Origin of the sequence: Escherichia sp. E4930 (assembly GCF_005845405.1) — a bacterium.
Taxonomy (GTDB): Bacteria; Pseudomonadota; Gammaproteobacteria; order Enterobacterales; family Enterobacteriaceae; genus Escherichia.
In genome coordinates this window covers 55,421-113,091 of the sequence record NZ_VCDZ01000017.1, presented here as the reverse complement: position 1 = coordinate 113,091, position 57,671 = coordinate 55,421, and the positions used below count along the sequence as shown (strand labels likewise).

The window sequence follows — 57,671 nt, the reverse complement described above, 5'->3', positions numbered from 1 at the left end:
GTTCAGCGTCACCGCATTGTAGCGGCGCGCAAGAATCGCGAACTTCTTGCCGAGTATACCGAGCGAAAGCCAGACTGCAGGAAGCTGAATCATCGCCAGCAATACCCAACCCAGGCCGTATTTATAAGCAGCGCCTGGCCCGCCGATAAACGAACTGGCACTGATATAGGTCGCGGTGAGCGTCATCGCCAGCACAATACCGCCCATGGAACGGCTGCCGAGGAAATACTCATTGAGGAAGGTGCCGGTGCTCCGTTTACGCATCGCATAAACAGAGATACCGAACACCACCACCAGATAGGCGACCAGCGGTAGAATCACTTCAAGCTGCATCGTCATCCTCCAACGGGATATCGCGATAGATAAATTTCACCATCGCCCAGCACAGTCCAATAAACAGCAGCGGCGTCAGGATGCAGGCCATCTCAAACCAGCGCGGAAAGCCGGTAAAACCGGGGGCAACGCCAGGTAAGTAAGCGGCTACTAACCATACCGCCAGATACAAAAGGGTCAGCCCCAGCGCCCAGCGCGCCTCTTTATGGGCCTGAACAAAACGAGTGTCCATTTTTTGTCCCTGATGGGTGAAGAAAGCGGGGATTGTACCTTATGGGGGTTGTCGATCCCCAGTAATAAAAAAGGCCGGAAAATCCGGCCTTTTGACGCTTTTGCAGTCTTATTTTTCCTGAAGACCGAGTTTTTTCTCCAGATAGTGGATGTTAGTGCCACCATGCTGGAAGTTCTCGTCGTTCATGATGCGGATCTGCAGATCAACGTTGGTTTTGATACCGTCGATGATCAGCTCCTGCAGCGCATTCTTCATGCGAGCAATCGCCACGTCACGGTTTTCACCGTAGCAAATCAGCTTACCGATCATTGAGTCATAGTACGGCGGCACGGTGTAGCCCGCGTAGATATGAGACTCCCAACGCACGCCAAAACCGCCTGGCGCGTGGAAACGGGTGATTTTGCCCGGGCTTGGCAGGAAGGTGTTCGGATCTTCGGCGTTGATACGGCACTCTACCGCATGGCCGCGAACGTGAACTTCTTCTTGCTTGATCGACAGCGGTTGACCGGCAGCGATACGCAGCTGTTCTTTGATCAGGTCAACGCCAGTGATCATTTCGGTAACCGGGTGTTCTACCTGAATACGGGTGTTCATTTCGATGAAATAGAACTCGCCGTTTTCGAACAGGAACTCGAATGTACCTGCACCGCGATAGCCGATATCAACACACGCTTTAGCGCAACGTTCGCCGATATAGCGACGCAGTTCCGGGGTAATGCCCGGTGCTGGTGCTTCTTCGACCACTTTCTGGTGACGACGCTGCATGGAGCAGTCACGTTCCGCCAGATAGATAGCGTTGCCCTGACCGTCAGCCAGCACCTGAATCTCGACGTGGCGAGGATTTTCCAGGTATTTCTCCATGTAAACCATATCGTTGCTGAAAGCGGCTTTCGCTTCCGCACGAGTCATGGAGATAGATTGCGCCAGTTCAGCATCGCCGCGTACTACGCGCATACCGCGACCGCCGCCGCCGCCGGAGGCTTTGATAATTACCGGATAACCAATGCGTTTAGCAATGGCGCGGTTTTTATCCATATCATCGCCCAGCGGGCCGTCAGAACCTGGTACGCAAGGAACGCCCGCTTTTTTCATCGCGGCGATTGCGGATACTTTGTCGCCCATCAGGCGAATGGTTTCTGCTTTCGGGCCGATGAAGATAAAGCCGGAGCGTTCAACCTGCTCGGCAAAATTGGCGTTCTCGGAGAGGAAGCCGTAACCCGGATGGATTGCTACTGCGCCGGTGATTTCAGCGGCGCTGATGATTGCCGGGATGTTCAGATAACTTTTTACTGACGGAGCAGGGCCGATACAGACCGTTTCATCTGCCAGTAATACGTGTTTTAGATCGCGATCCGCGCTGGAGTGCACAGCGACAGTCTTGATGCCCAGTTCTTTACAGGCACGAAGAATACGCAATGCAATCTCGCCGCGGTTGGCAATAACAATTTTATCCAGCATGTTCGCCTCGTTACTCGATGACGACCAGCGGCTCGTCAAATTCTACCGGTTGTCCACTTTCGACCAGAATTGCTTTCACAGTACCGGATTTGTCTGCTTCGATCTGGTTCATCATTTTCATGGCTTCAACGATGCACAGGGTATCGCCCACGTTCACTTTCTGACCCACTTCGATGAACGCTTTCGCGTCCGGGCTTGGGGTGCGGTAGAAAGTACCAACCATCGGGGAACGTACGATGTGACCACTGATTTCCGCTGCTGCTGGCGCTTCCATGGAAGGAACGGTCGCCGGAGCGGCTGCGTTAGATTGAGCTGGCTGCTGCATCATTGGTGCAGCGTAAGCTTGTTGCATCATCGGGAAACTTGCGGCAGGTGCTGCACGGCTGATGCGTACTGACTCTTCGCCTTCAGAAATTTCCAGTTCAGAGATGCCTGATTCTTCAACCAGCTCGATCAGTTTTTTAATCTTACGAATATCCATGAGTGGGTTCCGTACTCTTTGTTTAGTGTGATTGTGACAGGCGTTTCACCGCCGTCTGTAAAGCGTATGCCCCGACAGCTGTATGCATAGCGGTAAATTCCAGCAGGCCGGGACGCCGGTCTATTTTGCCCCAGAGTGTCAATGTGAGACTTGACGGACATTGTGCAGCGATCTGCTGCTATCCTCCGGCAAAAAACAAAATATACCTTCGTTGCGCCATTGTCACCTTTTCAGCAGCTTAAAAGCTGCCTCAGGGAGAACGAGGTCGCACATTATAACGATTTCGTAGCAAATGGCAGCTAAATACTGGTCTTATCAGGGAAGATAATCAACAGCTAACATGTAAATAACTTTCAACGTCGCGTAATTTGCAATAAGCCGCACAGTTCACGAAATTAGCGCCACCATTGACGGAACTTCTTATAACGTAAGGCTAAAAGCAGTAATGCCAGCCCGGCGTAGATGATCGGCTGCGGTGAGATAACCTTCACTGACCACAGATAATGTATGGGGGCCAGGATCGCAACAAGATAGACGAAGTTATGCAACTGTTGCCAGTGTTTGCCTAGTTTTCGCTGCATCGCTTGTGTAGACGTGAATGCTAAAGCAAGCAAAATCAACCAACTGATAATACCCAGGGTTAAATAAGGTCGGGTGATTAATTCCTGACCGAATAACGCCAGGTTGTTCACGCCAAGTTCCAGCAATGCATAACTGGTTAAGTGCAGCGTCGCCCAGGCGAAACACCATAAACCTAACAGGCGGCGGGTGCGTATCAATAATGGCTGCTTAGCGTAGCGCGCCAGCGGGGTAATTAACAACGTCGCCAATAAAAATTTCAGCGCAGTCCGACCGGTAAAATGCTGAATATCTTTCACCGGGTCGGCACTTAGTCCGCCATGATTGATTGCCCAAACCAGCCAGACAAACGGCAAAAATCCGGCAAGATGCAGGCAAAATTTCAGCCAGGTAACCTGTTTTGCAGTCAAACGCACTTAGAAGTTCTCCCGTAGATCCAGTCCGCGATAAAGTGACGCTACCTCATCGGCGTAGCCGTTAAATAGCAGTGTCGGCTGGCGTTGCACATCCAGGATGCCACCGGAACCGATAAATCGCTCAGTGGCCTGCGACCAGCGAGGGTGATCAACATGCGGATTAACGTTGGCGTAAAAGCCGTATTCGTTGGGGGCCGAAAGATTCCAGGTGGTTGGTGGGCGTTCTCGGGTCAGCATAATGCTCACTATCGACTTGATGCCTTTAAAGCCATATTTCCATGGCACAATCAGGCGTATCGGCGCGCCATTTTGCGGCGGTAGCGCCTTGCCGTAGACGCCGACGGTCATCAGCGTGAGCGGATGCATCGCTTCGTCGAGACGTAATCCTTCTACATAGGGATATTTCAGACCGCCGCCGATAAACCTGTCCTGCTGGCCGGGCATTTGTTCCGGTGCATAAATTGTTTCGAAAGCGACGTACTTCGCGTTGCTGGTCGGCTCTGCCAGCGCCAGCAGTTTATGCAGCGGAAAACCAATCCACGGCACCACCATCGACCACGCTTCCACGCAGCGCATCCGGTAAATCCGCTCTTCTAACGGGAATCGACGGGTTAGCGCATCGTGGTCGAGGGTTAATGGTTTACTGACTTCACCACTGATTTTCAACGTCCACGGATCGGTTTTCAGGCTGCCAGCATTCGCGGCGGGATCGGCTTTATCCAGCCCAAATTCATAGAAATTGTTGTAGCCGGAAACTTTATCTTCCGGTGTCAGTGGCAGGTTATTTTGCCAGGCAGCAGGCTTGCTGAACTCCAGGGGTTTTCCGGCAGGCGCGGGCGGGCGATCGTTCCCTTTGAACCAGCCAAGCAAATCCGCGTGGGCGGCATTTGGTAAAGAGAGGGCGGCGGCGCTGATGCCTAAAGCTTTCAAAACTTGCCGACGTTGCATAAAAAAAGCCGATTCGGCAGTGACATCGGCTTCTGTAAGTTGACGAATTTTTTTCATAACAGACTCCCGGTATGCTCATGATTACTATGGCAGGGAGAATGTCAAAGTGCTGCTAAAATTCGTTAACGATATGTAAATTATTTTATACTAACGCTTAGTTAATTTTTACCAGCGTACGGCCCTGGATCTGATTGTTAATAATGGCCTCGGCAAATTTAGGTGCATCAGACAGTGAAATCTCTTTTGCCGCCTGGGTATAGAATGATTCCGGTAAATCGGCAACCAGACGCTGCCAGGCTTGTGCGCGGCGTGCTGGTGGCGTCATCACTGAATCCACCCCTTGCAAACGGACATTACGCAGAATAAATGGCATGACCGTGGTTGGCAGAGTAAAACCACCCGCCAGACCACAGGCCGCCACGCAGCCGCCGTAATTCATTTGCGCCAGCACTTTTGCCAGTACTTTGTCTCCGACAGTGTCAATCGCCCCGGCCCAAAGCTGTTTTTCCAGTGGACGGGATTCAGCAAATTCATCACGCGGCAGAATGCGGCTGGCACCTAAACTTTTCAGATATTCATGGGTACTTTCGCGACCGGAAACAGCAACCACCTGATAACCTAACTTATGCAACAGCGCCACGGCAGTACTACCAACGCCGCCGCTGGCGCCCGTTACCACAATCTCGCCATCTTGTGGACGAATACCGGCATCTTCCAGGGCCAGCACGCACAGCATGGCGGTAAACCCAGCAGTACCAATAATCATCGCTTTACGCGCGTCCAGACCTTGCGGCATGGCAACCAACCAGTCACCTTTCACACGCGCTTGTTCTGCCAGTCCGCCCCAATGATTTTCACCAACTCCCCAGCCCGTGAGTAACACTTCTTGACCAGTATGAAAACGAGGATCTTCACTGGCGCGTACGGTTCCGGCGAAGTCGATACCAGGAATCATCGGAAAATTGCGGATTATTTTTCCTTTACCGGTTATTGCCAGCGCATCTTTATAATTCAGGCTCGACCAGTGGACATCGACCGTCACATCGCCTTCCGGCAGGCGACTTGCGTCCAGAGTCTGTACAGATGCGAGGGTTTTACCGTCCTGCTGTTCTAAAAGTAACGCCTGCATAAGAAGTCCTCATGTGCATGATGGATTGGAAAATAATTTCTGAAGACTATACTCGCTAATTGAAAAGCAAAGTCGATGAAGCGCAATAAATTGCGAGATAAATCTGATTTGCTAGTATGCCCGCTTCCTCACTATCGGAGTTAACACAAGGATGAGATTAACGACGAAATTTTCGGCCTTTGTCACGCTGCTCACCGGGTTAACGATCTTTGTGACTCTGATGGGCTGCTCGTTAAGTTTCTATAACGCGATTCAGTATAAGTTTAGCCATCGCGTTCAGGCGGTGGCGACGGCGATCGATACGCATCTGGTGTCGTCTGATTTCAGCTCGCTGAGGCCACAAATCAGTGAACTGATGATGTCAGCAGATATCGTTCGCGTGGACCTGTTACACAATAACAAACAGGTTTATACCCTTTCCCGCCAGGGGAGTTACCGCCCTGTTGGCACCAGCGATCTGTTTCGCGAACTGACCGTTCCGTTAGTTAAACATCCAGGAATGTCGTTACATCTGGTTTATCAGGACCCGATGGGAAACTATTTTCACTCGCTGATGACCACCGCGCCGCTCACTGGGGCAATTGGTTTTATCATTATTATGCTCTTCCTTGCAGTACGCTGGTTGCAGCGGCAACTTGCCGGGCAAGAACTACTGGAAACTCGCTCGGCGCGTATCTTAAACGGGGAGCGTGGGCCGAATGTGCTTGGCTCCATCTATGAATGGCCGCCAGGGACCAGCAGTGCGCTGGATATGCTGCTTTCAGAAATTCAGAATGCGCGTGAACAGCACAGCCGTCTTGATACGCTGATTCGCTCTTACGCCGCGCAGGACATCAAAACCGGCCTCAATAACCGTCTCTTTTTCGACAACCAGTTGGCTACATTACTGGAAGATCAAGAGAAGGTAGGGACTCACGGGATCGTGATGATGATCCGCCTACCTGATTTCAATATGTTGAGCGACACGTGGGGACACAGCCAGGCCGAAGAACAGCTCTTCACTCTGACGAATCTGCTGTCGACATTTATGATGCGCTATCCAGGCGCACTGCTGGCGCGCTATCACCGTAGCGATTTTGCCGCGCTGTTGCCGCATCGGACTTTAAAAGAGGCGGAGAGCATTGCCGGGCAGTTGATCAAAGCGGTTGATACCTTACCGAGCAATAAAATGCTCGATCGTGAAGATATGATTCATATCGGCATCTGTGCCTGGCGTAGCGGCCAGGAAACAGAACAAGTGATGGATCATGCCGAATCCGCCACGCGTAATGCGGGATTACAGGGGGGTAATAGCTGGGCGATTTACGATGACTCATTACCAGAAAAAGGGCGCGGCAACGTTCGCTGGCGTACGCTAATCGAACAAATGTTGAGTCGTGGTGGGCCCCGGCTTTATCAAAAACCTGCGGTCACCCGGGAGGGGCAGGTTCATCATCGCGAAATTATGTGTCGCATCTTTGATGGTAATGAAGAGGTAAGCTCGGCGGAATATATGCCGATGGTATTGCAGTTTGGTTTATCGGAAGAGTATGACCGCCTGCAAATCAGTCGTCTCATCCCGCTGTTACGCTATTGGCCGCAAGAAAATCTGGCGATTCAGGTGACCGTTGAGTCGTTGATCCGCCCGCGTTTCCAGCGTTGGCTGCGCGATACGTTGATGCAGTGTGAAAAATCGCAACGAAAACGCATAATTATTGAACTTGCAGAGGCTGATGTTGGTCAACATATCGGTCGCTTGCAACCTGTCATTCGTTTGGTGAATGCTTTAGGGGTTCGAGTTGCCGTTAACCAGGCGGGATTGACGCTGGTAAGTACCAGTTGGATCAAAGAACTTAATGTCGAATTACTCAAGCTTCATCCGGGGCTGGTAAGAAATATTGAGAAGCGAACGGAAAACCAATTGTTGGTTCAGAGCATGGTAGAAGCCTGTTCCGGGACCAACACCCAGGTTTACGCGACTGGCGTACGTTCGCGAAGCGAGTGGCAGACCCTGATTCAGCGCGGGGTTTTGGGTGGCCAGGGGGATTTTTTCGCGTCCTCACAGCCACTTGATACTAACGTGAAAAAATATTCACAAAGATACTCGGTTTAACCTGCCGTTTGATCCGTTTTCACGTAGAATAACGCGCGCTGCGTTTCGTGGGAGTGTGCTTATCTGCTCGCCAGATTGTTGCAGCACATATGCAGATGAATGACCTTACGCAGTTGCAAACAGGCGAGGAATGCTGTTGACGCATTTAGCCTTATCTGGACTCAGGCAGAGATTTGTAACAAAGGAAACGAACTGCACTAATTTTCACCGTAGCAGATGATTTTTGCGCCTTGTCGCTGCTGCGTGTGGTTGGTAAAGTAAGCGGATTTTCTTTTCCGCCCCAGCTTTCAGGATTATCCCTTAGTATGTTGAAAAAATTTCGTGGCATGTTTTCCAATGACTTGTCCATTGACTTGGGTACTGCGAATACCCTCATTTATGTAAAAGGACAAGGCATCGTATTGAATGAGCCTTCCGTTGTGGCCATTCGTCAGGATCGTGCCGGTTCACCAAAAAGCGTGGCTGCAGTTGGTCATGACGCGAAGCAGATGCTGGGCCGTACGCCGGGCAATATTGCTGCTATTCGCCCAATGAAAGATGGCGTAATCGCTGACTTCTTCGTGACTGAAAAAATGCTCCAGCACTTCATTAAGCAAGTGCACAGCAACAGCTTTATGCGCCCAAGCCCGCGCGTTCTGGTCTGTGTGCCGGTTGGCGCAACCCAGGTTGAACGCCGCGCAATTCGTGAATCCGCGCAGGGCGCTGGCGCCCGTGAAGTGTTCCTGATTGAAGAGCCGATGGCCGCGGCAATTGGCGCCGGTCTGCCGGTTTCTGAAGCGACCGGTTCCATGGTGGTTGATATCGGCGGTGGTACTACTGAAGTTGCCGTAATCTCGCTGAATGGCGTGGTTTACTCCTCTTCTGTACGCATCGGCGGTGACCGCTTCGACGAAGCCATTATCAACTATGTTCGTCGTAACTACGGTTCCTTGATCGGTGAAGCGACAGCAGAGCGTATTAAACACGAAATCGGTTCGGCTTATCCGGGCGATGAAGTGCGTGAAATTGAAGTTCGTGGTCGTAACCTGGCTGAAGGCGTTCCACGCGGCTTTACGCTGAACTCCAACGAAATCCTCGAAGCGCTACAAGAGCCGCTGACCGGCATCGTTAGCGCAGTGATGGTTGCGCTGGAACAGTGTCCGCCGGAACTGGCTTCCGACATCTCTGAGCGCGGAATGGTGCTCACTGGCGGTGGCGCATTGCTGCGTAACCTTGACCGTTTATTAATGGAAGAAACCGGCATTCCAGTCGTTGTTGCTGAAGATCCGCTGACCTGTGTGGCGCGCGGTGGCGGCAAGGCGCTGGAAATGATCGACATGCACGGCGGCGACCTGTTCAGCGAAGAGTAATCGGATGCAGGCAGGGGAAGCGTTTGTTTATCCTGCCTGGTCTGATACGAGAATACGCATAACTTATGAAGCCAATTTTTAGCCGTGGCCCGTCGCTACAGATTCGCCTTATTCTGGCGGTGCTGGTGGCGCTCGGCATTATTATTGCCGACAGCCGCCTGGGGACTTTCAGTCAAATCCGTACCTATATGGATACCGCTGTCAGTCCTTTCTACTTTATTTCCAATGCTCCTCGTGAATTGCTGGATGGCGTATCGCAGACGCTGGCCTCGCGTGACCAACTAGAACTTGAAAACCGGGCGTTACGTCAGGAGTTGCTGCTGAAAAACAGCGATCTGCTGATGTTGGGACAATATAAACAGGAGAACGCGCGCTTGCGTGAGCTTCTGGGTTCTCCATTGCGTCAGGACGAGCAGAAGATGGTGACCCAGGTTATCTCTACTGTTAACGATCCGTACAGCGATCAGGTTGTTATTGACAAAGGTAGTGTCAACGGTGTTTACGAAGGCCAGCCAGTCATTAGCGATAAAGGCGTGGTCGGCCAGGTGGTGGCGGTCGCAAAACTGACCAGCCGCGTACTGCTGATCTGCGACGCGACCCATGCGCTGCCGATTCAGGTGCTGCGTAATGATATCCGCGTTATCGCGGCGGGTAATGGCTGTACTGATGATTTACAGCTTGAGCACCTGCCAGCGAATACTGATATTCGTGTTGGTGATGTATTGGTGACTTCAGGTCTGGGCGGTCGTTTCCCGGAAGGTTATCCGGTGGCGGTTGTCTCTTCCGTGAAACTCGATACCCAGCGCGCATATACCGTGATTCAGGCGCGTCCGACTGCGGGACTGCAACGTTTACGTTATCTGCTTCTGTTGTGGGGGGCGGATCGTAACGGGGCCAACCCGATGACGCCGGAAGAGGTGCATCGCGTTGCTAATGAACGCCTGATGCAAATGATGCCGCAGGTGTTGCCTTCGCCAGATGCAATGGGGCCAAAACTGCCTGAACCGGCAACGGGAATTACCCAGCCAAGCCCGCAGCAACCTGCAACAGGTACTGCCGCTGACCGCTCTCCACAAAGGGCTACGCCGCCGCAGAGTGGTACTCAACCACCTGCGCGTACGCCAGGAGGGCAATAGTGGCGAGCTATCGTAGCCAGGGGCGCTGGGTTATCTGGCTCTCTTTCCTCATTGCGTTATTACTGCAAATTATGCCCTGGCCGGATAATCTTATCGTTTTCCGGCCTAACTGGGTTTTGCTCATCTTATTGTATTGGAGCCTCGCCTTGCCCCATCGCGTAAATGTGGGCACAGGTTTTGTGATGGGTGCCATACTGGATCTGATCAGTGGCTCCACGCTCGGTGTACGGGCGTTATCGATGAGTATCATTGCTTATCTGGTCGCGCTGAAATTCCAGCTTTTCCGTAATCTGGCATTGTGGCAGCAGGCGCTGGTCGTCATGTTGCTTTCGTTGGTTGTGGATATTATTGTTTTCTGGGCAGAGTTTTTAGTGATCAACGTCTCTTTCAGACCGGAAGTGTTCTGGAGTAGTGTTGTCAATGGCGTGCTCTGGCCGTGGATTTTCATGCTGATGCGCAAAATTCGTCAGCAGTTTGCGGTGCAATAATAAAGGTTTCTATGACTTCTCTGTATTTAGCTTCCGGTTCTCCGCGTCGGCAGGAGTTACTTGCGCAACTTGGCGTTTCCTTCGAACGTATCGTTACGGGCATTGAGGAGCAACGCTTTCCGCAGGAGAGCGCGCAGCAATACGTTGTGCGTCTGGCGCGCGAGAAGGCTCAGGCGGGCGTCGCGCAAACGGCGCAGGATCTCCCTGTGTTGGGTGCGGATACCATTGTGATTCTGAACGGCGAAGTACTGGAGAAACCGCGTGATGCAGATCATGCGGTGCAGATGTTGCGCAAATTATCGGGACAGACCCATCAGGTAATGACGGCAGTGGCGTTGGCCGACAGTCAGCACATTCTCGATTGCCTGGTGGTCACCGATGTGACTTTCAGAACGTTAACAGATGAAGATATCGCGGGCTATGTCGCCAGCGGTGAACCGTTAGATAAAGCAGGTGCATACGGTATTCAGGGGCTTGGTGGTTGTTTTGTCAGGAAGATAAATGGCAGCTATCACGCCGTAGTCGGCTTACCGCTGGTTGAAACGTGTGAATTATTGAGTAATTTTAACGCACTGCGTGAGAAAAGGGATAAACATGACGGCTGAATTGTTGGTAAACGTAACGCCTTCGGAAACACGAGTGGCGTATATTGATGGCGGTATTCTGCAGGAAATTCATATTGAACGTGAGGCGCGGCGCGGAATAGTAGGCAATATCTACAAGGGTCGTGTAAGTCGCGTACTTCCGGGTATGCAGGCGGCTTTTGTAGATATTGGGCTGGATAAAGCTGCGTTTCTACACGCTTCTGACATCATGCCGCACACCGAATGTGTGGCGGGTGAAGAACAAAAGCAGTTCACGGTGCGCGACATTTCGGAACTGGTCCGTCAGGGGCAAGATCTGATGGTACAGGTGGTGAAAGATCCGCTTGGTACCAAAGGCGCGCGCCTGACCACGGATATCACGCTGCCATCTCGCTATCTGGTGTTTATGCCAGGAGCGTCTCATGTTGGGGTTTCCCAACGTATCGAAAGTGAATCCGAACGTGAACGCCTGAAAAAAGTGGTCGCCGAGTATTGCGACGAGCAGGGCGGATTTATCATCCGTACCGCGGCAGAAGGTGTAGGCGAAGCTGAACTAGCCTCCGATGCCGCTTATCTGAAGCGTGTCTGGACCAAAGTCATGGAGCGTAAAAAGCGCCCACAGACGCGTTATCAACTGTACGGTGAACTGGCGCTGGCGCAGCGTGTGCTGCGTGATTTTGCCGATGCCGAGCTGGACCGCATTCGCGTTGATTCACGGCTGACTTACGAAGCATTACTTGAGTTCACTTCTGAGTACATTCCGGAAATGACCAGCAAGCTGGAGCATTACACGGGGCGCCAGCCGATTTTCGATCTCTTTGACGTCGAAAACGAGATTCAGCGGGCGCTGGAACGCAAAGTTGAGTTGAAGTCTGGCGGTTATCTGATTATCGACCAGACCGAAGCGATGACCACCGTGGACATCAATACCGGGGCGTTTGTCGGTCATCGCAATCTGGACGACACCATCTTCAATACCAATATTGAGGCGACGCAGGCCATTGCTCGCCAGTTACGGTTGCGTAACCTGGGCGGAATTATCATTATTGATTTCATCGACATGAATAATGAAGATCACCGTCGTCGGGTACTGCATTCGCTGGAGCAGGCGTTGAGCAAAGACCGGGTGAAAACCAGCGTTAACGGCTTCTCTGCGCTGGGGCTGGTGGAAATGACGCGTAAACGCACCCGCGAAAGCATTGAACATGTATTGTGTAACGAATGCCCAACTTGCCACGGTCGCGGAACGGTGAAAACCGTGGAAACCGTGTGCTATGAAATCATGCGCGAGATTGTTCGCGTGCACCATGCTTACGACTCTGACCGTTTTCTGGTCTATGCTTCTCCGGCAGTTGCCGAGGCCTTGAAAGGCGAAGAGTCGCACTCGCTGGCGGAAGTGGAAATTTTTGTGGGTAAGCAGGTTAAAGTACAAATCGAACCGCTCTACAACCAGGAGCAGTTTGACGTCGTCATGATGTAAACAAATGCTGGGCCGCCATCCGGCAATGTTTTTTGAGTCACATTTTTAGCAGACAAGGAGTGACGGGTGAGGCGATTGCCGGGGATTTTACTGCTTACTGGAGCCGCGCTCGTTGTGATCGCTGCGCTGCTGGTCAGCGGCCTGCGTATTGCTTTGCCGCATCTTGATGCCTGGCGTCCAGAAATCCTCAATAAAATTGAATCTGCTACCGGCATGCCGGTAGAAGCCCGCCAGCTTTCCGCCAGCTGGCAGAATTTTGGCCCCACGCTTGAAGCGCGCGACATTCGCGCGGAGCTGAAAGATGGCGGTGAGTTTTCTGTCAAACGCGTCACTCTGGCGCTGGATGTCTGGCAGAGCCTGCTGCATATGCGCTGGCAGTTTCGCGATCTGACTTTCTGGCAACTGCGTTTCCGCACCAATACCCCCATCACCAGCGGTGGTGGTAATGATGGTCTGGAAGCCAGCCACATCAGCGACCTGTTTCTTCGTCAGTTTGATCACTTCGATCTTCGCGACAGCGAAGTCAGTTTCCTCACGCCATCCGGTCAGCGCGCCGAACTGGCGATCCCGCAACTCACCTGGCTTAACAATCCGCGCCGACACCGTGCGGAAGGTCAGGTAAGTCTCTCCAGCCTCACCGGGCAGCACGGCGTGATGCAAGTTCGCATGGATTTGCGTGATGACGAAGGGCTGTTAAGCAACGGTCGCGTCTGGCTACAGGCTGATGATATTGACCTGAAGCCGTGGCTGGGTAAATGGATGCAGGACAACATTGCGCTGGAAACGGCGCAGTTCTCCCTCGAAGGCTGGATGACGATCGACAAAGGCGATGTAACTGGCGGTGACGTCTGGCTGAAACAGGGCGGTGCCAGCTGGTTGGGCGAGAAGCAAACGCATTCACTGGCGGTAGATAATCTCACCGCACACATTACGCGTGAACATCCCGGCTGGCAGTTTTCTATTCCTGATACCCGCATCACGATGGATGGCAAACGCTGGCCGAGTGGGGCATTGACGCTGGCCTGGATACCGGAACAGGATGTTGGCGGCAAAGACAATAAACGCAGTGACGAACTGCGGATTCGCGCCAGCAATCTGGAACTGGCGGGGCTGGAAGGTATTCGTCCGCTGGCAGCAAAACTTTCACCTGCGCTGGGCGACATCTGGCGGTCTACGCAACCGAGCGGCAAGATCAACACCCTGGCGCTGGATATCCCGCTTCAGGCAGCAGACAAGACTCGCTTTCAGGCATCGTGGAGCGATCTGGCCTGGAAGCAATGGAAATTACTGCCGGGCGCGGAACATTTCTCCGGGACGCTTTCCGGTAGTGTAGAAAATGGTTTACTGACCGCGTCCATGAAACAGGCGAAAATGCCTTACGAAACAGTTTTCCGCGCACCGCTGGAAATTGCTGACGGTAAGGCGACCCTAAGCTGGCTGAATAACGACAAAGGTTTCCAGCTTGATGGCCGCAACATAGATGTTAAAGCCAAAGCCGTCCATGCACGCGGCGGTTTCCGCTACCTGCAACCGACTAATGATGAACCCTGGCTGGGAATTCTGGCGGGTATCAGTACCGATGATGGTTCACAAGCGTGGCGCTATTTCCCAGAAAATCTGATGGGGAAAGAGTTAGTCGATTACTTAAGTGGCGCAATTCAGGGCGGTGAAGCGGATAACGCGACGCTGGTTTATGGCGGCAATCCGCAACTCTTCCCCTATAAACACAACGAAGGTCAGTTTGAGGTGCTGGTGCCGCTGCGTAACGCGAAGTTTGCCTTCCAGCCGGACTGGCCTGCGTTAACTAACCTCGATATTGAACTGGACTTCATAAACGACGGTTTATGGATGAAAACCGATGGCGTCAATCTGGGCGGCGTGCGCGCGAGTAATCTCACCGCAGTGATCCCTGACTACTCGAAAGAAAAATTGCTGATTGATGCTGACATTAAAGGTCCGGGCAAAGCTGTTGGTCCTTACTTTGATGAGACGCCGCTGAAAGACTCTCTGGGAGCAACCCTGCAAGAACTCCAGCTCGACGGCGATGTGAATGCTCGCTTACATCTCGATATCCCACTGAACGGCGAACTGGTTACAGCGAAAGGCGAAGTGACGCTGCGTAATAACAGTCTGTTTATCAAACCACTTGATAGCACACTGAAAAATTTGAGCGGCAAATTCAGCTTTATCAATGGCGATCTGCAAAGCGAACCACTGACAGCAAGCTGGTTTAATCAGCCACTGAACGTGGATTTTTCCACCAAAGAAGGGGCGAAAGCCTACCAGGTCGCGGTGAATCTCAACGGTAACTGGCAGCCAGCGAAAACTGACGTTCTGCCTGAAGCGGTGAATGAAGCGTTAAGCGGCAGCGTGGCGTGGAATGGTAAAGTGGGCATTGAGCTGCCTTATCATGCTGGCGCGAGCTATAACGTAGAACTGAACGGCGATCTGAAGAATGTGAGCAGTCACTTACCTTCGCCGTTAGCCAAACCCGCTGGCGAATCGCTGCCGGTTAACATCAAGGTCGATGGCAACCTCAATAGCTTTGAATTAACCGGACAGGCCGGCGCGGATAACCATTTCAACAGCCGCTGGTTGCTCGGTCAAAAGCTGACGCTCGATCGCGCTATTTGGGCGGCAGACAGTAAAACGCTTCCGCCGTTACCGGAACAAAGCGGTGTTGAGTTAAATATGCCACCGATGGATGGTGCCGAGTGGCTGGCGCTTTTCCAGAAAGGCGCGACGGATAAAGTCGGTAGTGCGGTGAGTTTTCCCCAGCACATTACGTTGCGTACGCCAGCGTTGTCGTTGGGAAATCAGCAATGGAATAACCTGAGTATTGTTTCGCAACCGATGGCAAATGGCACTCAGGTCGAGGCGCAAGGACGTGAAATCAACGCTACGCTGGCAATGCGCAATAACGCGCCGTGGCTGGCGACGATTAAATATCTCTATTACAACCCCAGCGTGGCGAAAACCAGTGGTGACTCCACGCCGTCGTCACCTTTCCCAACTACGGCGCGCATTAGCTTCCGTGGTTGGCCGAATGCGCAAATACGTTGCGCAGAGTGCTGGTTCTGGGGGCAAAAATTCGGTCGCATCGACAGCGATATCACCATTTCTGGCGATACGTTAACGCTGGCTAATGGACTGATTGATACCGGTTTCTCGCGGCTTACTGCCGAGGGTGAATGGGTTAACAATCCGGGGAATGAACGTACCTCGCTGAAAGGAAAATTACGCGGGCAGAAAATTGATGCCGCTGCTGAATTTTTTGGTGTCACGACGCCAATACGCCAGTCGTCATTTAATGTGGATTACGATTTACACTGGCGGAAAGCGCCGTGGCAGCCGGATGAGGCAACGTTGAATGGCATCATCCATACTCAACTGGGCAAAGGTGAAATTACCGACATCAGCACCGGACATGCCGGGCAATTGCTGCGCTTATTGAGCGTCGATGCTCTGATGCGTAAGCTGCGCTTTGATTTCAGGGATACCTTTGGCGAAGGTTTCTATTTTGACTCCATTCGCAGCACGGCGTGGATTAAAGACGGTGTTATGCACACTGATGACACGCTGGTGGATGGCCTGGAAGCGGATATCGCCATGAAAGGGTCGGTAAATCTGGTACGCCGCGATCTGAATATGGAGGCGGTTGTCGCACCAGAAATTTCCGCGACGGTGGGTGTGGCTGCGGCCTTTGCGGTTAACCCCATTGTCGGTGCGGCGGTGTTTGCTGCCAGTAAAGTGCTGGGGCCGCTGTGGAGCAAAGTCTCCATTTTGCGCTACCACATTTCTGGTCCGCTGGACGCTCCGCAAATCAACGAAGTATTGCGCCAACCGCGTAAAGAAAAAGCGCAATGATTTGACGATGGCGTGTAATTGCCCCAATCTCATTAGATAATCGTTGCCAAAGGCCAACGAGCCTGAACATAACCGTAGGCCGGATAAGGCGTTCACGCCGCATCCGACAGCCGTTGCCTGATGCGACGCTGTGCGTCTTATCAGGCCTACAAACCGGAACATAACCGTAGGTCGGATAAGGCGTTTACGCCGCATCCGGCAGCCGTAAAAAATCCTCTACCGAAGTAACTAACGAGTAACAAAAACGATGAGTCTGAACCTGGTAAGTGAACAATTGCTAGCGGCGAACGGCCTGAAACATCAGGATTTGTTCGCGATTCTCGGTCAACTGGCCGAACGTCGCCTCGATTACGGCGATCTCTATTTTCAGTCGAGCTATCACGAATCCTGGGTTTTAGAAGATCGCATTATCAAAGATGGTTCTTACAACATCGATCAGGGCGTTGGCGTGCGTGCAGTCAGCGGTGAAAAAACCGGTTTTGCTTACGCCGACCAAATCAGCCTGCTGGCCCTGGAACAGAGCGCACAAGCGGCGCGTACCATTGTCCGTGACAGTGGCGATGGCAAAGTACAGACGTTGGGCGCGGTAGAGCATAGCCCGCTGTATACCTCGCTTGATCCGCTGCAAAGCATGAGTCGCGAGGAGAAACTGGATATTTTACGTCGCGTCGATAAAGTTGCCCGTGAGGCCGACAAACGCGTACAGGAAGTGACTGCCAGCCTCAGTGGCGTCTATGAATTAATTCTGGTTGCGGCCACCGACGGCACCCTGGCGGCAGATGTGCGTCCACTGGTGCGCCTCTCAGTAAGCGTTCTGGTCGAAGAAGATGGTAAACGCGAACGCGGTGCCAGCGGCGGCGGCGGTCGTTTTGGTTATGAATTTTTCCTTGCCGATCTCGACGGTGAAGTCCGTGCGGATGCATGGGCGAAAGAAGCAGTGCGTATGGCGCTGGTCAATCTTTCTGCCGTTGCCGCGCCTGCGGGCACCATGCCGGTAGTACTTGGCGCAGGTTGGCCGGGCGTGCTGTTACATGAAGCGGTAGGTCACGGTCTGGAAGGCGACTTCAACCGCCGTGGCACTTCGGTCTTTAGTGGCCAGGTCGGCGAGCTGGTAGCATCTGAACTGTGTACGGTAGTGGATGATGGCACGATGGTTGATCGCCGTGGTTCGGTGGCGATTGATGACGAAGGTACGCCGGGTCAGTACAACGTGCTGATTGAAAATGGGATCCTGAAAGGTTACATGCAGGATAAACTCAACGCTCGCTTAATGGGTATGGCACCGACCGGTAATGGTCGTCGTGAATCCTATGCTCACCTGCCCATGCCGCGTATGACCAACACCTACATGCTGCCGGGTAAATCGACGCCGCAGGAAATCATTGAATCCGTCGAGTATGGCATCTATGCGCCGAACTTCGGCGGCGGTCAGGTGGATATCACCTCCGGCAAATTTGTCTTCTCCACCTCAGAAGCGTATCTGATTGAAAACGGCAAAGTGACGAAACCGGTGAAAGGCGCAACGCTGATTGGTTCCGGTATCGAAACCATGCAGCAAATTTCGATGGTGGGCAACGACCTGAAACTGGATAACGGCGTGGGTGTCTGTGGTAAAGAAGGGCAGAGCTTGCCAGTTGGCGTGGGCCAGCCGACGCTTAAAGTCGACAACCTGACCGTTGGCGGTACCGCGTAATCTATCCAGGCCGGTAAGCGTCGCATCAGGCATTGGTTGCCGGATGCGGCGTAAACGCCTTATCCGGCACGCACATGAATTACTTCTCTTTCCCGCGCCCGTGCATCTCCTGAAACAACTTACCGACCTCGACAAAATAATCCGTCAGTGAGTTGATCACGACCTGCACCTTCAGTGGCAGCTTATCTTTTTCGGTATACAGTGCATAAACTGGGCGTGGATCCGACTGATAACGCGGCAGCAGGATCTCCAGCTCCCCACGATTGATCTCATTGATCACCCACATCAGCGGTACATACGCGATCCCAGCGCCTGCCGTTAACCAGCGCACCAGCGTCATTGGATCGTTAGTGACAAACCGTCCTTGTGGGATGAGGCGAGTCGAGATCCCTTCTGGCGCGATCAGTTCAAATTCATTGTCCGGACGCACGCTGTACTCAAGCCATGAATGGCTACTTAGATCGGCGGGTTTTTCCGGTATGCCATACTGTGTGAGATAGCTTTTAGCGGCGCACACCACCATCGGCATCGCTCCCAGACGGCGGGAAAACAGGCTGGAATCCTGCAACGCGCCGACGCGGATCACGACATCCAGACCGTCGGCAATCAGGTCGGGTGCAGGAATTCCGGTAACCAGATTGACGCTTAAACCAGGGTACTCTTTCAACATTTTTGCCGTCAGCCCAGCGAGAACATTTTGAGCCATAGTTGAAGAACAGCCAATGCGCAGCGTCCCGATAGGCGTGTTATTGAAGGCATACAGTTGCTCATGGACATCCTGCACTTCATGGAGCATCCGACGGCAGCCCTGGTAGTAAATTCTACCTGCTTCGGTCAGGCCAATGCTGCGTGTGCTGCGGTTTAACAACTTTACCTGCAACTCATCTTCCAGTTTAGACACCGTCTGACTGATGGATGAAACGCTCATTTGAAGCTGTCTGGCGGCGGCGGTAAACGAACCAAATTCAACTACTTTGGCGAAAACCGACATGCGTTTTAGTCGTTCCATTATTCACTCTGACTTAAAAGTGATTTAGATCACATAATATAGATAACAGCATAACAGTTACGCTAATATATTAAATATCAATCTACAGCAATGTTGCTCTCGCCCGGCTTTCTATGCCCTTCTCTGCGGCGACAGATGCTGAAAATAATAACACCTGCTCTCTCTATACAACCAAGGTCAACATGAGTCTGTTTCCCGTTATCGTGGTGTTTGGGCTGTCCTTCCCACCGATATTTTTCGAATTGCTTTTATCACTGGCGATTTTCTGGCTGGTGCGCCGGGTCCTTGTGCCAACAGGTATCTACGACTTCGTCTGGCATCCGGCGCTGTTCAACACCGCGCTCTATTGCTGTTTGTTTTATTTGATATCGCGACTGTTCGTTTGAGGTTGAAGTGAAAACACTAATAAGAAAATTCTCCCGTACGGCCATCACGGTCGTATTAGTCATTCTGGCCTTCATCGCAATTTTTAATGCCTGGGTCTATTACACCGAATCTCCGTGGACGCGTGACGCGCGCTTTAGCGCCGATGTGGTCGCGATTGCGCCGGATGTCTCCGGACTCATCACCCAAGTGAATGTTCATGATAACCAGCTGGTGAAAAAAGGACAGGTACTGTTCACCATCGACCAGCCACGCTACCAAAAGGCCCTCGAAGAAGCGGAAGCTGATGTTGCCTATTATCAGGTACTGGCGCAGGAAAAACGCCAGGAAGCTGGACGTCGCAACCGTCTCGGCATACAGGCGATGTCTCGCGAAGAGATAGACCAGGCCAATAACGTGCTGCAAACGGTCCTGCATCAGTTAGCGAAAGCTCAGGCAACCCGCGATCTGGCAAAACTGGATCTTGAACGTACCGTGATCCGCGCGCCAGCAGATGGCTGGGTGACCAACCTCAACGTCTATACCGGTGAATTTATTACGCGTGGTTCCACGGCTGTAGCGTTGGTGAAACAGAACTCCTTCTATGTGCTGGCCTATATGGAAGAAACCAAGCTGGAAGGGGTACGTTCTGGGTATCGCGCAGAAATCACGCCGCTTGGTAGCAATAAAGTGCTGAAAGGGACTGTCGATAGTGTTGCCGCTGGAGTCACTAACGCCAGCAGTACGCGTGACGACAAAGGGATGGCGACCATCGATTCCAACCTTGAATGGGTGCGTCTGGCGCAACGTGTCCCGGTACGTATTCGTCTCGACAACCAGCAAGATAACATCTGGCCTGCGGGGACTACCGCTACTGTGGTGGTTACGGGTAAACAAGATCGCGATGAAAGCCAGGATTCGTTCTTCCGTAAAATGGCCCATCGCCTGCGTGAGTTTGGTTAATCACGATGGGTATTTTCTCCATTGCTAACCAACATATTCGCTTCGCGGTAAAACTGGCGACCGCCATTGTGCTGGCGCTGTTTGTTGGCTTTCATTTTCAGCTTGAAACACCACGCTGGGCTGTTCTGACTGCGGCGATTGTTGCCGCCGGTCCTGCCTTTGCCGCCGGTGGCGAACCGTACTCTGGCGCCATCCGCTATCGCGGTTTTTTACGCATCATCGGTACATTTATCGGTTGTATTGCCGGGTTGGTGATCATTATTGCGATGATCCGTGCGCCATTGTTGATGATTCTGGTGTGCTGTATCTGGGCCGGTTTTTGTACCTGGCTCTCCTCGCTGGTACGAGTAGAGAACTCCTATGCGTGGGGGCTTGCCGGTTATACAGCGCTGATCATTGTGATCACCATTCAGCCAGAACCGCTGCTGACGCCGCAGTTTGCCGTTGAACGTTGTAGTGAAATCGTCATTGGTATTGTGTGTGCTATTGTGGCGGATCTGCTCTTTTCTCCACGATCGATCAAACAAGAAGTGGATCGAGAGCTGGAAAGTTTGCTGGTGGCGCAATATCAACTAATGCAATTATGCATCAAACATGGTGATGGCGAGATTGTTGATAAGGCCTGGGGCGACCTGGTTCGCCGCACCACGGCGCTGCAAGGGATGCGTAGCAATCTGAACATGGAATCTTCCCGCTGGGCGCGTGCCAATCGGCGTTTAAAAGCGATCAACACGCTGTCGCTGACGCTGGTAACCCAGTCCTGCGAAACTTATCTCATTCAGAACTCGCGCCCGGAGTTGATCACTGATACCTTCCGCGAATTTTTTGACACGCCGGTAGAAACTGCGCAGGACGTCCATAAGCAGCTAAAACGCCTGCGGCGGGTGATTGCCTGGACCGGGGAACGTGAAACACCCATCACTATTTATAGCTGGGTTGCGGCGGCAACGCGTTATCAGTTGCTCAAGCGAGGCGTTATCAGTAACACCAAAATTAACGCCACTGAAGAAGAGATCCTGCAAGGCGAGCCGGAAGTAAAAGTAGAATCCGCCGAGCGTCATCATGCAATGGTCAACTTCTGGCGTACCACGCTGTCCTGCATGCTGGGGACTTTGTTCTGGCTGTGGACCGGATGGACCTCCGGCAGTGGCGCAATGGTGATGATTGCCGTCGTAACGTCGCTGGCAATGCGTTTACCTAATCCACGCATGGTGGCGATCGACTTTATCTACGGCACGGTAGCGGCGCTACCGTTAGGACTGCTCTATTTTTTGGTGATTATCCCCAATACCCAACAGAGTATGTTGCTGCTGTGCCTTAGCCTGGCGGTGCTGGGATTCTTCCTTGGTATTGAAGTGCAGAAACGGCGGTTGGGATCGATGGGCGCGCTGGCCAGTACGATTAATATTATCGTGTTGGATAACCCGATGACCTTTCAGTTCAGTCAGTTTCTCGATAGCGCGTTGGGGCAAATCGTGGGCTGTGTGCTGGCGTTCATCGTCATTCTACTGGTGCGGGATAAATCGCGCGACAGGACAGGACGCGTGCTGCTTAATCAGTTTGTTTCTGCCGCTGTTTCCGCGATGACCACCAATGTCGCCCGGCGTAAAGAGAACCATCTGCCAGCGCTTTATCAGCAGTTGTTTTTGCTGATGAATAAATTTCCCGGCGATTTGCCGAAGTTTCGCCTGGCGTTAACGATGATTATCGCTCACCAGCGATTGCGTGATGCGCCGATACCCGTGAACGATGATTTATCGGCATTTCACCGACAAATGCGCCGTACAGCGGACCACGTGATTTCTGCCCGCAGCGATGACAAACGCCGTCGTTACTTCGGTCAGTTGCTGGAAGAACTGGATATCTACCAGGAAAAACTACGCATCTGGCAAGCGCCGCCGCAGGTCACGGAACCGGTGCATCGGCTTACCGGTATGCTGCATAAATACCAGCACGCGCTAACCGATAATTAAATCAAAGCCGACGCCAAAAGGTGTCGGTTGAGATTGCTGACATACTCCAAATTGTCTGATGCGCTACGCTTATCAGGCCTATATTGAATTTGCCCCCCTGGTAGGCCGAATAAGGCGTTCACGCCGCATCCGGCATGAACAAAGTGCACTTTGTCAGTAATCAGAAACCGATGCCAAAAGCGTCGGTTTTTTCATGTCTATACTTAGCGATGAACGGCAGAACTCGCCGCGAAACGTGACGGTGGCAACAGATGAATATCTATAGCTTTGATTTTGATGAGATTGAGAGTCAGGAGGACTTTTATCGCGACTTTCGCCAAACCTTTGGTCTGGCGAAAGATAAAGTGCGCGATCTCGACTCACTGTGGGATGTATTAATGAACGATGTTCTGCCGCTACCGCTGGAGATCGAATTTGTTCATCTGGGAGAAAAAACGCGTCGGCGTTTTGGCGCGTTAATATTGCTGTTTGATGAGGCGGAGGAAGAGCTGGAAGGGCATTTGCGTTTCAATGTTCGTCACTAGCGCAAAAAAAAAGCCCCCAAACCGGGGGCAATGTCGTCGGACAAGACGATGAGGGTTTATTTGTACAGTTCAGCTGTGGCGTGCCAGGTATCGCCGCTACGCGCTTCGGTAATCTGGTAAGCAGTCGCGCCTTTCTCTTCCGCTTTTTTGTTCAGCATTTCACGCATATCCATTGGAGAAGATGCTACACCGCTGACGGACACGGTGCCGATGGCTTCACGGTTTTGAGCTTGTGCAGCATCAATGGAATCGGCAGCGAAAGCACCGAAAGAGAGAACAGAGAGCACACTTAATGCAGCAACAGTGGTTTTGATTTTCATGATTTTTACCTCGACATAATCTTTTAGCTGGGCCTTTGTTTCGTGACCCATATCACAAAATTAAGTATACACTAATTATTGAGCTAATTAATACCACGCTAACTGTTTCTATTGAGGGAGAATTGTTAAAAAGATTAATTTTTATAACAAAAGTGAATTAAAAATACGGGCGTTTAGTAAAAATGACATTTATTTCAATAAGATATGTGTTTTTGCAAAATGTGCGTTTTTTTCTCTGTGTATTCGTTGTGTGAATGTTTTGTCGCTATAAAACGCACTATTCGTTAAATGAATGGCAGGGGAAAGCAGGGCGATGAATGGAGAATGCATTATTTTCCCCGCCGCCAGAAGCGACGGGGCAGAGATTAAAGCTCCTGGTCGAACAGCTCTAAAATCGCTTCGTACAGGTCTTTGACGGTGAAACCTTTAGCAGGGGTGGTAAAGATGGTGTCATCACCTGCGATGGTACCAAGAATACCTTCTGCTTTGCCCAGAGAGTCCAGCAGACGCGCAATCAACTGCGCCGCGCCAGGACTGGTATGTATTACAACAACAGCGTCGTTGTAGTCGATATCCAGCACCAGATTCTTCAACGGACTGGAGGTGGTTGGTACGCCCAGTTCAGCTGGCAGGCAGTAAACCATTTCCATCTTTGCATTGCGGGTACGTACAGCACCAAATTTGGTCAACATCCGCGAGACTTTAGACTGATTAATATTGTCAAAGCCTTGCTCCTGCAATGCGGCGACGATTTCGCCCTGGGAGCTAAATTTCTCTTCTTTAAGTAACGCTTTAAACGCTTTAACTAATTCTTCTTGCTTAGACGAGCTTCGCATAAGTCACCCGATATGGTGGTTGATACAACATTATTGTGCATACAGATGAATTTTTATGCAAACAGTCTGCCCTGGAGAAGGCTGAAATAATGTTATGAAAGAGCGGGATTTTATCAAATTTCGTGATTGAGAAACATGCCTGCGTCACGGCGCGCAAATTCTGCTTAAAAGTAAATTAATTGTTATCAAATTGATGTTGTTTTGGCTGAACGGTAGGGTATATTGTCACCACCTGTTGGAATGTTGCTCTGATGCATAAGCGGCTGTTAATTACGTAAGTTAGGTTCCTGATTACGTCAATTAAATGCATAAACGCCAAATTTGCGTGACTACACATTCTTGAGAAGTGGTCATTGTAAACTGTTAATTTGTGGATTAAGGTCGCGGCAGCGGAGCAACATATCTTAGTTTATCAATATAATAAGGAGTTTAGGATGAAAGTCGCAGTCCTCGGCGCTGCTGGCGGTATTGGCCAGGCGCTTGCATTACTGTTAAAAACCCAACTGCCTTCAGGTTCAGAACTCTCCCTGTATGATATCGCTCCAGTCACTCCCGGTGTGGCCGTCGACCTGAGCCATATCCCTACTGCTGTGAAAATCAAAGGTTTTTCTGGTGAAGATGCGACCCCTGCGCTGGAAGGCGCTGATGTGGTTCTAATCTCCGCAGGTGTAGCGCGTAAACCAGGGATGGATCGTTCCGACCTGTTTAACGTTAACGCCGGTATCGTGAAGAATCTGGTACAGCAAATTGCGACAACCTGCCCGAAAGCGTGCATCGGTATCATTACAAACCCGGTAAACACCACGGTAGCAATCGCTGCGGAAGTGCTGAAGAAAGCGGGTGTGTATGACAAGAACAAACTGTTTGGCGTCACCACGCTGGATATCATTCGTTCTAATACGTTTGTCGCTGAACTGAAAGGCAAACAGCCGGGCGAAGTTGAAGTTCCGGTTATTGGCGGTCACTCTGGCGTTACCATTCTGCCGCTGCTGTCTCAAGTTCCTGGCGTAAGCTTTACCGAGCAGGAAGTTGCTGATCTGACAAAACGTATCCAGAACGCGGGTACGGAAGTGGTTGAAGCGAAAGCCGGTGGCGGGTCTGCAACCCTGTCCATGGGCCAGGCAGCTGCACGCTTCGGCCTGTCTCTGGTTCGTGCGCTGCAAGGCGAAAAAGGTGTCGTTGAATGTGCCTACGTTGAAGGTGACGGCCAGTATGCTCGTTTCTTCTCTCAACCGCTTCTGCTGGGTAAAAATGGCGTAGAAGAGCGTAAATCCATCGGTACTCTGAGCGCATTTGAACAGAACGCGCTGGAAGGAATGCTGGATACGCTGAAGAAAGATATCGCCCTGGGCGAAGAGTTCGTTAATAAGTAATTGATTAACGAATAATAAAAAACCGGAGCAACGCCTCCGGTTTTTTGTTTTGAGCGCACGACTTAATTGGTCGCTGGATATTCCTGAATAGTGACCTGCAATGTCAGTTTTTTATCGTCACGCATCACCACCACCGGAATCACCGAACCTGGTCGAATTTCTGCCACTTGATCCATTGTCTCCAGAGCGGAGATTGCAGGTTTGTTGTCCACCGAGATAATCAGATCGTTGACCTGGATACCGGCATTAGCCGCCGGGCCATCAGGTGACACTTCATTAACCACAATCCCTTGCAGTTGATCGATACCACCACCTTGCGCGTGTAATGGTGCGATTTCGCGGCCGCCAATACCGATATAGCCACGAATAACACGTCCATCGCGGATTAGCTTATCCATAATTTTGGTTGCCAACTGGAAGGGAATGGCAAAACCGATGCCTTCTGGAGTTTCGCCATCGTTACTCTTATCAAACGACAGTGTGTTGATGCCCATCAGTTCGCCCAGCGAGTTCACCAGTGCACCGCCGGAGTTGCCGTGGTTAATGGATGCATCGGTTTGCAGAAAGTTTTGCCGCCCGGTCGGGTTCAGGCCGATGCGACCCGTGGCGCTGATAATCCCCTGGGTAATGGTTTGCCCGAGGTTGTACGGGTTACCGATCGCCAGCACTACATCGCCAATGTGCGGTATGCGACGAGAATTGATTGGAATGGTGGGTAAACCGCCAGTGGCATTAATTTTGAGCACCGCCAGATCGGTCAGTGAATCAGAGCCAACCAGCAACGCTTCAAAAACACGACCATCCTGTAAGGCGACGATGATCTGATCGGCGTCGTTGATTACATGTTTATTGGTAATGATATAACCACGTTGATCCATGATCACACCTGACCCTAGCGTACGGATCTCAAGCTGGTTGTGTGAGGATGTGTTCAAACCACGGTTATAGACATTTACCACAGCTGGCGCGGCGCGGCGGACCGCCAGATTATAACTGGCAGGCGTCTCGTCGGTACTGTCGAATTGCGGTGTGGAAAGCGGGTTAATGCTGCGCAGTGAAGGCATGGCAACCAGCAAAATCGCACCGACAATTAATCCAATCGCAACGGATCGTAAGAGCTTCACAAACATGATGGAGGTGTCATTAAAAAAGGGAACGGCAGCAGCATATCACGAGTTAACCGGACATCACACGTCAGCCTGATGCCCGGTTTATGACATTAACGCATTAGCAGGTAAATGCTCTCATTACCGCGCATGATTTGCAGGGCAATAATAGCCGGTTTGGTTGCCAGTACTTTGCGCATCTCAGCAATCGAGTTCACCCGATTGCGGTTCACGCCAATAATTACATCATCTTTCTGTAAACCTGCCTGAGCGGCGGGGCTGTCTTTGACAACTTCGTCGATCTTAATGCCTTTTCCGCCATCTTTTAGCTGACTGTCACTCAACGTTGCGCCTTCCAGCGCCGGTGTAATCATCTCTGCACTGGCTGAAGAAGATGTGCTGGTATCAAGCGTCACTTCCACTTCCTGCGGCTTGCCGTTACGTAACAGACCAAGCTTCACTTTAGTACCAGGTTCAGTGGTGGCGATGCGGGAACGCAACTCGGCGAAGCTATTGAGCGGTTTGCCGTTGAGACTGGTAATAATATCGCCTGCTTTCACGCCCGCTTTCGCCGAGCCAGAACCAGGCAGTACTTCACTGACAAACGCGCCACGTTGCACATCTAAATTAAACGCTTTGGCGATATCGGCACTCATCTCGGTACCTTTAATGCCTAACAGACCGCGTTTAATTTCACCAAAGTCGATAAGTTGCTGCGCCAGGGTACGCGCCATATTGCTGGGGATAGCAAAGCCAATCCCGACGCTACCGCCGCCAGGGGCAAGAATTGCGGTGTTAATACCAATCAACTCGCCGTTAAGGTTTAACAGCGCACCGCCGGAGTTACCCCGGTTAATGGATGCATCGGTCTGGATAAAGTTTTCCAGACCTTCGAGATTTAACCCGCTGCGACCTAATGCAGAAACAATGCCTGAAGTCGCGGTTTGCCCAAGGCCAAATGGGTTACCGACCGCGACGGCAAAATCACCGACGCGCAGTTTGTCGGAGTCGGCAATGGCGATTTGCGTTAATTTGCTCGGATTCTGAATTTGTAGCAGGGCGATATCGCTCTGGTCATCGCTGCCAATCAACTTCGCATCAAACTCGCGTCCGTCATTGAGCTGAATACTGATTTTCTGTGCCTGATTGATGACGTGATTGTTGGTCAGCACATAACCTTTATTGGCATTGATGATGACACCGGAGCCTAAACCTTCAAAGGGTTGCGCAGGTTGATCCGGTAAATCATCGCCAAAAAATTTTTTGAATTCTTCCGGGATTTTCTGTTCCTGGCTGGCAGTCCCTTCAACTCGCACGCTTACCACCGCGGGAAGCACTTTTTCCAGCATCGGGGCCAGGCTGGGCAATGGCGCCTGACCGGCAACCTGGCCGGGAATCGACGCGACAGCCTGAAACGGCGCCGAGAGAGTTAACCCGACACTTAACGCTAATGCACTCAACAGCTGGGTTTGTTTTTTCATTATTCCTGCTCTCGTACCTGAATGATAAGAAAAAGAGATTCAAAACAGTTTGATGTTATTGAATTTTCAGACGGCTAACAATGAGACACCAGATTAAATGATAGTCGGGGAGGGAGAGAAGAGGAGGGCGCAATGGCTGCGCCCGCAAAATAAATTAGTCGCGCTTTGCGCCAGTGCGCAGCAGGCCAGATGCGCCTTCAGAATAGTCGCGTGGCATCTGCACCGGTGCCTGATCGTTGCTGGCTTCAGACTCAGCCAGACGATTACGGAACGGGTTTGCTTCTGCGGACAGTTCCGGCAGCAGGCTGCTGGAGCTTTTCGCCATGTGTTGATACAACTGGCGATAGTCATGCGCCATGGTATCCAGTAATTCCGCGCTGCGGGCAAAGTGGTTAACCAACTCTTCGCGATACTCGTCCAGTTCAGCTTTATTTTTTTCCAGTTCGTACTGCAACGCCTGTTGCTGGCGTAGTTTACGATTACCAAAACGCATGGCCACAGCACCAATAATGATGCCGACGACTAACCCAATTAGCGCATATTCCCAGGTCATGAACATCTCCCGTTGTCTTTTGTTTCCGTAGGGTGTTGGCTTCAGGCTCCATGCCTGCGGCTGATTATGCCACTATAACCGTTAATTCCACAGAAGTGGAATCCCGACTGCATATCGCGTAGTGTAGAACGGCCTTTTTTTCGTCAACCGTGAACAACGGCACACCGATTATTCAAGGAATAACAAGAACATCATGCAAAGCGTTACCCCGACATCGCAATACCTGAAGGCGCTCAATGAGGGCAGCCATCAACCTGACGACGTACAAAAAGAGGCCGTCAGTCGGCTGGAGATTATCTACCAGGAATTAATCAACAGCACGCAGCCCACTGCAAGGGCGAGTGGGTTAATGGCGCGAGTCGGTAAACTGTGGGGGAAGCGCGAAGAGGCAAGCAGTGCGCCGGTGCGTGGCTTATATATGTGGGGCGGTGTAGGACGCGGGAAAACCTGGCTGATGGACCTTTTCTATCAAAGTTTGCCGGGTGAGCGGAAACAGCGCCTGCACTTTCACCGTTTTATGCTGCGCGTGCATGAAGAACTGACCGCATTACAGGGGCAGACTGACCCGCTGGAAATTATTGCCGATCGCTTCAAAGCAGAAACCGATGTCCTCTGTTTTGATGAATTTTTTGTTTCGGATATTACCGATGCCATGTTGCTTGGCGGTTTAATGAAAGCCCTGTTCGCTCGCGGAATAACGCTGGTCGCAACGTCAAATATTCCACCTGATGAGCTTTATCGTAATGGTCTGCAACGAGCGCGTTTTCTACCGGCTATCGACGCCATTAAACAGTATTGCGATGTAATGAATGTCGATGCAGGCGTCGATTATCGACTACGAACGCTTACCCAGGCGCATTTATGGCTGTCGCCGCTCAATGATGAAACCCGTGCGCAAATGGATAAACTTTGGTTGGTGCTGGCGGGGGCGAAACGCGAAAATTCACCGACGTTAGAAATTAACCATCGACCGCTGGCGACAATGGGCGTTGAGAATCAGACGCTTGCCGTCTCTTTTACCACCTTGTGTGTCGATGCCCGCAGCCAGCATGACTATATAGCACTCTCACGCCTGTTTCACACAGCGATGTTGTTTGATGTGCCAGTCATGACGCGGTTGATGGAGAGCGAAGCACGACGTTTTATTGCGCTGGTGGATGAGTTTTACGAGCGCCATGTCAAATTAGTGGTGAGCGCAGAAGTGCCTTTGTATGAAATTTATCAGGGCGAGCGACTGAAGTTTGAGTTCCAGCGTTGCCTGTCACGTCTACAAGAGATGCAGAGCGAAGAGTATTTGAAGCGCGAGCATTTGGCGGGGTAAAACCTGCCATAAATCACAAAAAGGGGTCGATCTTTGACCCCGACTTCTCTATAATCCTGCGACCCCACGTTACAAGAAAGTTTTTTTTCCCGAAACTTTTTGTGTGCTGGCATAGGCTATTCGAAGGGGTAGGTTTGCCGGACTTTGTCGTGTGAACCTCAACAATTGAAGACGTTTGGGTGTTCACCAACGTGTAACTATTTATTGGGTAAGCTTTTAATGAAAACTTTTACAGCTAAACCAGAAACCGTAAAACGCGACTGGTATGTTGTTGACGCGACCGGTAAAACTCTGGGCCGTCTGGCTACTGAACTGGCTCGTCGCCTGCGCGGTAAGCACAAAGCGGAATACACTCCGCACGTAGATACCGGTGATTACATCATCGTTCTGAACGCTGACAAAGTTGCTGTAACCGGCAACAAGCGTACTGACAAAGTGTACTATCACCACACCGGTCACATCGGTGGTATCAAACAAGCGACCTTTGAAGAGATGATTGCTCGCCGTCCTGAGCGTGTGATTGAAATCGCGGTTAAAGGCATGTTGCCAAAAGGCCCGCTGGGTCGTGCTATGTTCCGTAAACTGAAAGTTTACGCGGGTAACGAGCACAACCACGCGGCACAGCAACCGCAAGTTCTTGACATCTAATCGGGATTATAGGCAATGGCTGAAAATCAATACTACGGCACTGGTCGCCGCAAAAGTTCCGCAGCTCGCGTTTTCATCAAACCGGGCAACGGTAAAATCGTTATCAACCAACGTTCTCTGGAACAGTACTTCGGTCGTGAAACTGCCCGCATGGTAGTTCGTCAGCCGCTGGAACTGGTCGACATGGTTGAGAAACTGGATCTGTACATCACTGTTAAAGGTGGTGGTATCTCTGGTCAGGCTGGTGCGATCCGTCACGGTATCACCCGCGCTCTGATGGAGTACGACGAATCCCTGCGTTCTGAACTGCGTAAAGCTGGCTTCGTTACTCGTGACGCTCGTCAGGTTGAACGTAAGAAAGTCGGTCTGCGTAAAGCACGTCGTCGTCCGCAGTTCTCCAAACGTTAATTGCTTTCTGCTTCGGCAGAATACAATTTGCGAAAAAAACCCGCTTCGGCGGGTTTTTTTATGGCTAAAGTCCGATTCCAGCCTCTTTTCCCTCTCTCTTCAGCATTATTCTCTTTTTAATAGTATTTTCCACGTACTGTAGAAAAGGATATCGCGATGGGATTATTTAATGCATTGTTTAACAAGAAAGAATCTTTAACGTTGTCGAATAAATGGGAGTTCTTTATTACAACAGTGGATGACCATGTCACGGGCATACGTGTTGATATCGGCGCCATTCAGGACGAAAGATTTGATCGACTTAACCACACCTGGTTCTTTCGTGTGCGTTATACCCATTGTTATGAAAACGGTTTACCGCAGCCTGATGAAACACAACGTTTAAATCGTATCGAGGACTGGCTTGAGGAGAGGGGCAAGGCATTACCGATTTGGTTGGTGGGGGTGGTAACACAAGAAGGCTGGCGCGATTTTGTTTTCCAGTCGGAAAAAGAACTGGACTGGGAAAGAACGCTGGATAAATTGCTCGCGGGTGGCCCGGAAGTCTCTTGCAGCTATAGTATGAGTAAAAACGATAACGGAAATTACTATCGCCAGTTCCTGTACCCGTCGAAATATGACTGGAACTGGATACACGATTCCCGCGTATGCCGTGGGCTGCTGGAACATGGTGACGATTTGACTCTTCCACGCACCATTGATTACTACGCGACATTGCCGACAGAAGCTGCTGCACGCGCCTTTGCGGAGGACGTGACGAAATTGCCATATGGCATTACGCTGGTGAGCATTCGGATGAACGACCAACAACCAGGGTATATGGCGTCATTTACGAACACTGATGCTCCTGAACAATGGCATATGACCGAGATTACATGCCAGCTTACCGATTTGGCTGAAAAGCATGGCGGTAGTTTTGATGGCTGGGGCGCACCGATAGCAACGGCGTAAAAGAGGTAAACAACATTTCTGGTGGGGATTAAGTCAAGCATTTCAGACTAAGGAACATCTCTTTTTCCCCATTTCCGGCATCGACTCACCACAAAGGTCGCAAAATCTGGTAAACTATCATCCAATTTTCTGCCCAAATGTCGGGTATTGCTCATTTTTTGTTTGTTTTTCGAACAAAGAGTGTCGTTCCTTACTGGGTAACACAACTTCTGACTGGCCACCTGGTGGCTGGTAGCAGTAAAAATTCTGACTATACCTGGAGGTTTTCATGGCTGTCGCTGCCAACAAACGTTCGGTAATGACGCTGTTTTCCGGTCCTACTGACATCTATAGCCATCAGGTCCGCATCGTGCTGGCTGAAAAAGGTGTAAGTTTCGAGATCGAACACGTGGAAAAGGACAATCCGCCTCAGGATCTGATTGACCTCAACCCGAATCAGAGCGTTCCGACCCTGGTGGATCGTGAGCTGACCCTGTGGGAATCTCGCATCATTATGGAATACCTGGATGAGCGTTTCCCGCATCCGCCACTGATGCCTGTTTACCCGGTAGCTCGCGGTGAAAGCCGCCTGTACATGCACCGCATCGAAAAAGACTGGTACACGCTGATGAACACCATCATCAACGGTTCAGCCTCTGAAGCGGATGCCGCACGTAAGCAACTGCGCGAAGAACTGCTGGCGATTGCGCCGGTCTTCGGTCAGAAGCCGTACTTCCTGAGCGATGAGTTCAGCCTGGTCGATTGCTACCTTGCTCCGCTGCTGTGGCGTCTGCCGCAACTGGGCATCGAGTTCAGCGGCCCGGGTGCGAAAGAGCTGAAAGGCTATATGACCCGCGTCTTTGAGCGTGACTCTTTCCTTGCTTCCTTAACCGAAGCTGAACGTGAAATGCGTCTGGGCCGGAGTTAATCTGTATGGATTTGTCACAGCTAACACCACGTCGTCCCTATCTGCTGCGTGCATTCTATGAGTGGTTGCTGGATAACCAGCTCACGCCGCACCTGGTGGTGGATGTGACGCTCCCTGGCGTGCAGGTTCCTATGGAATATGCACGTGACGGGCAAATCGTACTCAACATTGCTCCGCGTGCGGTCGGCAACCTGGAACTGGCGAATGATGAAGTGCGCTTTAACGCGCGCTTTGGCGGTATCCCGCGGCAAGTTTCAGTACCGTTGGCTGCTGTGCTGGCTATCTACGCCCGTGAAAATGGCGCAGGCACAATGTTCGAGCCTGAAGCTGCCTACGACGAAGATGCCAGCATCATGAATGATGAAGATGTATCGGCAGATAATGAAACCGTTATGTCGGTCATTGATGGCGATAAGCCAGATCGCGATGATGATAATCATCCCGATGATGAACCGCCGCAACCGCCACGTGGTGGTCGCCCGGCATTACGCGTTGTGAAGTAAAACAAAAACAGGCCCAGGTGGCCTGTTTTGTCGTTTTAAGGGCTTAATAAAATAGCGTAATTGTGGCGATCATATTCACCACGAATCCGACTGCCATTGGGATCGCAGTCCGCTTCACCACTTCAAAGGGCGAAACGCCTGCTATTCCTGAAGTTACTACCACTACCGCAGTAATCGGCGAAACCGCACGCGCCAGCGTTGTGGCAAAGTGCATCGGCATAATCATCACTACCGCGGGTACGTGCAGTCCAGCTGCGATATTCGGAATAAGGCTGGCAAATGACATAAATGGCGCATTGCCGGAGCCCATCACAATGGCACAAATGGCAATTACCAGCGCCATAATAATCATCACGCCAATGCCACCAAGGCCAGAATGCTCTGCGCCTTTGATAACCGCATCAACGGTGCCAATCGTCGTTAAGCCTTTCGCAAATATTTCACCCGCGACCACCAGCGTTACCACGTTGGCAAACTGCGTACCCATGCCGTCAAAAAACGCCTGCACATCGTCCATTGTTTCGCGCAAGTTATGCTTGCGGAAGAACTCAACAAACATCGTCACCGTCAAACTCAGTAACATCACCACCACCAGATGCAGTTCTGACTGCATCAGCCCGACGTGGGCGAGGAACAGCGAGCCGAGCATCAGGATTAACGGCATCACCGGTAAAATGGCGTAATAGAGCGGTGGGACATTGTTGAGATCCTTTTGCTCCGCCTGTTCGTGATTGATATTTTTATCTTTTTTGTCAAAAGCGCGTTGCACGAAAAAGTGGGAGATTGCCACTGAGAGAATGACACAAGAGGCGACCGGAAGCTGGTAGTGGAAGAAGTAAGTGGCAATTTTCATTCCCGCTACCTGGGCTGCAAAAATGGAGTTCGTTTCCAGAATCCCCCACTCAATAGACATGGTGGTCGCTATAACCGCCACCGCAGAGAGGCGACTTACTCCCAGACTCACCAGCGTCGGAAATAACGTGACCATCAGTAACATACCCAGACCGGAAGCGCTGGTAATAAACTGCGCCATGAATTGACCGATGACGTAAGTTGCCGACAGTATGAGATACGGTGAGCGAATGAGCTTTAACGGGCGGCTTAACAAGCTCACCATCGCCCGACTGGCTCCTATGCGCTCCATGTAGCGGGCATAACCGCCCACCGCCATAATCGACAGCCCCAACCCGGCAATGCGGTTGGACAGCATGCGCAGGATTTCATTATAAATATCAACAATCAGATAGCCGCTGCTTTTGGCGGGGTCGAGTACACCCCCAAACCCTAACCAGACACCACACATCATCAGGAAGATACCCGCTGCGGCCAGCACCACCTGTGGTTTGTAATTTTTAAGGATCAAATAGCCCATCGTTATTAACACGATGACAGAAATAATTATGCCGAACATTGTTCAACTCCGTGTCAAAAGAATATGGTCAATCCCATTAACGGCAGATTGAAAACAATGATGTTATATTTTTTACAAGGCTATTTATGGTGTTGGTGTCGAATTTTTTAATCGTAATAAAGAGGATTTTTCATTATAAAATATGTATTTATGATTATTTCGCAAGAACACATTCATAATATTCATAATGTCTATGAATATTCTTGTAAATAATTTATCTGGGATGTTTTTATCTGCGTTATATTTATTTTTCGCAAAAGTTAATTATTAAATTAATTACGATAATGATGGTGTACGAAGAGTAAAACCCTTCGTTTCACCCTGCTTTCATTCCTGTGATAGGATGTCATTGATGATGTTAATCACACTGACCTTAAAGAATGGGCCTTATGAACGCATTTGATTCGCAAAACGAAGATTCTTCACCTGCAATTGGTCGCAACTTGCGTAGCCGTCCGCTGGCGCGTAAAAAACTCTCCGAAATGGTGGAAGAAGAGCTGGAGCAGATGATCCGCCGCCGCGAGTTTGGCGAAGGGGAGCAGTTGCCGTCTGAGCGCGAACTCATGGCGTTCTTTAACGTCGGGCGTCCTTCGGTGCGTGAAGCGCTGGCGGCGTTAAAGCGTAAAGGTCTGGTGCAAATAAATAACGGTGAGCGCGCTCGCGTCTCGCGTCCTTCTGCGGACACCATCATCGGCGAGTTGTCCGGTATGGCGAAAGATTTCCTTTCTCATCCAGGAGGGATAGCCCATTTCGAACAGTTACGTCTGTTCTTTGAGTCCAGCCTGGTGCGCTATGCGGCTGAACATGCCACCGATGAACAAATCGATTTGCTGGCAAAAGCCCTGGAAATCAACAGTCAGTCGCTGGATAACAATGCCGCGTTCATTCGTTCAGACGTTGATTTCCACCGCGTACTGGCGGAGATCCCGGGTAATCCGATCTTTAAGGCAATCCACGTTGCCTTGCTCGACTGGTTGATCGCCGCGCGCCCAACGGTCGCCGATCAGGCATTGCATGAGCATAACAACGTCAGCTATCAACAACATATTGCGATCGTTGACGCGATCCGCCGCCACGATCCCGACGAAGCCGATCGCGCGTTGCAATCGCATCTCAACAGCGTTTCTGCCACCTGGCACGCCTTCGGCCAAACCACTCACAAAAAGAAATAATGCCACTTTAGTGAAGCAGATCGCATTATAAGCGTTCTGTATGATGTGTTGCTTATTTGATCTGGTATAACAGGTATAAAGGTATATCGTTTCAACAGACAAGCATCACTTCAGAGGTATTTATGGCAACGAATTTACGTGGCGTGATGGCCGCACTCCTGACTCCTTTTGATCAACAACAAGCACTGGATAAAGCGAGTCTGCGCCGCCTGGTTCAGTTCAATATTCAGCAGGGCATCGACGGTTTGTACGTGGGTGGTTCGACAGGCGAAGCCTTTGTGCAGAGCCTTTCCGAGCGTGAACAGGTAATGGAAATCGTCGCCGAAGAGGCGAAAGGTAAGATTAAATTAATCGCTCACGTAGGTTGCGTCAGTACTGCTGAAAGCCAACAGCTTGCGGCTTCAGCCAAACGTTATGGCTTCGATGCCGTCTCCGCCGTTACGCCGTTCTACTATCCTTTCAGCTTTGAAGAACACTGCGATCACTATCGGTCAATCATTGACTCGGCGGATGGTTTGCCGATGGTGGTGTACAACATTCCGGCACTGAGCGGGGTAAAACTGACTCTGGATCAGATCAATACACTGGTTACGTTACCTGGCGTAGGTGCGCTGAAACAGACCTCTGGCGATCTCTATCAGATGGAACAGATCCGTCGCGAACACCCGGATCTGGTGCTCTATAACGGTTACGACGAAATCTTCGCTTCCGGCCTGCTGGCGGGCGCAGACGGCGGTATCGGCAGTACTTACAACATCATGGGTTGGCGTTATCAGGGTATCGTGAAGGCGCTGAAAGAAGGCGATATCCAGACCGCGCAGAAGCTGCAAACTGAGTGCAACAAAGTCATTGATTTGCTCATTAAAACCGGCGTATTCCGCGGCCTGAAAACCGTCCTGCACTATATGGATGTGGTGTCTGTTCCGCTGTGCCGTAAACCGTTTGGTCCGGTAGATGAAAAATATCTGCCAGAACTGAAGGCGCTTGCTCAGCAGTTGATGCAAGAGCGCGGGTGAGTTTTTTCCCCTCGCTCGCCCCTACCGGGTGAGGGGAACTAAGCGCATCTGTACCCTACAATTTTCATACCAAAGCGTGTGGGCATTGCCCACCGCGGGAGACTCACAATGAGTACTACAACCCAGAATATCCCGTGGTATCGCCATCTCAATCGTGCGCAATGGCGCGCATTTTCCGCTGCCTGGTTGGGATATCTGCTTGATGGTTTTGATTTCGTTTTAATTGCCCTGGTACTCACTGAAGTACAAGGTGAATTCGGGCTGACAACGGTACAGGCGGCAAGTCTGATTTCCGCAGCCTTCATCTCTCGTTGGTTCGGCGGCCTGATGCTTGGCGCTATGGGCGACCGCTACGGGCGTCGTCTGGCAATGGTCACCAGTATCGTTCTCTTCTCGGTCGGGACGCTGGCCTGCGGCTTTGCGCCTGGCTACATCACTATGTTTATCGCTCGTCTGGTGATAGGCATGGGGATGGCGGGTGAATACGGTTCCAGCGCCACCTATGTCATTGAAAGCTGGCCAAAACAGCTGCGTAACAAAGCCAGTGGTTTTCTGATTTCAGGCTTCTCTGTGGGGGCCGTCGTTGCCGCTCAGGTCTACAGCCTGGTGGTTCCGGTCTGGGGCTGGCGTGCGCTGTTCTTTATCGGCATTTTGCCGATCATCTTTGCTCTCTGGCTGCGGAAAAACATCCCGGAAGCGGAAGACTGGAAAGAGAAACACGGGGGCAAAGCACCGGTGCGCACGATGGTGGATATTCTCTACCGTGGTGAACATCGCATCGCCAATATCGTGATGACGCTGGCGGCGGCTACTGCGCTGTGGTTCTGCTTCGCCGGTAACCTGCAAAATGCCGCAATCGTCGCTGTTCTCGGGCTGTTATGCGCCGCAATCTTTATCAGCTTTATGGTACAGAGTACGGGCAAACGCTGGCCAACGGGCGTAATGCTGATGGTGGTTGTGTTATTTGCTTTCCTCTACTCGTGGCCGATTCAGGCACTGCTGCCAACGTATCTGAAAACCGATCTTGCTTATGATCCGCATACTGTCGCCAATGTGCTGTTCTTTAGCGGCTTTGGGGCGGCGGTGGGTTGCTGTGTCGGCGGCTTCCTCGGTGACTGGCTGGGAACGCGCAAAGCCTACGTTTGTAGCCTGTTAGCCTCGCAATTGCTGATTATTCCGGTATTTGCGATTGGCGGTGCAAACGTCTGGGTACTTGGTCTGTTGCTGTTCTTCCAGCAGATGCTCGGTCAGGGGATCTCCGGGATCTTACCGAAACTGATTGGTGGTTATTTCGATACCGACCAGCGTGCGGCGGGTCTGGGCTTTACCTACAACGTTGGTGCACTTGGTGGCGCACTGGCGCCGATCATTGGTGCGTTGATTGCTCAACGTCTGGATCTGGGGACGGCACTGGGATCGCTTTCGTTCAGTCTGACGTTCGTGGTGATCCTGCTGATTGGGCTGGATATGCCTTCTCGCGTTCAGCGTTGGCTGCGCCCGGAAGCATTGCGCACTCATGACGCTATCGACGGCAAACCATTTAGCGGTGCCGTGCCGTTTGGCAGCGCCAAAAACGATTTAGTCAAAACCAAAAGTTAATCCTGTTGCCCGGCCATGTGCCGGGCCTTTTGCTAAGGGAAGAAGTATGTCGTTACTTGCACAACTGGATCAAAAAATCGCCGCCAACGGTGGCCTGATTGTCTCCTGCCAGCCGGTGCCTGACAGCCCACTTGATAAACCGGAAATCGTCGCTGCCATGGCATTAGCGGCAGAGCAGGCGGGTGCGGTTGCCATTCGCATCGAAGGTGTGGCAAATCTGCAAGCCACGCGTGCGGTGGTGAGCGTGCCAATTATCGGGATTGTGAAGCGCGATCTGGAGGATTCTCCGGTACGCATCACGGCCTATATTGAAGATGTTGATGCGCTGGCGCAGGCGGGCGCGGACATTATCGCGATTGACGGCACCGACCGACCGCGTCCGGTGCCTGTTGAAACGCTGCTGGCACGTATCCATCATCATGGTTTACTGGCGATGACCGACTGCTCAACGCCGGAAGACGGCCTGGCATGCCAAAAGCTGGGCGCCGAGATTATTGGTACTACGCTTTCTGGCTATACCACGCCTGAAACGCCAGAAGAGCCGGATCTGGCGCTGGTGAAAACGTTGAGCGACGCCGGATGTCGGGTGATTGCCGAAGGGCGTTACAACTCGCCTGCTCAGGCGGCGGATGCGATGCGCCACGGCGCGTGGGCGGTGACGGTCGGTTCTGCAATCACACGTCTTGAACACATTTGTCAGTGGTACAACACAGCGATGAAAAAGGCGGTGCTATGACCACACTGGCGATTGATATCGGCGGTACTAAACTTGCCGCCGCGCTGATTGGCGCTGACGGGCAGATCCGCGATCGCCGTGAACTACCTACGCCTGCCAGCCAGACTCCGCAGGCGCTGCGTGATGCCTTATCCGCATTAGTCTCCCCGTTACACGCTCATGCGCAACAAGTTGCCATCGCTTCAACCGGGATAATCCGCGATGGCAGCCTGCTGGCGCTGAATCCGCATAATCTCGGTGGATTGCTACACTTTCCGTTAGTCAAAACACTGGAACAACTTACCGATTTGCCGACCATTGCCATTAATGATGCGCAGGCCGCAGCATGGGCGGAGTATCAGGCGCTGGAAGGGGATATAACCGAGATGGTGTTTATCACCGTTTCCACTGGTGTCGGCGGCGGTGTAGTGAGCAGCGGCAAACTGCTTACCGGCCCTGGTGGTCTGGCGGGACATATCGGGCATACGCTTGCCGATCCGCAGGGTCCAGTCTGTGGCTGTGGACGCACAGGTTGCGTGGAAGCGATTGCTTCTGGTCGCGGCATTGCAGCGGCAGCTCAGGGGGAGTTGGCTGGCGCGGATGCGAAAACCATTTTCACGCGCGCCGGGCAGGGCGACGAGCAGGCGCAGCAGCTGATTCACCGCTCCGCACGTACGCTTGCAAGGCTGACCGCTGATATTAAAGCCACAACTGATTGCCAGTGCGTGGTGGTCGGTGGCAGCGTTGGTCTGGCAGAAGGGTATCTGGCGTTGGTGGAAACGTATCTGGCGCAGGAGCCAGCGGCATTTCATGTTGATTTACTGGCGGCGCACTACCGCCATGATGCAGGTTTACTTGGGGCTGCGTTGTTGGCCCAGGGAGAAAAATTATGATGATGGGTGAAGTACAGTCATTACCGTCTGCCGGATTACATCCGGCGTTACAGGACGCGTTAACGCTGGCATTAGCTGCCAGACCACAAGAAAAAGCACCGGGTCGTTACGAATTACAGGGCGACAATATCTTTATGAATGTCATGACGTTTAACACTCAATCGCCCGTTGAGAAAAAAGCGGAATTGCACGAGCAATACATTGATATCCAGCTGTTATTAAACGGTGAGGAACGGATTCTGTTTGGCATGGCAGGCACTGCGCGCCAGTGTGAAGAGTTCCACCATGAAGATGATTACCAGCTTTGCAGTACCATTGAAAACGAGCAAGCCATCATCCTGCAACCGGGAATGTTCGCCGTGTTTATGCCGGGAGAACCGCATAAACCAGGATGCGTTGTTGGCGAACCTGGTGAGATTAAAAAGGTGGTGGTGAAGGTTAAGGCTGATTTAATGGTTTAAAACTTAGTTCGTTTTAAAGATTCTGCAGACACTGTCTGCAGAATTCGAAACCGCTGAAATTAACGGCGTCTATAGCCTTCCTCTAGCACCGCCTGTGTTCGAACGAGTTCATCCGCGAGTCGTTTTTCATCAGGTAGCTGCATCTTATATTCACTTGCCAGAACGGTGTTAGGCAAACCTGCCAGAGCATAATGTGCTTCTCCGGCTCCTTTCTCTGCACAGAGAACCAGACCGATGGGCGGATTTTCATCCGGTAGCGTCCAGTGCTCTTTGGCGTAGTTGAGATACATATTCATTTGTCCGGCATCGCTATAGCTAAATTTGCCCACTTTTAGATCGACGATTAGCAGGCAGCGTAAACGGCGGTGGAAAAACAACAGATCGACCCGAAACCAGTTGTCATCAATGCGTAACCTTCGTTGTCGACCGACAAAGGCAAAATCATCCCCAAGTTCCAGCATGAAATCCATCAGGTGGTTGATCAGCGCCTCCTCAAAATCGGATTCTGAGTATTCATCTTTTAATTCCAGAAATTCGAGCACAAAGGGATCGCGTATCGCCTGCTGCGGAAGAATATGCGTCTCGGCAGGAGCGTGTTGTTGCAGCATGGCTGATTTGTCATGTGACAGTAGTGTCCGCTCATAAAACTGGGTCGCAATTTGCCGCTCTAGCTGGCGAACAGACCAGCCACAGCGGAGCGTCTCTTTTTCATAAAAGCTGCGGGCGTCAGCGTTTTTAACGGAAAGTAAACGGACGTAGGTGGACCAGGGCAGGGGGAAAGATTTGGCAGACAGCGTCTGCCAAATCTTTGCCGATGGGAATTCTGCAGACGGTGTCTGCGGAATTCCCAATGGTGTTAATTCGCCAGACACTGTCTGGCGAATTTCAACATGTTGAAAAAAGAGGTAAAAAAGCCTCATTTGGCGTAAGTTTTTTGCAGAGAACCCACGCTTATACCTTAGACTTAAATCCTTTGATCGTCGCTTGATTAGCTGCGCACCATACGCAGCCCTGGCCTCGCCACCTTGTTCAAATTCGACAATTCGTCGGCCAATTTCCCAGTATGTCGCGGTCATCAGCGCGTTAACGCTACGTACCGTTTCCGTCCGGGCGCTATCGACCAGGTGAATAATACCGTCGTGGATTTGCTGGTAGCCTGTTGAGGTTCTCTCTGAGAGCGATTCCATTATCTGTCCCTTTATATGGCGCTGTGTTGAATAATGGAATCAGCTATACGTCAGGCATCTGCCGGTAACAATCCAGGTGGGCTTGTTACATGGGTTTTCTTCACGTTATGCGAGGCGCTTTCCAGCAATTGTGCTGTAACGTTGTGATGAAGATGAATCAAAAAAGGCCGGAGCGGGGCATCCGGCCAGAATTCTCAGGCGGTTTCTCTTGCTGTCACTACGCCGTGTTGTGCCGCCCACAGATTCACGTCTTCTTTGCGAATGGCGGCGGCCATCATGCCGGGGAATAAATCAGGGGTACAGGCAAAGGAGGGAATGCCCATAGCGGCGAGTTTTCCTGCCAGCGCCCGGTCGTAAAACGGTGCGCCTTCGTCGCTTAAGGCCAGCAGCGTAACTACCTGCACGCCGGACTGAATCAACTCACTGGCGCGTTGCAACAGGTTACGTTCCACACCGCCTTCGTAGAGGTCGGAAATCAACACCAGAATGGTATTGCGCGGATCGCGAATCAAAGACTGGCAGTAGCCCACCGCGCGGTTGATGTCGGTGCCGCCGCCCAGCTGCACACCAAACAGCAGCTCTACCGGATCGTCGAGCTTCTCTGTCATATCAACGACTGCGGTGTCGAAAACTACCAGATGCGTTTTTACCGCCGGAAGTGATGCCATTACTGCGCCAAAAATACTGGAATAGACTACCGAAGAGGCCATCGACCCACTCTGGTCGATACATAAAATGATCTCCTTTTGCGTGCGCTGTGACTTGCGCCCGTAGCCGATGAGCGTTTCAGGAACAATACTTTTGTACTCTTCCTGCCAGTGGCGCAGGTTGGCGCGAATGGTGCGCTGCCAGTCAATCTCCGCATGGCGTGGGCGACGATTACGTACCGCACGATTAAGAGCGCCGCTCACCGCACTACGCATTGGCTCTTCAAGTTGTTTCATCAATTGCTCGACAACTTTACGTACCACAAGCCTGGCGGTTTCTTTGGTTTTGGCCGGAATTACGCCATTCAGCGACATCAGCGTGGAGACCAGATGCACATCAGGTTGGACGTTTGCCAGCATCTCCGGCTCCAGCAACATACTGTGCAAATTAAGACGTTCAAAGGCGTCTTTTTGCATCACCTGAACCACAGAAGAGGGGAAATACTGGCGGATATCACCCAGCCAGCGAGCGACTTTGGGTGACGATCCACTCGTGCCGCCGCGTAATCCATGTTTACCCTCTGGCTGATACAGCGCCGCCAGCGCTGCATCAATCGCGGACTCTCTGGCATCCAGCGCCACGTTACAGGCATTGTCGACATCTTCTCCAAGGATCAGACGCCAGCGGCGCAGCCGTTCCATTTCGTTACTCGACATGATTTTCCCTTTCGTGTGGTGGCAAAGCCAGAATGCGGTGCAGTAGCGGCAGCATTAACGCGGCACGCTGTTCATCCCATATACCGCTGGTCTCTTCTTGCTGTGCGACACGCTCGCCCTGCGCGGCGCGTTCGCCTAACTGGCGGCGTTCCGGGCTGGAGAAACGGGCGAATGTCCGCCGTAGCATCGGCAGGATCCGGGTGAAGTGATCGTCGGTCAGGCCGCTTTGCCAGGCATCGATCAACTGCCATAATTCGCTATTGTGCAGCAGCACCATCGCGCTGTCGTTGAGGAAACCTTCCGCCCATGCGGCACTTTCCGCCGGGGGATTGGCTGCCGATAGCGCCAGGTTCATCAGCGTGGTGATCCGTTCTGTCGTTAACGTTTGCAGATCAAACAACAGGCGCGTTGCCGTTCCGCGAAGCAGCGCGTGCGCGGTACTGCCCTCTGCCAACACCATCAACGCCTGCAACCAGCTGGCTAACAGATCTTCGTTATCCAGCAACCGCAGCGCGGCGTGGGCGTCGATGACTTTTTCTCTCATACTGGCGGCGCTGTCGTCGTTGAGCGCCGAACAGGCTCCGGGTAGGGCTATGGCGGCGCGCGGGGCGAGGCTCATCAGTACCTGCATTACCATTCCGGAGTCCGTCTGGCGCACGTTGCCGTAGCGGACAATCGCTACCAGCGGTGCCAGGGCTTCCAGCAACTGTTCGATATTGCCCTGAGTGGCAGCCAGTGATTCCAGCGCATTGGCGATGGGGGCAATCGCGGTCTGTAAATCGGCCAGGAGCACCTGTTGGATAAGCTTTGCCAGTTCCGGCAGCGTGCTGGCATGTTGCGCCCTCTCAATGGCGTAGCGGGCGCTGGCCTGCTCAATGCTGTTTCCCCAACGGCTGGCGGTAATGATGTTCATTGCCAGTGCCGGTTCCCAGCGTAGCGACCAGACTTCGTGGAACGTCCCTTTGCTGTTATTTCCTTGTCCAGCCAGATGGCCCCAGGGAATGTCGAGTAAGGTCAGGCGATGCAGTAAATGGCTACGCGCCAGATCGCCGGGTTTGCGCAGATCGAGATCCAGCACTTTTTCACTGGCTTCTGCCTTCAGGCGCAGCGTTTTTTGCTGTTGCGTAATGTCGCGTTGGAGCGGCACGACGGGCGTGTCATCCGGTACGCTCCCCAGCGCATCGCCGACAATTAACTTCTGGCGAATCATCTGCATTGGCGCGCTTTCGCCCATACACACTACGGTTTGCAGCGCTTCGCAAAGCTCGTCAAGCCCCGGTTGCGGGTGATGGCGCATAATCGCCAGCGTCTGCGCCAGCCGCGCCGCTTCGATAATGTGGGCGCTGGAACAGTCGAGATCGGCTGCGCGAAATAGCCTTGCCGCCCGTGACAGCCAGCCAATATCGCGGTGAGATGCGCCCTGATAACGCCACAGATGATCGTACCACTCCGGTGACACTACCCCTGCGCCATAACCGCTGGCGCGGCTTAGGGCCTCGTAGCTCCAGGGCGTCCAGGCGGCGGCAACCTTACACTTCGGCAAATTTTTCAGCAGTTCGTTATCATTCTTTGCGGGCGGCAGGTTTTCCAGCGCCGGAACGTGCCACGCACCACAGACCACTGCTATGCGCGAGAAGCCCTCTTTTTTCGCCTGGCGTAGCGTCTTGCGCATATACGCTTCACGCAGCGCTTCCCGCCGTTGCTCGCGGGTGGAGTATCTGACATCGGGTTCTGCCTGGCGTAAGGCAATCATCGCTTCGCGAATCGCTTCAAACAGAGACAAATCATCTTCACGCTCTTCTACTCTGTGGCTCCACCAGCTTTCTCCGTCGGTGTAACCGGCGGCGCGACCCAGCCAGTCCAGCGGATCGCTATCGGGACTGGCTTCCACGGCATCATCGTCACTACTCTCTTTTTCGTCATCAAGCGCGAACTGGTGGCTAATGGGCAAGTCCATAAAGCGCACGGCGATATTTTGCTCAAGACCATAGCGCAGCGCCTGCCATTCCGGGGAGAACGCCGCAAAGGGATAAAACGCCGCATGATGCGAGTCGTCCGGGGCATAAATCAGCAGCGCGACCGGCGGTTGCATCTGTTCATGCTGGATGAAAGGCAGAATAGATTCGCCATCGGGCGGCCCTTCCACCAGCAGGCAGTCGGGCTGTAGCGCTTCCAGCGCCTTTCGCAGACTGCGCGCGCAGCCAGGGCCATGGTGACGGATGCCAAACAGATGAACGGTTTGTTCAGTCATAGTGGTTGCCTTGCTGATTACACAATTTCGCGACAGGCGCGATAGAGATCGTTCCAGTCGCTGCGCTCTTTGACGATGGTTTCCAGATATTCACGCCAGACCACGTCGTCCTGCACGGGATCTTTTACCACTGCGCCGATAAGGCTTGCTGCGATATCCCGCGGATGCAGCACGCCGTCGCCAAAATGGCCTGCCAGCGCCATACCGTTGTTGATAACGGAGATCGCTTCTGCGGTGCTGAGGGTGCTGGTCGGAGACTTAATTTTCGTTTTGCCGTCAACCGTCAGACCGTTACGCAGTTCGCGGAAGATTTGCACGACTCGCTGAATCTCTTTAAGCGCGGGTGGTTCAGCGGGAAGCGCCAGCGCCTGACCCAGTTCGGCGACGCGGCGAGTGACAATGTTAATCTCTTCTTCTTCGCTGGCGGGCACTGGCAAAATCACCGTGTTAAAACGACGTTTGAGAGCGGAAGAAAGCTCGTTAACGCCTTTATCGCGGTTGTTGGCAGTGGCGATAACGTTAAAGCCGCGCGTCGCCTGGACCTCTTCATTCAGTTCGGGGATAGGCAGCGTTTTTTCCGACAGAATCGTGATCAGGGTGTCCTGAACATCGGCAGGAATACGCGTCAGCTCTTCTACGCGTGCAATCTGCCCGCGCGCCATCGCCCGCATCAATGGGCTTTCTACCAGCGCCGAACGTGACGGGCCTTTAGAGAGCAGCTCCGCGTAGTTCCAGCCATAACGCATCTGTTCTTCACCGGTGCCAGCAGTGCCCTGAATAATCAACGTTGAGTCGCCGCTGATGGCCGCCGCCAGATGTTCAGACACCCAGGATTTTGCGGTGCCGGGTACGCCATACAATAGCAGTGCGCGATCGGTTGCCAGCGTGGCAACGGCTGTTTCGATAATCCGCCGGTTGCCGATATATTTCGGCGTGACCTCAAAGCCATTTTCCAGTTGCCCGCCTAACAGATAAGTAGCAACGGACCACGGAGAAATAGTCCAGTTTTCCGGGCGTGGATGAGAATCGTTTTTTTGCAGCTCAGCCAGTTCTTCAGCAAATTGTTGTTCGGCATGTCGGCGTAAAACGGCGGCAGTAGCGGTGGCATTCATAAGGTAGTTTCTCCGACAAAAAGCGAATGAAGTTGAATTCGGTGCGCCAGCGTGGCGCTCAGGGCAGTGAAGGCAGCCTCGCAGTAAGGCGTTTGTTGTGCGTCGTGCGGCCACTTTTCAATGACATCATTGAGGACTTCGGGGGCCAGCAAACAGGCGAAATCACTCATCACATGGCGCAAGGTGTAGTCGTAACGTGCAGCATCCTGTTGTACCCAACTGTGCAGTTTCATGACCATTTGCTTGCTCAGGCAGCTGCTAAAGAGGGAAGCATCTTGCGGTAAAAGAGCGATGTAGCGTTGTAAATGTTCGCCGCCCATCACCGAAAACAGTGACGTCAACACTGGCTCGTGTTCTTCTACGGGCAGGCATTGCAAAAGCTCAAAGGCGTTAATCTTCACGCCAGCGGGGTGATGAATGCTTATTCCGACGGGGAGTAGGGCGAGGAATGCCTGCGCCCACTGTGGATTTTTTTCGCGCAGGACGGCGTTATACCAGGCGCGCAGTAGCGCCTCCTGCCAGTCGGTTTGCCCAGCCCAGCGCAGCAATTCATTTGGTGTGGCCTGCATTTGTGTTTGCCACCAGTCGAGCGGCAGTGCAGAAACTATCTGATACAGCCACCATGCGCGCTGGCCCAGCTTTTCGCCTTTGGGCTTAGTTTCTTCCAGCGCATCGGCCTTCCACTCTGGCGAGAACGCCGCCGGGGTATCAAGAGTGACGAGCAACGTTTTTTCTTTGCCGATTAAGCCTTTTAGCCTTGCAAGTAAGGTCTCAGGATCGGGGGATGAATTGAGCAACGGCGCTAACCGGGACTTCATGCGCGAGATCCAGGCGCTTTCCGGCAGACAACGCAGTAACCGTGCCGCAGTTTGCCGCACCTCTTTACTGCGATCGGATAAGGTCTGTTCCAGAAAAGCTTCGTCATGCAGTGAGATTTCCACTTCCAGCACTGCCAATAACTGCGCGCGTTCGCGGGCATCCAGCGTGCTCATCTCCTGCGCCAGCCGATCGCGGGCCTGCTCCGGGGCGCACGTGCGCAGTTGCGTCAGATATTGCAGACGCTGTTCGGGCGTGCCGTGCAGCCACATTTCTTCATCCAGCGGAGCGTCACCGGAGGCGAGAAAGTAGCCCCAGTCGGCGTTAATCTGCGCCAGCCAGCGCCCGCGAGCGCCCAGAACATCGGGCAGGATGCCGCGTAGCGATGGCTTTTGCGCGCCATAATTCAGCAATGCCGGTAACAGCAGGGGCGGAGGAAGAAGCTGACGCTGAACCAGGTGATCAAGCGCCGACCACAGCAAACGCGGCGGCCCTTCTGCCAGCAGCAGATGCAGCAGGCCTGCAAAAGCTGGGTTGTTTATTGTCTGAGCATTTTCTTCGCCCATTTCCGGCAGCGGTGTGGGAACAATTGCCTGCGGCTCCCAGCCTGCAAGTTGGCAGAGTGCCAGAACGCCCGCCGAGCGCAGCAACTGTTGTTCTGCGGAGGTGTTATTCGTCAGTTCAGACAGGAGTTGCCCGATCTCGCTTTGTGACGCCGACGATGTAAACGCTTTTTGGTCTGTGCCGAGCAGTGCCGTGCGGGTTAAATTTTGCCATTCGTTCATTGTGCGCCTCCGGTTGCCCAAATCACGCTACCAGCAAGCCAGGCGCTACAGGGCGTCAGTTGCTGACCGTCCCATTCCCCCATTAGCATAAACGGCGCGCCGCCGCTGGCAGCAAGTAACCGCCAGCCCTCGTCCGAAGACAGGCGCGCCGGTAAGTGCTGGCCCTGTGTCGAGACAAACCGCCAGCCGCTCTCGTGCGGGTAAATCAACATTTCGCTCACGCGTAGCGGCAGAGGCCATTGCCAGGGATTGGCACTAAGCCGCTGCGCCATTTCATGCAGCGCGTTTGGGAGGGGTAATTCTGCAAGCGGGAATTTTTCACCGCTGGTAAATGGCTCCACAACCCGCGCCCGTAACGGTGATGCGCCGGGGAAAAAGGCGAGTGCGCCGTGACAGACTTGCCCGGTGATAAAGTGCTGAGGAAAGTTTTTCCCACCGTGTGAATAGTCCAGCAGCAGCGCGGTACAGTGACTCTTTTCTCCATACAGCCAGACCCGGCGTCGCCATAAATTGTTCTCTTCTTGCGCGCTTTGCCCTAAGACCAGCCAGTTATCCTGGCAGGTTTCTCCGACAGCGACGTCATTTTTATCCGCAGTTATTCCCAATGCCGCATGGAGATCGCTGAGTTGTGCTGGAGATAACGCTTGTTGCTGGCGCCAGGCGTCAATAATCAGCTGTAGCTGCCCCAGTTCTCTGCACAGACTCGATGGCCATGTCTCGGCGGTAGTAAAAAGAGTGGTCAGGTTGTTCAGGCGGGCGGAAATTCCCGGCAGTTGGGCGTCGACCATGCGGGCGGCGATCCCGGCAAAAGGCAGTTGTTGGGCAGAGATCTGCGCCAGACCGTGGCGAATAAGGTCGTGCATCCACTGTTCGAGGAAATCCAGCCCCGCCGTCATTTTTTGGTTACGCGCCGCTTCCCGTTTGGCGGCAGCCTGCGGGTCGGCAGCTTTTGCCTCAGCCTGTTCTTTCTTCTCTTCTTGGCGAACCGCCCGCTGCTGGCGCGAGGTTAGCCACTCGCTCACCCATTCAGGTGGTTCGCCAGCGGTGAAGCTTGTGGTTTGTTGCACCTGGAGCAAGAGCAGCGCAAGACTATGTTTGCAGGGGAATTTACGGCTGGGGCAGGAACATTTACAGGTCAGATCCAGTCTGTCGATCCGTACCTGATAAGGGCGGGAGCCGCTACCTTTACACTCTCCCCAGAAGGCGGTCTCGCTATATCCGAGCGTCGGCCATTTTGCGGGAGCAACCAGCCCACGAGCCGCTTTCACCGAGGCGTCATCGGGCGCCAGGGCTTGCACTGATTCAACGGTCAGTTCCATTGTCATTCTCTGTTGGCGTGGAGAAGTGATGGAGTCAAAGAGGCGTTAAGCAAAGCAGAAGGAGACTGTTTTCCGTAACAGCGTATTGCGCGTCCATCGCAAATATGGATTGAGTATAGAGGGAGAAATTCAGGAAACAATCACCAGCGTGACTATTCGGGGTTTTTCAGAAAATTATAATTTTTTAACGCTGCGAAGCCCGATGTATCCGGGCTTCGCAGCGTTGTGGCTACTTAAACTTCCAGCCAGTTCATAATGCCGTCAGCCGCCTTACGACCTTCGGCAATGGCGGTCACCACCAGATCGGAACCACGGACGATATCGCCGCCAGCAAAGATTTTCGGGTTGCTGGTCTGGAAAGCGTTGTCGCTGCCTTCCGGGGCGATGATGCGGCCTTGTGAATCCAGCTCAACGCTGTGTTTTGCCAGCCATTCCATGCTGTGTGGGCGAAAACCAAACGCCATGATCACTGCATCTGCTGGAACGATATGTTCGGAACCTGCCACGATCTCCGCGCGGCGACGGCCTTTGGCATCCGGTTCGCCCATTTCGGTACGCACCATTTTTACGCCGCTGACTTTGCCGTTACCGTTCACTTCAATCCCCAGCGGTTGGACGTTGAATTTGAACTCAACACCTTCTTCCCGCGCGTTTTTCACTTCGCGGCGGGAACCCGGCATGTTCTCTTCATCACGACGATAGGCACAGGTTACGTGCTTCGCTCCCTGGCGTACAGACGTGCGCACGCAGTCCATCGCAGTGTCGCCACCGCCAAGTACTACCACGCGTTTACCTTCCATGCTGACGAACGGTTCGTCGTTGGTTTCACCAAAGCCCATTAACTGTTTGGTGTTGGCGATAAGGAACGGCAGCGCTGCGTACACGCCATCGGCGTCTTCGTTTTCCAGTCCGCCGCGCATTGACTGATAAGTCCCGACGCCAAGGAACACGGCATCGTAATCACTCAGCAGATCGTCCAGCTGCACGTCGCGGCCCACTTCGGTATTGAGTTTAAATTCAATACCCATGCCGGTGAAGATTTCACGGCGGCGCGTCATTACCTCTTTTTCCAGCTTGAAGGCCGGAATACCGAAGGTCAGCAAGCCGCCAATTTCCGGGTGACGGTCGAAGACGACCGCTTTTACGCCGTTGCGCGTCAGGACATCCGCACACGCCAGACCGGCCGGGCCTGCGCCGATAATCGCCACTTTTTTACCGGTCTGTTTCACGCCGGACATATCCGGACGCCAGCCCATCTCGAACGCTTTATCGTTGATATAGCGCTCAATGTTGCCGATGGTCACTGCGCCAAACTCATCGTTCAGGGTGCAGGAACCTTCGCACAGACGATCCTGCGGGCAGACACGTCCGCACACTTCCGGCAGGGTGTTGGTCTGGTGCGACAGTTCCGCCGCTTCAAAAATACGCCCCTCATTGGCGAGCTTCAGCCAGTTCGGGATGTAGTTGTGTACCGGACATTTCCACTCGCAGTATGGGTTGCCGCACGACAGGCAGCGGTCAGCCTGCGCTTTGGCCTGGCCTTCGGAAAACGGCTCGTAAATTTCAACAAACTCAATTTTGCGGATCTTCAGCGGTTTCTTTGGCGGATCAACGCGCTGCAGGTCGATAAATTGATAAACATTCTGACTCATTGTTGCTACCCCTTACTGCGCCTGCACGCGCAACTCTGCTGCGCTACGACTACGGTGACCCAGCAGTGCTTTTACATCACTGGACTTCGGTTTAACCAGCGCAAATTTAGTGGCGAAGGTTGACCAGTTCGCCAGAATCTCTTCACCGCGCTGAGAGCCAGTATGCTGAACATGCTCGGTGATAAGACCACGCAGATGCTCTTCATGGATCGCCAGATCGTCAACGCTTAAGACCTCGACCAGTTCCGGGTTAACGCGTTTGCGGAAATCGCCACTTTCATCGAGAACGTAAGCGAAGCCGCCGGTCATACCCGCACCGAAGTTAACGCCGGTTTTACCCAGAATACAGACAATACCGCCCGTCATATATTCACAGCCGTTGTCGCCAATGCCTTCTACCACGGTGATAGCACCGGAGTTACGCACGCCGAAACGTTCACCCGCGCGGCCTGCGGCATACAGACGACCGCCGGTCGCGCCATACAGGCAAGTGTTGCCGATAATGCTCGCCTCATGGCTGCGGAAGGCGGAACCAACCGGAGGACGAATGGCGATTAAGCCGCCCGCCATGCCTTTACCGACATAGTCGTTGGCATCGCCCGTCAGATACAGCTCCACGCCGCCCGCGTTCCACACGCCGAAGCTCTGGCCTGCGGTGCCGTTGAAGTACGCTTTGATAGGATCGGCAGCCAGCCCCTGATCGCCGTGCGTCTGGGCGATATAGCCTGAAAGCGACGCGCCGACAGAACGGTCGGTGTTGCGAATATCGAACCAGAAGGTTTTGCTCTGGCGTTCATCGACAAACGGTTTCGCCTGTTGCAGCAACTGCGCGTTCAGCAAGCCGTTATCAAACGGCGGGTTGTTTTCGGTGCAGTAGAGCGCCTTACCTGGATGCGGCTCGGCAGTCTCCAGCAGCTTCGACAGCGCCAGTTTCTGCTGTTTGGCGGTGAAACCGTCCAGCTCTTTCAGCAGGTCGGTGCGACCAATCAGATCCACCAGACGCGTTACGCCCAGCTGTGCCATCAGCTCGCGGGTTTCACGGGCGATAAACTCAAAGTAATTCGTCACCTTGAACGGCAGGCCGTGATAGTGATTCTTACGCAGTTTGTCGTCCTGAGTTGCTACACCCGTGGCGCAGTTGTTCAGGTGGCAGATTCGCAGATATTTACAGCCGAGTGCGACCATTGGGCCAGTGCCGAAGCCGAAGCTTTCTGCGCCGAGAATTGCTGCTTTAATGATATCAACGCCGGTTTTCAGGCCGCCATCAACCTGCAAACGGATCTTATGACGCAGACCATTGGCAACCAGCGCCTGTTGTGTTTCAACAAGCCCCAGCTCCCACGGACAGCCTGCGTATTTCACCGATGAAAGCGGACTTGCGCCAGTGCCGCCGTCATAGCCTGCGATGGTGATCAAGTCCGCATAAGCTTTCGCCACGCCGGTGGCGATGGTGCCGACGCCCGGTTCGGAAACCAGCTTCACGGAGATCATCGCTTTCGGGTTAACCTGCTTGAGATCGAAAATAAGCTGCGCTAAGTCCTCAATAGAGTAGATATCGTGGTGCGGCGGCGGGGAGATCAGCGTCACGCCCGGCACCGAATAGCGCAGTTTGGCGATGTAAGGAGTGACTTTATCGCCCGGCAACTGACCGCCTTCGCCGGGCTTCGCGCCCTGAGCGACTTTAATTTGAATGACGTCGGCATTGACCAGATACGCCGGAGTAACACCGAAGCGACCGGAAGCCACCTGCTTGATGCGCGACACTTTGTTAGTGCCGTATCGCGCCGGGTCTTCACCGCCTTCACCGGAGTTCGAGTTACCGCCGATGCTGTTCATCGCTTCCGCCAGCGCCTCGTGGGCTTCCGGGCTTAACGCGCCGATAGACATCGCGGCGGTATCGAAGCGTTTAAAAAGTTCGCTTGCCGGTTCAACATCAGCAATGTTGACCGCATTTTCACCCGGCGTAATTGCCAGCAGATCGCGCAGCGTGGTTGCCGGACGCTCATTAACCAGCTTCGCGTATTCCTGATAGTCGCTGTACTCGCCGCTCTGGACCGCCTGTTGCAGCGTGCGCACCACGTCCGGGTTGTAGGCGTGGTATTCGCCACCGTGCACGTATTTCAGCAGGCCGCCCTGGCTGATGGGCTTACGCGCCAGCCAGGCACGTTTCGAGAGATTCAGTAGATCCTGCTGGAAGTCTTCAAAGCTTGCTCCGCCAATGCGGCTGACCGCCCCCTGGAAGCACAGGCCCACTACATCATCGTGCAGACCGACCGCTTCAAACAGTTTCGAGCAGCGATAAGAGGCGATGGCGGAGATGCCCATTTTGGACATGATTTTGTACAAGCCTTTGTTGATGCCGTTACGGTAGTTCAGCATCACGGTACGATAATTTTTGGCAATCGCCTGAGTGTCTACCAGGCGGCCCAGCGTTTCATAGGCAAGGTACGGATAAATAGCCGTCGCGCCGAAGCCCAGCAACACGGCAAAGTGGTGCGGATCGCGGGCGCTGGCAGTTTCGACGATGATGTTGGCATCGCAACGCAGGCTTTGATCGACCAGACGGGTCTGGATCGCGCCAACCGCCATCGGGGCCGGAACCGGCAGGCGATCTTTAGCGATATTCCGGTCGGAGAGCACCAGCAGCACAGTGCCGCTACGTACCATTTTTTCGGCTTTGTCGCACAGCTCTTTGACCGTCGCTTCGAGCGTGGTTTTGGTGACGTCAAAGGTGATATCCAGCGTATCTGCGCGGTAGTGCTCCTCTTTCATCGTCGTGAGCTGTTTGAAATCGGAGTAGAGCAGAATCGGCGATTTAAAGCTTAAACGGTGCGCCTGGCCTTCTGCTTCACAGAAGACGTTCATTTCACGACCGATGCTGGTGGCGAGCGACATAACATGCGCTTCGCGCAACGGGTCGATTGGCGGGTTGGTTACCTGCGCAAACTGCTGACGGAAGTAGTCGTAAATAATGCGCGGCTGACTGGAGAGCACGGCGAATGGGGTGTCGTCGCCCATCGAACCGACGGCTTCCTGACCATTTTCGCCCAGTACGCGAATTACGGAGTCCAGCTCTTCTGCGCTGTAGTTAAACTGTTTCTGGTAGCTGGCAAGCGTGTCGTCATCCAGTTCGCGGCTACCCACTTCTTCATCGGGCAGATCTTCAAACGGTACCAGACGGCGGACGTTTTTCTCCATCCACTCTTTATATGGATGGCGGCTTTTCAGATCGTCATCGGTTTCTGCCGAGTGCAGAATGCGCCCACTGCGGGTGTCGATCACCATCAGTTCGCCTGGCCCGACGCGGCCTTTTTCGACCACTTCGTCAGGCTGATAATCCCAGATACCGACTTCAGAGGCGCAGGTGATGAGCTTGTCTTTGGTGATGACGTAGCGCGCCGGACGCAGACCGTTACGGTCGAGGTTGCAGGCGGCAAAACGACCGTCAGACATCACGATGCCCGCTGGGCCATCCCACGGCTCCATATGCATGGAGTTAAAGTCAAAGAAGGCACGCAGTTCCGGGTCCATATCCGGGTTGTTCTGCCAGGCGGGTGGTACTAACAGACGCATAGCACGGATGATATCCATCCCGCCTGCCAGCAGCAGTTCCAGCATGTTATCCATGGAACTGGAGTCAGAGCCGGTTTCGTTGACGAACGGCGCGGCGTCGTGCAGGTCAGGGATCAGTGGCGTCTGGAATTTATAGGTACGGGCGCGCGCCCATTGGCGGTTACCGGTGATGGTGTTGATTTCACCGTTATGCGCCAGGTAGCGGAACGGCTGCGCCAGCGGCCAGCGCGGTACGGTGTTAGTGGAGAAGCGCTGGTGGAACAGGCAAATGGCCGATTCCAGACGCAGGTCCGCAAGATCCAGGTAGAAGCGCGGCAGATCCGCCGGCATACACAGACCTTTATAGATGTTCACCAGATTCGACAGGCTACAGACGTAGAAGTCTTTGTCGGCTTCGAGACGCTTTTCAATGCGGCGGCGGGCGATAAACAGACGGCGCTCCATATCACGCGGACGCCAGCCAGCCGGAGCGTTAACGAAAATTTGCTCAATGCGTGGCAGAGAAGAGAGGGCGATTTCACCCAGCACGCCTTCGTTAGTGGGGACATCACGCCAGCCCACAATCGACAAGGTTTCGCGTTGCAGTTCTTCTTCAACGATGCGGCGTGCGGCAGCGGCGAGTTCAGGATCTTTATTCAGGAAGAGCATCCCGACGGCGTAGTTTTTTGCTAAACGCCAGCCGCGCTCCTGCGCAACGATGCGAAAAAAGCGATCCGGTTTTTGTAATAGCAGGCCACAACCGTCACCGGTTTTACCATCGGCGAGAATCGCGCCACGGTGCTGCATTCGGGCCAGTGCGTGTATTGCAGTACGCACTACCTTGTGGCTAGGTTCGCCTTCTATGTGGGCGATCAGGCCGAAACCACAGTTATCCTTCTCAAGGGATTTATCGTACAACATATCAGTGAACCTCCCCAGGCTCTGCGGGAACCCCACTTCCGAACCGCTGCGCACGGGCACAGAAAGAGCGTGGCGACGGGGTTTGCGTGTCATACGCTTACCTCGCATTCGCCCCTTTTTTGTCCTTTTCGCATCGGTTAATACGGTGAAGAGGGGATCTCAATTACTGCATAAATATGATGAGCAGGCTGCTCATCCAGAAAGCTTCCAGCGGATTTCCAACTTATCGGGAAAGCTGATACAGGTCAAATGGCAAGCTTATTGGTCTGGAAATGTGCTTTGGCGCAAAATTCTTTGCTAATTAATTGAAATTAAAGAATATATGTTCTTTGGGCTTAATGCGATGCTCATAAGGGAAACATTCAGTTCCTGACTGCCTTAGAGGCGTGATAGCCCTTATCCTGCCTTGAACAGGCAGAGAAGCCAGTATTTTATACTGCTTTAATCGGCAATGGCGTTTCATGCTACTGTTTTTGCCTAAAATCTATAAGGAGATAAAAAAATCCGATGCCAGATAAGCAAAAGTAATTCATGTTGTTCTGCATGGAATTTCATTAATTGTGATTTATTATGCAGTTGATAAAAGCAGGGCAGGGCGATTGATCCAGGTCATCGCCGAATTGAGCTAAAAATGGCAGGCTTTGGCCTCTTTTCAAGGCGCGGTCTATCAGATTATGCAGTTACAGAAATTAGTCAATATGTTTGGTGGTGATCTTACCCGTCGTTACGGGCAAAAGGTGCATAAGCTGACGCTGCACGGCGGTTTTAGCTGCCCTAACCGTGACGGTACCATCGGGCGCGGCGGCTGCACGTTCTGTAATGTTGCCTCGTTTGCCGACGAAGCGCAGCAGCATCGTTCCATTGCCGAGCAACTGGCGCACCAGGCGAATTTAGTTAACCGCGCGAAACGCTATCTGGCCTACTTTCAGGCGTATACCAGCACCTTTGCTGAAGTTCAGGTGCTGCGTTCTATGTATCAACAGGCGGTAAGCCAGGCCAATATCGTTGGTTTGTGTGTTGGTACCCGCCCGGACTGCGTGCCAGATGCGGTGCTTGATTTGCTTTGTGAATATAAAGACCAGGGCTATGAAGTGTGGCTGGAGCTGGGGCTGCAAACCGCACACGACAAAACGCTGCATCGCATCAATCGCGGCCATGATTTTGCCTGTTATCAGCGTACAACCCAGCTGGCACGTCAGCGCGGTCTGAAGGTGTGTTCTCACTTAATTGTCGGGCTGCCTGGCGAAGGGCAGGCTGAATGTTTGCAAACGCTGGAGCGAGTGGTTGAAACCGGCGTGGACGGCATAAAGCTGCATCCGCTGCATATTGTGAAAGGCAGCATTATGGCGAAAGCCTGGGAAGCGGGGCGTTTGAACGGTATTGAACTGGAGGATTACACGCTCACTGCCGGAGAAATGATTCGCCATACGCCGCCGGAAGTTATCTACCACCGCATTTCCGCCAGCGCCCGTCGCCCGACGCTACTTGCACCGCTATGGTGTGAAAATCGCTGGACGGGGATGGTTGAGTTGGATCGCTATCTTACTGAACATGGCGTACAGGGATCGGCGCTGGGACGTCCGTGGCTACCTCCAACGGCGTAGGCCATTGAGGGGAATTCCGCATTTCTCACACAATTTATAACGTAACTGCCAGAATTGGGTATTATTGGGGCAGGTTGTCGTGAAGGAATCCCCTAATGAAGCAAATTCGTCTGCTGGCGCAGTACTATGTTGACCTGATGATGAAGTTAGGTCTGGTGCGCTTCTCAATGTTGCTGGCGCTGGCCCTCGTCGTTCTTGCCATTGTGGTACAAATGGCGGTAACCATGGTGCTGCATGGTCAGGTCGAAAGCATTGATGTTATCCGCTCTATTTTCTTTGGTTTGTTGATTACGCCATGGGCGGTCTACTTTCTTTCGGTAGTCGTTGAGCAACTCGA

Annotated in this window: 49 protein-coding genes (2 of these 49 running past the window's edge); 27 read left to right on the top strand and 22 right to left on the bottom strand. The window is 52.8% G+C overall.

All coding sequences use genetic code 11. The annotated features are described in order from the left end of the window. From panF to FFT88_RS18600, 7 genes are all read right to left on the bottom strand, one after another. A protein-coding gene (panF, locus tag FFT88_RS18630) for a sodium/pantothenate symporter (protein ID WP_001175728.1) crosses the window boundary here: on the bottom strand, nt 1-333 show its 5' end (the start). The gene continues 1,119 nt to the left of window position 1, outside the view; only the first 333 of its 1,452 coding nucleotides appear in the window; the start codon lies at nt 331-333; its stop codon lies off the left edge, out of view. After that, on the bottom strand, nt 323-565 hold the full coding sequence (locus FFT88_RS18625) for a YhdT family protein (protein WP_000381170.1): 243 nt from the start codon (nt 563-565) through the stop codon (nt 323-325). Before FFT88_RS18625 ends, panF begins: the two co-directional genes overlap by 11 nt. A gap of 108 nt (nt 566-673) precedes the next feature. Beyond that, nucleotides 674-2,023 (bottom strand): acetyl-CoA carboxylase biotin carboxylase subunit, encoded by a 1,350-nt coding sequence (gene accC / locus FFT88_RS18620; protein WP_000884639.1) that lies wholly within the window; start codon nt 2,021-2,023, stop codon nt 674-676. 10 nt (nt 2,024-2,033) lie between these two features. Further along, complete coding sequence (gene accB, locus FFT88_RS18615; protein ID WP_000354618.1) at nt 2,034-2,504, bottom strand: acetyl-CoA carboxylase biotin carboxyl carrier protein; 471 nt, start codon at nt 2,502-2,504, stop codon at nt 2,034-2,036. A 395-nt stretch (nt 2,505-2,899) separates the two neighbouring features. Continuing rightward, entirely contained in the window at nt 2,900-3,499 is a 600-nt protein-coding gene (gene msrQ / locus FFT88_RS18610) for a protein-methionine-sulfoxide reductase heme-binding subunit MsrQ (RefSeq protein ID WP_130259123.1), read from the bottom strand. Further along, a complete protein-coding gene (gene msrP, locus FFT88_RS18605; RefSeq protein ID WP_135403617.1) occupies nt 3,500-4,504 on the bottom strand; it encodes a protein-methionine-sulfoxide reductase catalytic subunit MsrP in 1,005 nt (334 codons plus the stop codon). It abuts the gene before it with no gap. Between the two features lie 97 nt (nt 4,505-4,601). Further along, nucleotides 4,602-5,576, bottom strand: coding sequence for an oxidoreductase (locus tag FFT88_RS18600; RefSeq protein WP_135403616.1), 975 nt, complete (start codon nt 5,574-5,576; stop codon nt 4,602-4,604). Nucleotides 5,577-5,727: 151 nt separating this feature from the next. On the opposite strand from FFT88_RS18600, the gene csrD reads away from it, so the two are divergent. The 8 genes from csrD to tldD all read left to right on the top strand — a co-directional run bounded on the left by csrD (nt 5,728) and on the right by tldD (nt 18,265). Further along, nucleotides 5,728-7,668 carry an RNase E specificity factor CsrD gene (gene csrD / locus FFT88_RS18595; RefSeq protein ID WP_130223738.1) on the top strand — a complete coding sequence of 647 codons (1,941 nt, stop codon included), beginning with the start codon at nt 5,728-5,730 and terminating at the stop codon, nt 7,666-7,668. Nucleotides 7,669-7,973: 305 nt separating this feature from the next. Beyond that, nucleotides 7,974-9,017 (top strand): rod shape-determining protein MreB, encoded by a 1,044-nt coding sequence (mreB, locus tag FFT88_RS18590; protein WP_000913396.1) that lies wholly within the window; start codon nt 7,974-7,976, stop codon nt 9,015-9,017. Between the two features lie 65 nt (nt 9,018-9,082). Beyond that, nucleotides 9,083-10,153: a rod shape-determining protein MreC gene (mreC, locus tag FFT88_RS18585; protein WP_130204516.1), complete on the top strand. Its 1,071-nt coding sequence runs from the start codon at nt 9,083-9,085 to the stop codon at nt 10,151-10,153. Next, a complete protein-coding gene (gene mreD / locus FFT88_RS18580; RefSeq protein WP_130204518.1) occupies nt 10,153-10,641 on the top strand; it encodes a rod shape-determining protein MreD in 489 nt (162 codons plus the stop codon). Before mreC ends, mreD begins: the two co-directional genes overlap by 1 nt. Before the next feature lie 11 nt (nt 10,642-10,652). After that, entirely contained in the window at nt 10,653-11,246 is a 594-nt protein-coding gene (gene yhdE / locus FFT88_RS18575) for a nucleoside triphosphate pyrophosphatase YhdE (protein WP_135403615.1), read from the top strand. Beyond that, complete coding sequence (gene rng / locus FFT88_RS18570; protein ID WP_000123197.1) at nt 11,236-12,705, top strand: ribonuclease G; 1,470 nt, start codon at nt 11,236-11,238, stop codon at nt 12,703-12,705. The genes yhdE and rng overlap by 11 nt, the downstream gene beginning before the upstream one ends. Before the next feature lie 66 nt (nt 12,706-12,771). Beyond that, entirely contained in the window at nt 12,772-16,572 is a 3,801-nt protein-coding gene (gene yhdP / locus FFT88_RS18565) for an AsmA2 domain-containing protein YhdP (protein WP_135403614.1), read from the top strand. Nucleotides 16,573-16,819: 247 nt separating this feature from the next. After that, nucleotides 16,820-18,265 (top strand): metalloprotease TldD, encoded by a 1,446-nt coding sequence (gene tldD, locus FFT88_RS18560; RefSeq protein ID WP_130204524.1) that lies wholly within the window; start codon nt 16,820-16,822, stop codon nt 18,263-18,265. 79 nt (nt 18,266-18,344) lie between these two features. Here the strand turns inward: tldD and aaeR are convergent, their stop codons facing one another. Next, entirely contained in the window at nt 18,345-19,274 is a 930-nt protein-coding gene (gene aaeR, locus FFT88_RS18555; RefSeq protein ID WP_000440317.1) for an HTH-type transcriptional activator AaeR, read from the bottom strand. A gap of 182 nt (nt 19,275-19,456) precedes the next feature. On the opposite strand from aaeR, the gene aaeX reads away from it, so the two are divergent. The 4 genes from aaeX (at nt 19,457) to FFT88_RS18535 (ending at nt 23,097) form a co-directional block, all read left to right on the top strand. Beyond that, a complete protein-coding gene (gene aaeX / locus FFT88_RS18550; protein ID WP_000051841.1) occupies nt 19,457-19,660 on the top strand; it encodes a p-hydroxybenzoic acid efflux pump operon protein AaeX in 204 nt (67 codons plus the stop codon). Nucleotides 19,661-19,667: 7 nt separating this feature from the next. Continuing rightward, nucleotides 19,668-20,600 carry a p-hydroxybenzoic acid efflux pump subunit AaeA gene (aaeA, locus tag FFT88_RS18545; RefSeq protein WP_130223742.1) on the top strand — a complete coding sequence of 311 codons (933 nt, stop codon included), beginning with the start codon at nt 19,668-19,670 and terminating at the stop codon, nt 20,598-20,600. A gap of 5 nt (nt 20,601-20,605) precedes the next feature. Further along, nucleotides 20,606-22,573, top strand: coding sequence for a p-hydroxybenzoic acid efflux pump subunit AaeB (gene aaeB / locus FFT88_RS18540; protein ID WP_130259118.1), 1,968 nt, complete (start codon nt 20,606-20,608; stop codon nt 22,571-22,573). A gap of 251 nt (nt 22,574-22,824) precedes the next feature. Beyond that, nucleotides 22,825-23,097, top strand: a complete 273-nt coding sequence (locus tag FFT88_RS18535) for a barstar family protein (RefSeq protein WP_001028998.1) — start codon at nt 22,825-22,827, stop codon at nt 23,095-23,097. A gap of 56 nt (nt 23,098-23,153) precedes the next feature. On the opposite strand, the gene yhcN is transcribed toward FFT88_RS18535, so the two are convergent. Both yhcN and argR read right to left on the bottom strand, forming a co-directional pair. Next, a complete protein-coding gene (gene yhcN, locus FFT88_RS18530; protein ID WP_000695690.1) occupies nt 23,154-23,417 on the bottom strand; it encodes a peroxide/acid stress response protein YhcN in 264 nt (87 codons plus the stop codon). A 365-nt stretch (nt 23,418-23,782) separates the two neighbouring features. Continuing rightward, the gene (gene argR, locus FFT88_RS18525) at nt 23,783-24,253 is read right to left on the bottom strand and encodes a transcriptional regulator ArgR (RefSeq protein WP_064529494.1); all 471 of its coding nucleotides are present in this window, start codon (nt 24,251-24,253) and stop codon (nt 23,783-23,785) included. A 434-nt stretch (nt 24,254-24,687) separates the two neighbouring features. On the opposite strand from argR, the gene mdh reads away from it, so the two are divergent. Further along, nucleotides 24,688-25,626 carry a malate dehydrogenase gene (gene mdh / locus FFT88_RS18520; protein ID WP_064529495.1) on the top strand — a complete coding sequence of 313 codons (939 nt, stop codon included), beginning with the start codon at nt 24,688-24,690 and terminating at the stop codon, nt 25,624-25,626. Nucleotides 25,627-25,688: 62 nt separating this feature from the next. On the opposite strand, the gene degS is transcribed toward mdh, so the two are convergent. The 3 genes from degS to zapG all read right to left on the bottom strand — a co-directional run bounded on the left by degS (nt 25,689) and on the right by zapG (nt 28,766). Then, nucleotides 25,689-26,756, bottom strand: coding sequence for an outer membrane-stress sensor serine endopeptidase DegS (gene degS / locus FFT88_RS18515; RefSeq protein ID WP_135403613.1), 1,068 nt, complete (start codon nt 26,754-26,756; stop codon nt 25,689-25,691). 89 nt (nt 26,757-26,845) lie between these two features. After that, a complete protein-coding gene (gene degQ, locus FFT88_RS18510) occupies nt 26,846-28,213 on the bottom strand; it encodes a serine endoprotease DegQ (protein ID WP_130219168.1) in 1,368 nt (455 codons plus the stop codon). A gap of 154 nt (nt 28,214-28,367) precedes the next feature. Then, nucleotides 28,368-28,766 carry a Z-ring associated protein ZapG gene (zapG, locus tag FFT88_RS18505; protein WP_010345273.1) on the bottom strand — a complete coding sequence of 133 codons (399 nt, stop codon included), beginning with the start codon at nt 28,764-28,766 and terminating at the stop codon, nt 28,368-28,370. A 193-nt stretch (nt 28,767-28,959) separates the two neighbouring features. On the opposite strand from zapG, the gene zapE reads away from it, so the two are divergent. From zapE to sspB, 6 genes are all read left to right on the top strand, one after another. Beyond that, nucleotides 28,960-30,087, top strand: a complete 1,128-nt coding sequence (gene zapE / locus FFT88_RS18500) for a cell division protein ZapE (RefSeq protein WP_135403612.1) — start codon at nt 28,960-28,962, stop codon at nt 30,085-30,087. 219 nt (nt 30,088-30,306) lie between these two features. After that, complete coding sequence (gene rplM, locus FFT88_RS18495; protein ID WP_000847559.1) at nt 30,307-30,735, top strand: 50S ribosomal protein L13; 429 nt, start codon at nt 30,307-30,309, stop codon at nt 30,733-30,735. 15 nt (nt 30,736-30,750) lie between these two features. Further along, nucleotides 30,751-31,143: a 30S ribosomal protein S9 gene (gene rpsI, locus FFT88_RS18490; protein ID WP_000829818.1), complete on the top strand. Its 393-nt coding sequence runs from the start codon at nt 30,751-30,753 to the stop codon at nt 31,141-31,143. Nucleotides 31,144-31,299: 156 nt separating this feature from the next. Further along, the gene (locus tag FFT88_RS18485; RefSeq protein ID WP_130223748.1) at nt 31,300-32,094 is read left to right on the top strand and encodes a DUF695 domain-containing protein; all 795 of its coding nucleotides are present in this window, start codon (nt 31,300-31,302) and stop codon (nt 32,092-32,094) included. Nucleotides 32,095-32,362: 268 nt separating this feature from the next. Continuing rightward, complete coding sequence (gene sspA / locus FFT88_RS18480; RefSeq protein ID WP_000257293.1) at nt 32,363-33,001, top strand: stringent starvation protein SspA; 639 nt, start codon at nt 32,363-32,365, stop codon at nt 32,999-33,001. A 5-nt stretch (nt 33,002-33,006) separates the two neighbouring features. Further along, nucleotides 33,007-33,504: a ClpXP protease specificity-enhancing factor gene (sspB, locus tag FFT88_RS18475; RefSeq protein ID WP_064529500.1), complete on the top strand. Its 498-nt coding sequence runs from the start codon at nt 33,007-33,009 to the stop codon at nt 33,502-33,504. A gap of 43 nt (nt 33,505-33,547) precedes the next feature. Here sspB and dcuC read toward each other — a convergent pair whose 3' ends face one another. Further along, nucleotides 33,548-34,915 (bottom strand): anaerobic C4-dicarboxylate transporter DcuC, encoded by a 1,368-nt coding sequence (gene dcuC, locus FFT88_RS18470; RefSeq protein WP_135403611.1) that lies wholly within the window; start codon nt 34,913-34,915, stop codon nt 33,548-33,550. A gap of 380 nt (nt 34,916-35,295) precedes the next feature. Between dcuC and nanR the strand changes: the two genes are divergently transcribed. The 6 genes from nanR to nanQ all read left to right on the top strand — a co-directional run bounded on the left by nanR (nt 35,296) and on the right by nanQ (nt 40,771). Next, nucleotides 35,296-36,087, top strand: coding sequence for a transcriptional regulator NanR (gene nanR, locus FFT88_RS18465; protein ID WP_130204540.1), 792 nt, complete (start codon nt 35,296-35,298; stop codon nt 36,085-36,087). 122 nt (nt 36,088-36,209) lie between these two features. Then, on the top strand, nt 36,210-37,103 hold the full coding sequence (gene nanA / locus FFT88_RS18460; RefSeq protein ID WP_130219177.1) for an N-acetylneuraminate lyase: 894 nt from the start codon (nt 36,210-36,212) through the stop codon (nt 37,101-37,103). 108 nt (nt 37,104-37,211) lie between these two features. Next, nucleotides 37,212-38,702 carry a sialic acid transporter NanT gene (nanT, locus tag FFT88_RS18455; RefSeq protein ID WP_130223752.1) on the top strand — a complete coding sequence of 497 codons (1,491 nt, stop codon included), beginning with the start codon at nt 37,212-37,214 and terminating at the stop codon, nt 38,700-38,702. Between the two features lie 46 nt (nt 38,703-38,748). Next, nucleotides 38,749-39,438 carry an N-acetylmannosamine-6-phosphate 2-epimerase gene (locus FFT88_RS18450; RefSeq protein ID WP_000054238.1) on the top strand — a complete coding sequence of 230 codons (690 nt, stop codon included), beginning with the start codon at nt 38,749-38,751 and terminating at the stop codon, nt 39,436-39,438. After that, a complete protein-coding gene (gene nanK, locus FFT88_RS18445) occupies nt 39,435-40,310 on the top strand; it encodes an N-acetylmannosamine kinase (RefSeq protein WP_135403610.1) in 876 nt (291 codons plus the stop codon). The genes FFT88_RS18450 and nanK overlap by 4 nt, the downstream gene beginning before the upstream one ends. Continuing rightward, nucleotides 40,307-40,771: an N-acetylneuraminate anomerase gene (gene nanQ / locus FFT88_RS18440; RefSeq protein ID WP_130219185.1), complete on the top strand. Its 465-nt coding sequence runs from the start codon at nt 40,307-40,309 to the stop codon at nt 40,769-40,771. Before nanK ends, nanQ begins: the two co-directional genes overlap by 4 nt. Before the next feature lie 59 nt (nt 40,772-40,830). Here nanQ and FFT88_RS18435 read toward each other — a convergent pair whose 3' ends face one another. From FFT88_RS18435 to gltB, 8 genes are all read right to left on the bottom strand, one after another. Continuing rightward, nucleotides 40,831-41,958, bottom strand: a complete 1,128-nt coding sequence (locus tag FFT88_RS18435) for a PDDEXK nuclease domain-containing protein (RefSeq protein ID WP_135403609.1) — start codon at nt 41,956-41,958, stop codon at nt 40,831-40,833. A 194-nt stretch (nt 41,959-42,152) separates the two neighbouring features. Further along, nucleotides 42,153-43,322, bottom strand: coding sequence for a VWA domain-containing protein (locus FFT88_RS18430; RefSeq protein WP_135403608.1), 1,170 nt, complete (start codon nt 43,320-43,322; stop codon nt 42,153-42,155). After that, entirely contained in the window at nt 43,312-45,573 is a 2,262-nt protein-coding gene (locus tag FFT88_RS18425) for a DUF5682 family protein (RefSeq protein WP_135403607.1), read from the bottom strand. The genes FFT88_RS18430 and FFT88_RS18425 overlap by 11 nt, the downstream gene beginning before the upstream one ends. Before the next feature lie 17 nt (nt 45,574-45,590). Next, entirely contained in the window at nt 45,591-46,685 is a 1,095-nt protein-coding gene (locus FFT88_RS18420; protein ID WP_135403606.1) for an AAA family ATPase, read from the bottom strand. After that, nucleotides 46,682-48,286, bottom strand: coding sequence for a DUF5691 domain-containing protein (locus FFT88_RS18415; RefSeq protein WP_135403605.1), 1,605 nt, complete (start codon nt 48,284-48,286; stop codon nt 46,682-46,684). The genes FFT88_RS18420 and FFT88_RS18415 overlap by 4 nt, the downstream gene beginning before the upstream one ends. Beyond that, nucleotides 48,283-49,605, bottom strand: coding sequence for an SWIM zinc finger family protein (locus tag FFT88_RS18410; protein WP_135403604.1), 1,323 nt, complete (start codon nt 49,603-49,605; stop codon nt 48,283-48,285). The genes FFT88_RS18415 and FFT88_RS18410 overlap by 4 nt, the downstream gene beginning before the upstream one ends. A 233-nt stretch (nt 49,606-49,838) precedes the next feature. Beyond that, nucleotides 49,839-51,257 carry a glutamate synthase subunit GltD gene (gene gltD / locus FFT88_RS18405; protein WP_000081668.1) on the bottom strand — a complete coding sequence of 473 codons (1,419 nt, stop codon included), beginning with the start codon at nt 51,255-51,257 and terminating at the stop codon, nt 49,839-49,841. A 12-nt stretch (nt 51,258-51,269) separates the two neighbouring features. After that, complete coding sequence (gene gltB / locus FFT88_RS18400; protein ID WP_135403603.1) at nt 51,270-55,730, bottom strand: glutamate synthase large subunit; 4,461 nt, start codon at nt 55,728-55,730, stop codon at nt 51,270-51,272. A gap of 674 nt (nt 55,731-56,404) precedes the next feature. Here gltB and FFT88_RS18395 point away from each other — a divergent pair. Together FFT88_RS18395 and arcB are read left to right on the top strand one after the other, a co-directional pair. Next, nucleotides 56,405-57,334: a TIGR01212 family radical SAM protein gene (locus FFT88_RS18395; protein ID WP_064529852.1), complete on the top strand. Its 930-nt coding sequence runs from the start codon at nt 56,405-56,407 to the stop codon at nt 57,332-57,334. Nucleotides 57,335-57,429: 95 nt separating this feature from the next. Continuing rightward, nucleotides 57,430-57,671, top strand: partial view of an aerobic respiration two-component sensor histidine kinase ArcB gene (arcB, locus tag FFT88_RS18390; RefSeq protein ID WP_135403602.1) — the start only. It continues 2,095 nt past the right edge of the window; 242 of the gene's 2,337 nt are visible here — the first part of the coding sequence; it begins with the start codon at nt 57,430-57,432; its stop codon lies beyond the right edge, outside the window.

Excerpts from the sequence above, each read along its gene's own strand:
- nanQ (WP_130219185.1), top strand. The coding sequence starts at position 40,307 with ATGATGATGGGTGAAGTACAGTCATTACCGTCTGCCGGATTACATCCG.
- FFT88_RS18600 (WP_135403616.1), bottom strand. The coding sequence starts at position 5,576 with ATGCAGGCGTTACTTTTAGAACAGCAGGACGGTAAAACCCTCGCATCT.
- dcuC (WP_135403611.1), bottom strand. The coding sequence starts at position 34,915 with ATGTTCGGCATAATTATTTCTGTCATCGTGTTAATAACGATGGGCTAT.
- FFT88_RS18485 (WP_130223748.1), top strand. The coding sequence starts at position 31,300 with ATGGGATTATTTAATGCATTGTTTAACAAGAAAGAATCTTTAACGTTG.
- FFT88_RS18395 (WP_064529852.1), top strand. The coding sequence starts at position 56,405 with ATGCAGTTACAGAAATTAGTCAATATGTTTGGTGGTGATCTTACCCGT.
- mreC (WP_130204516.1), top strand. The coding sequence starts at position 9,083 with ATGAAGCCAATTTTTAGCCGTGGCCCGTCGCTACAGATTCGCCTTATT.
- FFT88_RS18410 (WP_135403604.1), bottom strand. The coding sequence starts at position 49,605 with ATGGAACTGACCGTTGAATCAGTGCAAGCCCTGGCGCCCGATGACGCC.
- aaeR (WP_000440317.1), bottom strand. The coding sequence starts at position 19,274 with ATGGAACGACTAAAACGCATGTCGGTTTTCGCCAAAGTAGTTGAATTT.
- zapE (WP_135403612.1), top strand. The coding sequence starts at position 28,960 with ATGCAAAGCGTTACCCCGACATCGCAATACCTGAAGGCGCTCAATGAG.
- accB (WP_000354618.1), bottom strand. The coding sequence starts at position 2,504 with ATGGATATTCGTAAGATTAAAAAACTGATCGAGCTGGTTGAAGAATCA.
- nanA (WP_130219177.1), top strand. The coding sequence starts at position 36,210 with ATGGCAACGAATTTACGTGGCGTGATGGCCGCACTCCTGACTCCTTTT.
- rng (WP_000123197.1), top strand. The coding sequence starts at position 11,236 with ATGACGGCTGAATTGTTGGTAAACGTAACGCCTTCGGAAACACGAGTG.
- aaeB (WP_130259118.1), top strand. The coding sequence starts at position 20,606 with ATGGGTATTTTCTCCATTGCTAACCAACATATTCGCTTCGCGGTAAAA.
- rplM (WP_000847559.1), top strand. The coding sequence starts at position 30,307 with ATGAAAACTTTTACAGCTAAACCAGAAACCGTAAAACGCGACTGGTAT.
- mreB (WP_000913396.1), top strand. The coding sequence starts at position 7,974 with ATGTTGAAAAAATTTCGTGGCATGTTTTCCAATGACTTGTCCATTGAC.
- accC (WP_000884639.1), bottom strand. The coding sequence starts at position 2,023 with ATGCTGGATAAAATTGTTATTGCCAACCGCGGCGAGATTGCATTGCGT.
- FFT88_RS18430 (WP_135403608.1), bottom strand. The coding sequence starts at position 43,322 with ATGTCGAGTAACGAAATGGAACGGCTGCGCCGCTGGCGTCTGATCCTT.
- nanR (WP_130204540.1), top strand. The coding sequence starts at position 35,296 with ATGGGCCTTATGAACGCATTTGATTCGCAAAACGAAGATTCTTCACCT.
- degQ (WP_130219168.1), bottom strand. The coding sequence starts at position 28,213 with ATGAAAAAACAAACCCAGCTGTTGAGTGCATTAGCGTTAAGTGTCGGG.
- nanT (WP_130223752.1), top strand. The coding sequence starts at position 37,212 with ATGAGTACTACAACCCAGAATATCCCGTGGTATCGCCATCTCAATCGT.
- gltB (WP_135403603.1), bottom strand. The coding sequence starts at position 55,730 with ATGTTGTACGATAAATCCCTTGAGAAGGATAACTGTGGTTTCGGCCTG.
- FFT88_RS18625 (WP_000381170.1), bottom strand. The coding sequence starts at position 565 with ATGGACACTCGTTTTGTTCAGGCCCATAAAGAGGCGCGCTGGGCGCTG.
- degS (WP_135403613.1), bottom strand. The coding sequence starts at position 26,756 with ATGTTTGTGAAGCTCTTACGATCCGTTGCGATTGGATTAATTGTCGGT.
- argR (WP_064529494.1), bottom strand. The coding sequence starts at position 24,253 with ATGCGAAGCTCGTCTAAGCAAGAAGAATTAGTTAAAGCGTTTAAAGCG.
- yhdE (WP_135403615.1), top strand. The coding sequence starts at position 10,653 with ATGACTTCTCTGTATTTAGCTTCCGGTTCTCCGCGTCGGCAGGAGTTA.
- nanK (WP_135403610.1), top strand. The coding sequence starts at position 39,435 with ATGACCACACTGGCGATTGATATCGGCGGTACTAAACTTGCCGCCGCG.
- FFT88_RS18420 (WP_135403606.1), bottom strand. The coding sequence starts at position 46,685 with ATGAATGCCACCGCTACTGCCGCCGTTTTACGCCGACATGCCGAACAA.
- gltD (WP_000081668.1), bottom strand. The coding sequence starts at position 51,257 with ATGAGTCAGAATGTTTATCAATTTATCGACCTGCAGCGCGTTGATCCG.
- yhcN (WP_000695690.1), bottom strand. The coding sequence starts at position 23,417 with ATGAAAATCAAAACCACTGTTGCTGCATTAAGTGTGCTCTCTGTTCTC.
- sspA (WP_000257293.1), top strand. The coding sequence starts at position 32,363 with ATGGCTGTCGCTGCCAACAAACGTTCGGTAATGACGCTGTTTTCCGGT.
- FFT88_RS18415 (WP_135403605.1), bottom strand. The coding sequence starts at position 48,286 with ATGAACGAATGGCAAAATTTAACCCGCACGGCACTGCTCGGCACAGAC.
- FFT88_RS18425 (WP_135403607.1), bottom strand. The coding sequence starts at position 45,573 with ATGACTGAACAAACCGTTCATCTGTTTGGCATCCGTCACCATGGCCCT.
- rpsI (WP_000829818.1), top strand. The coding sequence starts at position 30,751 with ATGGCTGAAAATCAATACTACGGCACTGGTCGCCGCAAAAGTTCCGCA.
- csrD (WP_130223738.1), top strand. The coding sequence starts at position 5,728 with ATGAGATTAACGACGAAATTTTCGGCCTTTGTCACGCTGCTCACCGGG.
- zapG (WP_010345273.1), bottom strand. The coding sequence starts at position 28,766 with ATGACCTGGGAATATGCGCTAATTGGGTTAGTCGTCGGCATCATTATT.
- FFT88_RS18435 (WP_135403609.1), bottom strand. The coding sequence starts at position 41,958 with ATGGAATCGCTCTCAGAGAGAACCTCAACAGGCTACCAGCAAATCCAC.
- sspB (WP_064529500.1), top strand. The coding sequence starts at position 33,007 with ATGGATTTGTCACAGCTAACACCACGTCGTCCCTATCTGCTGCGTGCA.
- mdh (WP_064529495.1), top strand. The coding sequence starts at position 24,688 with ATGAAAGTCGCAGTCCTCGGCGCTGCTGGCGGTATTGGCCAGGCGCTT.
- FFT88_RS18450 (WP_000054238.1), top strand. The coding sequence starts at position 38,749 with ATGTCGTTACTTGCACAACTGGATCAAAAAATCGCCGCCAACGGTGGC.
- FFT88_RS18535 (WP_001028998.1), top strand. The coding sequence starts at position 22,825 with ATGAATATCTATAGCTTTGATTTTGATGAGATTGAGAGTCAGGAGGAC.
- tldD (WP_130204524.1), top strand. The coding sequence starts at position 16,820 with ATGAGTCTGAACCTGGTAAGTGAACAATTGCTAGCGGCGAACGGCCTG.
- aaeX (WP_000051841.1), top strand. The coding sequence starts at position 19,457 with ATGAGTCTGTTTCCCGTTATCGTGGTGTTTGGGCTGTCCTTCCCACCG.
- msrP (WP_135403617.1), bottom strand. The coding sequence starts at position 4,504 with ATGAAAAAAATTCGTCAACTTACAGAAGCCGATGTCACTGCCGAATCG.